This window comes from Vibrio gelatinilyticus (assembly GCF_022836845.1).
Classification (GTDB): Bacteria; Pseudomonadota; Gammaproteobacteria; order Enterobacterales; family Vibrionaceae; genus Vibrio; species Vibrio gelatinilyticus.
On sequence record NZ_JAJNNZ010000023.1, the window covers coordinates 1 to 40399 of the forward strand.

Genomic DNA, 40399 nt, shown 5'->3' on the forward strand with positions numbered 1-40399 from the left:
CTCAGTGAAGAGGGCTTTATGCGTTTATGCTAAGAAAATGAAAGGTCAGCTAGAATAGGCTGCCTTCACTTGATTCACCTTCCGAGTACAGGTTGTCCCCTAGGCTTTCTTGCACATATTCTGTCGGCTCACTGCCTGCTTTGAAATACTCAAACATGGTAGAGCTATCAAACTTATTGGTTAACAAGCCTGTTTCTCTATCAATACGTACTTTTACAATATCCTCAGGAACACGTTTACTTTGTACAGGAACGCCATCTAGAGCCACTTCCATAAACTCAACCCATGCAGGTTGTGCTGTTTTCGCTCCTGCTTCGGCGCCACTAATTTGGTCTTTTCCAAGATTACTATTAACCGTGGTTCTGCCAAGTTTGCGTTGGTGATCGTCAAATCCGACCCATGCGGTGGCCACAATGCCTGGTCCGTAACCGTTGTACCATGCGTCTTTGGAGTCGTTGGTTGTACCTGTTTTACCACCGACATCACGACGACTTAACTTCTGGGCGCGCCAGCCAGTACCATTCCAGCCTGTACCTTCTCGCCAGTTACCGCCACCCCAGACATTGCTGTACAGCATTTCGCGAGCCAAAAATGCGGTTTGTTCAGTTAACACTTGTGGAGCATAACGTGGAGGTTGCTGCTCATTGGGTGCCATGTTGCTGACGTCTTGCTCGTTAAAGTCGCTGGCAGTAGCGCCGCCATTTAGCGCTAACTCGGCCAGCTGCTCTTCATCTGGGCATTCTTGTTTGCAAATGGAGACCGGGCTTGCTTCAAATTCAACTTCACCAAATGGGTCTTCAACTCGGCTGATATAATAAGGTTCCACATAGTAACCACCATTGGCAAAGACAGAGAAGCCTTGCGCCATCTTAACGGGCGTTAAGCTGCCAGCACCCAATGCGATGGTTTCAGAGCGTGGCAGTTGGTCGATTTCAAAACCAAAACGAGTAAGGTATTGCCTAGTGTCATCTAAGCCAACCTCGCGCAGTACTCGTACTGCCATTACGTTCTTAGACTGCGCTAAGCCGATGCGCAGGCGAGTTGGTCCGGTATAAGTCGGTGGTGAGTTTTTTGGGCGCCACGCAGTACCTTGGCTTTTATCCCACTGATTGATGGGAGCATCATTGACAAGACTGGCTAAAGTCATGCCTTCATCAAGCGCAGCGGCATAGATGAATGGCTTGATGCTTGAACCCACTTGGCGAACTGATTGAGTCGCGCGGTTAAATTTGTTGTGTACAAAGTTAAAACCGCCAACCAAAGAGAGGATCGCGCCGTTGTCTGGGTTCATTGCGACAAATGCGGTGTTGGCATTAGGTACCTGGCTTAGGCGCCAGGTAATGGCCACTTGTGGCTCTGCGTCATTCAGATCGATTTCGGCTATATCGGTAGCCAGCGCATCTTCGTTACTGACTGCTTGTGCTTGTTCATCTTCATCAAGCACCGCAGAGCGAACCCAAATTTGTTCACCGACCGCTAAAATATCGGCAGTGGAGGTTGGCGCTTTGCCTTGTCTCTCGTCGGTGCGGAAAGGGCGAGCCCAGCTGAGGTTATCCCAATTAATGGTTTGCTCGCCATAGCCTTTTACAAACACCAATGCTGATTGTTCGGCAAGGCTTAGCACCACGGCAGGGCGCAGTTCACCATAAGTTGGAACTCTGCGTAGTAGTTTGGCGATGGCATCGTTATCGAGCGCCGGCTGCTCACCTTCCCACAACACTTTCTCGGCTCCGCGATAACCGTGTCGTTCATCGTAAGAAATCAGGTTTTTGATCGCAGCGATATGAGCGGCTTTTTGCAGTTTAGAATCCACCGTAGTGGTGATTTTCATGCCAGATTCATACGCATCTTCACCATAACGGTTGACCATCCAGGTACGCGCGATTTCTGCAACATAAGGAGCGCTGATTTCAATCTCGGCACCGTGGTACTGGGAGATAATGTCTTCAGATCGAGCGAGTTCAAATTCTTCCTGCGAGATGTACTTTTCACTCAGCATCCTTGAAAGCACAACATTACGACGCTGCGTAGCTCTCTCAATGGAGTAGATAGGGTTCATGGTCGAAGGTGCTTTAGGCAAACCGGCCAGCACCCCTATTTCACTCAGAGTGAGATTCTGCAGATCTTTTCCAAAATACGCCTGTGCTGCTGCGCCAAAGCCATAGGAGCGGTAGCCAAGAAATATTTTATTGATGTAAAGCTCAAGGATTTCTTCTTTGCTTAACAGTTGTTCAATGTGAACCGCAATGAAGATTTCCTTCACTTTCCGCATGAACTTTTTCTCATTCGATAAGAAAAAGTTTCGTGCCAATTGTTGAGTTATGGTACTTGCACCTTGAGAGGCGCTTCCCGATGCCACAACCACAACCGCAGCACGGGTGATCCCGATAGGATCGAAACCAAAGTGATCGTAGAAACGACTATCTTCTGTTGCGATCAGTGCATCGATTAGTTCTTGAGGTATCTCGTCATAGGAAACGGGAATGCGTCGCTTTTCACCGAACTGGGCGATGAGTTTGCCGTCTTGGCTATACACCTGCATAGGCGTTTGTAGTCGGACATCTTTCAGGGTTGCAACATCTGGTAATTCCGGTTTTACATAATAGTAAAACCCGAAAATCGTACCGACTCCAAGAATTATGCAAATCAATGAAAAAATGAACAGTCGCTTTATGAACTTCACCGAAGGTTTCCTGATCAATTGAGGTTATAACTAGGTAAATGTTAGTACTCTAGCTGTAAGAATATACTACTAAGGTTAATTAACGCTTATTTAGCCGTCAATCTCAACCTTTTCACGTATTTATTGTATTTGTTGAGGCTGTCTCATATGGCTAGAAAATGGATAACAGGTATCGATATCGGCCATTACAGCACCAAAGCTGTATTGTTGGCGTTTGATAAATCGGATGTGAAAGTCACTAATCACATGGAATTATATCATGGTGACGCTATTTTCGCCGATCATACAACCTTGAAGTATCAGGACACTGTTAAGAAACTTCAAAAACTCAAAAAACTGACATCGATATTTCGTCGCAACGCGTCGATTGCGCTTCCCCATGATGCTGCGGTGAGTAAGATTCTTACTATTGATTCTGCGCTTACTGGGCGAGAATTGGAATACGCTATTTACCAAAAAATGGAAAGCTTGATCCCATTTCCTCTCGACAGTGTGGCGCTGGACTACACCGCAGATTCAGGTTTTAACAGTCATCTACAAACCTTTCGCGTTCATATTGCTAAACAAGAAATCGTCGATGACTGGTGCAATGTCGTTCATAAGCTGGGCTTCAAGTCACAAGTCGTTGCTACTGCGGCACATGCATTGATGGCCATGCATCAGCAAATCATCCGCCATTCCCCTCAATACAAAAATTGGTTGTTACTCGATATCGGCTACCAGCAAATGACGATCTGCTCGGTAATGGGTTTTGACGTCGAAGGCTATAAAACTTGGTATTTGCCATGTTTGAAAAAAGAGTCTGAACCGCACTATGGCGTTGAATATAAATCGGATACACAGCTGATTGGTGATGCTGTATGCCAGAAGCTATTGCCGCAATTACAGCGTTACCGCTCTCTTTCCCAAGGAGAAAAGATTGAGGGGATATTGCTATCTGGTGGCAAGGCGCTGTCCGAGGGGATTGATTCTGTATTAACCAAACAATGCCAACTCCCTTGTCGTTTGTTATCACCAAATAAGCTGATAAATTGCCCCGCTAGAAATAACCTTCCGCTTTCAGAAAGTTATGTCACCGCAATAGGGATTGCGCTTTTAGGTGCCCACTGGATTCAGGAGGTTGGCGATGAACGCTGTTAATCTGCTGCCTTGGCGCGATCAAAAGCGCGCTATGTTAAAACGTCAATTTATTGCTCTTTGTATTGCCGTTGGCTTGGTGGCGTTGGCGATCACTGTGCTTATTGGGCATTACTTATCACAGCAAATATCTCAACAACAGCAGCGGAACCTGTTGCTAAGTCATAAGGTCAAACAATACCAGCAAGACATAATTATGCTCTCATCCGCTATGCGCGAGCACCAAAATCTAGAAGCGCGCTTAGCGGAAGTTGAACAATTGCAACAACGACGCCATCAAACTACGGCATTTATGAATCTACTACCCACCCTAATACCAAGTGGTGTCTATCTCGATAAAGTAAAGATGGAAGGACAGCACTTTAAGTTGCAGGGTTTTAGTGAGCGCACCAGTCATCTTGCTGAGTTGCTCAAACGCCTTGAAGACTCGCCACGGACACATAACGTTAGGATGCACTCTATCGTGCACGGTAAACAGCGCTTTGAGCGCGATGTTCAGGTTTTTGAAGCCTCTTTTATGTTGCGTGATGGGACTCTAGATTCAACAACAGCAACAGAGCAAGACATTGAGGTGGTGGATGGATCTGTCTGATTTTGAGTGGGATGAGCTCCCATACTGGTCGTGGACCATGCGAGGCGCGTGCCTGTCACTTCTGCTGATGGTTTTGCTTGCGGCATTTTCTTGGATGATTGTTTACCCAGGTTACGCAGAGCTCAATCAGGAGAAGCTGCGTGAACATATGTTACTGAACAATCTACGCCATAGCGCCAAAAAGGCAGCGATGCTTCCTCAGCTTCAAGTGCAATTATCGGATCTCAATAACCGCTATGACCATTTGATGCAACAGCTTCCTGTGCAAAAAGAGCTCGCAAGCTTACTTGCAGCAGTGAATGAAGAAGGGGTGAAGCAATCACTGATCTTTACGCGCATTGATTGGGGGAAGTGGCACTCGAGCGAGTTGTTGAATGAACTGCCACTCGACATCGAGCTGACAGGGGATTATCAAAACATTGGCTATTACGTTGAGGCAATCGCGGCACTGCCAAGAATCGTTTTGTTTGAAGATGCAGAGTGGCAACGAGTTAGCCAAGAAAGTAGCACCCTTCACTTTCGAGTACGAGCCTACACCTATCAGCTCAATTTTCAGGTGGGTACACCATGAATAAATATCGAGGGGTATTCGTGCTGCTGGCGGCGATGTTAGCGGGATGTCGAGCCCACCAAGAACCACTGGCTGATTATTTTGCCGAAGTCGAAAATGAAGTACGTCAGGAGGCTTACAGCCTCGCGATCGCAGAGTCTAATTCTGTGGTGACTTTTGCATACGAACCAGGCCATTTACCTTTCAATCTTCCAGCAATGGTTCCTACTTCTGTGGTGAATAACCAGGTTAACTGTTGGCAGCCACCCACTCGCGCTTCGCAACCTCTAGAGGAATTTGCCATCGAGCAACTGTCTTTAAAAGGGATCATGACCAAAGGCAATGCTCGTGTTGCGCTTATTCAGACACCTCAGTATGGCGTGCTGAAGGCAAGCAAAGGCCAATATTTGGGGAGGAACCTAGGAAAGGTCGCTGCAATTACCACGCAACAAGTGGTTATTCATGAGCAGTGGCCTGATGGTGAAGGGTGTTGGTCGAAGCGCGTTGTTTACATGGCACTTCAATGATGAACGGTATACAGACAAATTCAACCAAAGTAGGGATGAGCATAACAATGGTAGCAGGAATCAGGTGTCTGGCTTTCGTTTTAGCAGTGACTTGGGCTATGACGAGTATAGCGGCTCCGCTTAATCCACTGAAACAGTTCACATTTGAACGTGATGATAACGGTTATGGGGTGCTGGTGATCGAGATGCAGTACCCAGCGGAAGCCGTTGACTTTCAAAAAACCGACAACGGACTGTTTATTAATGTAAATAATGCCTTAGTGCCTGAACAGCAACTGGCGATATTCGATGTGCGCGAATATGGCACTATCGTTGAGTCTATCGAGCTGTTTGATGAATCACCCAACTTAAGGTTGTTTGTCGACAGCAAAGTCAAAGCGGACTATCAGCAAGTGACCGTCGACAACGTTATTCGAGTCACTCTATTGCCTTTAGCTCAGGCTCTGTCTGATGAAGCTAAGTTGATGCAGCGAGAAGGCAAGCTTACGACGGTCAATTTTCAAGATATCCCCGTACGCAATGTGCTTCAATTAGTCGCTGATTATCACGATTTTAACCTTGTGGTTTCTGATAGTGTGCAGGGAAACGTAACGTTAAGGCTTGATCGGGTGCCTTGGCAGCAAGTGTTAGATTTGATCTTAAAAGTGAAAAACCTCGATAAAAGAGTGACCGGAAATGTGGTGCTTGTCGCGCCAAAAGAGGAGCTGGATCGTCAGTATCAACTCGAACTTGAGAAAGAACGGCTCGCGGAGGAAATAGGGCAGCTCAAGTCAGAAATTATTGCGGTGAATTTTGCTAAGGCCTCTGACGTTGCTGCGATGATAGGCGGTGAGGGGAAAGTTAATATGCTGTCGGAGCGAGGTTCGATTTCGATTGATGAGCGTACCAATGCATTGCTCGTTCGCGATGTAACAGACAATATTGACGTTATTAGAAGCATTGTTGAGTCACTCGATATCCCAGTTAAGCAGGTGCAAATTGAAGCCCGGATTGTGACAATTAATGAAGGTAACCTTGATGAATTAGGGATACGCTGGGGTTATAACAGCACTTATGGCAACAACACTGTCGGCGGTAGTATAGAAGGAAACCTTGCAACAATCGGTGTGCTGGGAGAGACCGCAACGACAGAAGGCAATGGTGGCGATGAGGGGGGGAATGACATAGGTCTTGACGATTTCCTTAACGTGAATTTGGCGGTGACTTCAAGCAATGCAGCAAGTATCGCTTTCCAGGTTGCCAATTTAGGGGCGAATACCTTGCTCGATCTTGAATTGTCGGCGCTGCAACAGGAATCGAAAGCGGAGATCATCTCTAGTCCTCGTCTTATCACAACCAATAAACAATCCGCCTATATTGAGCAGGGAACAGAAATCCCGTATCTAGAGGCCGCATCGAGTGGCGCCACCTCGGTGTCGTTTAAAAAAGCAGTGTTGTCACTGACTGTCACCCCGCAAATCACCCCAGATAATCGTTTAGTTCTTGATTTAAGTGTCACCCAAGATCGACCCGGAAAAGTGGTGAAAACCGGAGAGGGTGAAGCGGTGGCTATCGACACCCAGCGTATTGGTACACAAGTATTGGTCAATAATGGTGAAACCGTCGTACTTGGAGGGATCTTCCAACACAGTATTACTAACAGCGTCGATAAGGTCCCATTTCTCGGTGATATTCCCGGCCTGGGTGTTCTTTTTCGTAGAACATACGAGAACATAGGTAAGAGTGAGCTGCTTATCTTTGTGACCCCTGAAATCATAATACAGTAGGCTTTCACTGCTCTCTTAGCTTCGCTAGAGGCGGGGATAAATAAAAAAGACAAAAATAAAGTTGCATTAAACGCACCTTGCCTTGATAATTTCGGGTCTTATCACGAATTATCTGTGAGGAATCGGTGTCACAAGGCTTATTTTCCGGTGTTTAACCCGGTCTTTTCTTGTGGCGATGTCATTGAATTAACGTTGTAAATTACTGCTAAACATGGCTGAGAAACGCAATATTTTCCTTGTTGGCCCTATGGGCGCCGGCAAAAGTACTATCGGTAGACACCTTGCTCAACAACTTCATATGGAGTTTGTTGATTCTGACACTGTTATTGAAGAGCGCACTGGCGCCGACATCGCATGGGTATTCGATGTTGAAGGTGAAGAAGGCTTCCGCAAACGCGAAGAAGGTGTTATCAATGATCTAACAGAACAACAAGGTATTGTTCTAGCAACAGGTGGTGGCTCTGTGAAGAGCAAAGAAAACCGCAATCGTCTATCTGCACGAGGCATTGTGGTCTACCTAGAAACTACAATTGAGAAGCAGCTTGCTCGCACAAACCGCGACAAAAAACGCCCACTGCTACAAACTGATGACCCTCGTGAAGTGTTAGAGTCGCTTGCTGGCGAACGTAATACACTTTATGAAGAGGTTGCGGATTATACTGTGCGCACTGATGATCAAAGTGCCAAAGTAGTCGCAAACCAAATCGTAAAAATGCTAGAAGAGCGTTAAGCTCTTCCCTCAAGGAGTGCATACCATGGAACGGATTACGGTAAATCTTGGTGAGCGTAGCTACCCAATATCAATTGGTGCCGGGTTATTCGATGACTCGGCACAATTGTCTTCTCTTTCTTCTGGTCAGCCAGTTTTGGTTGTCAGTAATGTCACTGTTGCCCCTCTCTACGCTGAGAAAATTCTAAAGCAACTTGAAGCTCAAGGTTGTAAAACCTCTTTGTTGGAATTGCCCGACGGTGAGCAATACAAAACTTTGGAAACGTTCAATACGGTGATGACTCACCTGCTTGAAGGCAATTATGGTCGCGATGTGACGATTGTTGCTCTTGGTGGCGGTGTTATTGGTGACTTGGTGGGTTTTTCTGCTGCCAGTTTCCAACGTGGGGTTGATTTTATTCAGATCCCAACCACGCTATTGTCGCAAGTTGACTCATCTGTTGGTGGTAAAACCGCTGTAAATCACCCGCTTGGCAAAAATATGATAGGTGCTTTCTATCAGCCTAAGTCAGTGATTATCGATATTGATTGCCTTAAAACACTGCCCGAGCGAGAGTTCGCCGCAGGGTTGGCTGAAGTGATCAAGTACGGAATTATCTATGACGGTGCATTTTTTGAGTGGCTCGAAGCCAACCTTGACGCATTGATGGCGTTGGATGCTGACGCCCTGACTTATGCTATTGCCCGCTGCTGTCAAATTAAGGCAGAAGTGGTGGCTCAAGACGAAAAAGAGTCAGGTATTCGTGCGTTATTGAACCTAGGTCATACATTTGGTCATGCTATAGAAGCAGAACTAGGGTATGGTAATTGGTTACATGGAGAAGCAGTTTCTGCAGGGACAGCAATGGCAGCCCATACTGCGCAATTGCTCGGTGATATTTCTCATCAGCAAGTGGAACGCATTATTCGCCTGCTAGAGCAAGCTAAGTTGCCAGTGCATACACCCGAGAGTATGAGTTTTGATGACTTTATGGCGCATATGATGCGAGATAAAAAGGTGTTGTCAGGGCAATTACGCTTGGTATTGCCAACCGATATTGGTCGGGCACAAGTAGTGGCAAATGTCCCAAAAGAATTGATAGAACAAGCGATAGACACCTGTCGACGTTCATAATGAAAGGCTCCATTAGGGGCCTTTTTTAATGGTTTAATCTGGTGATCATCTTTGGTGAAGCAAGACAGTGGAATACAATCAACGAGTATTAGAGCTAGAGTCTCAGACTGAATTATTAGAACGCATACAGTTGCTTACTAGGTTTTCCAGCAACCTCGTCATCGTCAATGGTGAGGCAGGTGCGGGGAAAACCTGGTTGTCACACCGTTATCTTGAAGCCTGGGCCGAAGATAAGAACCAAGCGTTGCTCGGTTGTCATGGTGCGCAAGAAGACACCGTCCGCAGAGAAACCATCCTCAGACAACTTTTTCCCTCTTCGATGTACAGTTCATCCGATTCATTGCATGACAGTGTCGAAAGGATTTTACAGGGAGAAGCGTGTAATGTGGTGATTGTGATCGATGACGCACATCGTTTATCCCGAGCCATGTTATCAGAGCTCTGGCTACTGGTGTTAGCGGCATACCATGCGCCGAGACAATCGATCAGTGTCGTGATGTTTGGCCAGTCTTCTTCCATCGGGCAGCACTTAGCGAGGCTCAGTCACGGACAAGAGCTCAAACCCATTGAATTGGATGTTGATTCCCTTGCTGCCAGCGAAGCCCGGCGCTTTTTTGAGTCGTTGGTGTTGCGCTACCTTGATGATACGGTAGAGAAAAAAGTTCGCTCAAGCTTCAAAAAAACTCGCCCCTTACCCGGTGAAATTATGGCACTAGGAGAGCAGAAAATGGAAAAAAGAGTGGTTATTCAATCGTTAGTTGGATCTCCGGTGAAAATTGCGATAGCGATTGCTGTGTTGGTGCTACTGCTTATTCTGGGCTACGGGTGGTTGTTAAATAAGCCCGACACTTCCACGGTCCCCGAGCCTATTTTACTTCCTGAGCAGACCGTTATCCCAACGCTTCAAGAGCGAGAGGGTTCGTTGCAGACACCTTCATCGCAGAGTGGAACGAGCGATGGCTTAGTCGAAGTCGATAAGCTTTCAGATGACTCGATGGCATTGCCTCCCGCTATCACAGATCAAACCGCCAGTGTTGGACAAGAACAAGAAACCGAGCAACGAGTGGTTATTACCTCTGAGGTGGTTGATGCGTTGTTAGACCAACCAGAGAAAACGGATGCTCCGGTGGTTGCTGCGGCCAGCCCTGAGGTTCAGCTAGAAAAGGTGTCAGCACCCAAAAACAACGAGACTCAAGTAGAGAGTGTTGAACAGTTACAAACTGCCATTACCTTTTCGTTTGCCAGAGAATCCCTCAAAGCCCTTCCGGCGAGAAGTTACACTCTGCAGATTGCGGCGATGACATCCATTGAAGATGTTCAGAAACTGTTGAACAGCTATGATTTTGATAAGACCATTCGCGTCTACCCAACCTTACGTGATGACAAGGAATGGTATATCGTGACATACGATCAGTACGCGACGATTCAAGCAGCTAGAGACGCCGTCGACTCATTGCCAAGTAATGTGAAAAAGCTCGGGCCTTGGGCGAAGTCAATGAGTCAGGTTCATCGAGAGATTGAGCGTTGGAAACAATAGAGCATTGAGTGTGTTTTTCACAATCAGAAAGCTCAACATAACGAATTGAATTATGGTATATTCCACAGCCTTAATTTTTGGGGCCGAAGTAAAATAGAGCGTTTAATGAAAAAGCAACGAGCCTTTCTTAAGTGGGCGGGTGGAAAATATGGCTTAGTGGAAGACATTCAAAAACACTTGCCGCCTGCGAGAAAGCTGGTCGAACCCTTTGTTGGTGCTGGCTCTGTTTTTTTGAATACTGACTACGACCACTATCTGTTGGCCGATATCAACCCTGATCTCATCAATCTCTACAACCTGCTTAAAACCGAGCCTGAGCTTTATATTAATGAAGCGAAGCGACTGTTTACGCCAGAACACAATCGCAAAGAGGTGTATCTGGATATGCGAGCTCAATTTAACCAGACCGATGACATCTTATTTCGCTCGACGGCCTTTCTCTATATGAACCGCTTTGGCTTTAACGGTTTGTGCCGCTACAACAAGAAAGGCGGTTTTAATGTACCATTCGGCTCGTATAAAAAACCGTACTTCCCTGAAAATGAATTAATTTTCTTTGCAGAAAAGGCCAAAAAAGCGACCTTTATCTGTGAGGGTTATGTTGAGACGTTCCGTCGAGCACGTATGGGAAGTGTTGTGTACTGCGATCCGCCGTATGCGCCGTTATCCACGACCGCCAACTTTACCTCTTACGCTGGCAATGGTTTTAGCCTTGATGATCAGGCTGCGCTGGCCGACGTTGCTGAAAAGACGGCGTTTGAGCGTAACATTCCGGTGTTGATCTCCAATCACGATACGACACTAACCCGTCGCCTCTACCATGGAGCGGAGCTTAACGTTGTTAAAGTAAAGCGCACTATTAGCCGCAATGGTGCTGGCCGCAACAAAGTTGACGAATTACTCGCGCTGTTTTCTCCCAAACCACAAATCTAGTTGTTGACCGGTTAAAGCGCCCTAAGTCGTTGGGCGCAGCACGATTGGCACTGCGCAGCTTCGCGTTACTCATTTTTAATCCATATTAGTGTTAGTCCAGTCACTCTTTAGGCTAGGATTTAACCGCCTGCTTCGGTAGAATTGCGCGCAACTCTTGCTACGCTAATGAATTCAATTGAGGTCAGGTATGAAAGATTTTCTTATTGCTCCATCCATTCTATCCGCGGATTTTGCTCGTCTGGGGGAAGACGTTGAAAAAGTACTCGCTGCGGGTGCAGATGTTGTGCACTTTGACGTGATGGACAATCACTATGTTCCAAACCTGACGTTTGGCGCACCTATTTGTAAAGCGCTACGTGACTACGGTATTACCGCCCCTATTGATGTTCACTTGATGGTGAAGCCAGTCGATAGCATTGTGCCTGAATTTGCCAAAGCGGGTGCTTCAATGATCACGTTCCATGTAGAAGCATCTGAGCACGTTGATCGCACGCTACAACTTATTAAAGAGCACGGCTGTCAGGCTGGTGTGGTTTTAAACCCTGCCACCCCTCTGTCTTGTTTAGACTACATCATGGACAAAGTAGACTTGATTCTACTGATGTCAGTAAATCCTGGTTTTGGCGGTCAATCTTTCATTCCATCCACTCTCGATAAACTGCGTGAAGTGCGTAAACGCATCGACGCTTCAGGTCGTAATATTCGTCTTGAAATTGATGGTGGCGTTAAGGTCGATAACATCCGTGAAATCGCTGAAGCGGGAGCGGATATGTTTGTGGCAGGTAGCGCTATATTTAATCGCCCTGATTACAAAGAAGTCATTGATGAAATGCGCGCTGAACTGGCGAAGGTAGAATAGCAGTGAGAGTACAATACCCTTCAAGTGCGATTAAGTTAGTGGTCTTTGATCTCGATGGTACTTTGCTAGACAGCGTTCCCGATCTTGCACTTGCTGCAGACCAGACCGTTCAGGCGCTCGGCTTTCCCAGTGTAACTGAGCTGCAAGTTCGAGATTATGTTGGAAATGGTGCCGATGTTCTGATTGGCCGTTCTTTGAGCCAGAGTATTGACGTGGATGCGACGCTATCTTCTGACTTGCTCGCTAAAGCGAGAGTGCTCTTCGATGATTTTTATAAAGCCAGTGGCCATCAACTAAGCCACCTGTATCCAGCAGTGACACAAACCTTAGAGGCTTTAGCGCAACAAGGCTACACGCTGGCATTGTTGACCAATAAACCGTCTAAGTTTGTACCAGAATTACTGGAGCAGCATAAGCTAGACCATTACTTTAAGTATGTGTTGGGCGGAGATGCCTTTACCAATAAGAAACCTGACCCTGTGGCTTTGCATTGGTTAATGGACCAAGAGCAAGTGACAGCACAGCAAGTGTTGATGGTCGGTGATTCTAAAAATGACATTTTGGCTGCCCGTAATGCGGGTTGTTTTGCGTTTGGTTTAACTTATGGTTATAACCATGGCGAGCCGATTTCACATGCTGGTCCTGATTTTGTTGCAGACATCATTTCTGATGTATTGGATGCAGTGCACAGTTTGCAGGAAAACGCCGTAAACGCATAAAAAGCGTGTTTGCCAACGGTAAAACACTAGCAAAATACTCGCCAATGAGTACACTGCTATAACCGCGTGAGAAATTGCGCGGTTTTTCATTATCCTATATATATCGTTAAGAAGTCGAAGGAATCATATACTATGAGCAAGCCCATCGTATTGAGTGGTGTTCAACCGTCAGGTGAACTAAGTATCGGTAACTACCTGGGTGCTCTACGTCAATGGCACCAAATGCAAGATGATTACGATTGCCAATACTGCGTTGTCGACCTTCATGCGATTACGGTTCGTCAAGATCCTAAAGCATTGCATGAAGCCACACTAGACGCATTGGCGATTTGCCTTGCCGTGGGTGTTGACCCGAAGAAGAGCACGCTATTTGTTCAGTCACACGTACCAGAGCATGCTCAACTTGGTTGGCTTCTTAACTGTTATACCCAGATGGGTGAACTGAATCGTATGACTCAGTTTAAAGACAAATCTCAGCGTTACGCGAACGATGTTAATGTTGGCCTATTTGACTACCCAGTGTTGATGGCTGCTGATATCTTGCTCTATGGCGCACACCAAGTCCCTGTGGGTAGTGATCAAAAACAGCATTTGGAATTAGCGCGCGATATCGCGACTCGTTTTAATAATATCTACAGCCCTGAATCACCAATCTTCACCGTGCCAGAGCCATACATTCCAACGGTTAATGCCCGAGTAATGAGCCTTCAGGATGCAACCAAGAAGATGTCTAAGTCGGATGATAACCGCAAGAATGTGATCACTTTGCTAGAAGAGCCAAAATCTATCTTGAAGAAGATCAACAAGGCGCAAACAGACACAGAGACACCACCACGTATTGCTAATGATTGGGAAAATAAAGCGGGCATCTCTAACCTGATGGGCCTTTATTCTGCAGCGACGGGTAAAACGTTCGAAGAGATTGAAGCGCAATACGCAGGCGTTGAAATGTACGGACCATTCAAGAAAGACGTGGGTGAAGCTTTGGTGGCCATGCTAGAGCCAATTCAAGCTGAATACCATCGCATTCGCGCTGATCGTGCTTATATGGATGACGTTATGTGCCAAGGTGCAAATAAAGCGTCGGAGCGAGCGGCGATAACCTTAGAACAGGCATACAAAGCAGTAGGCTTCGTAACTCGCCCATAGTTTAAAAACCGATATTTGAGCCCTCAAGCATTGCTTGGGGGCTTTTGCGTTTTTGGGGAGTGACTCGCGCAGTGACGCAATCTGTTTTTTTTCTTGCCTTTATTGCTCGGTATTGCAAAATACCGCCTGAATTCCTAACGCAGTTTTACCATCATGTTGCTCATTATCGATAACTACGACTCTTTTACGTATAACCTCTATCAGTATTTTTGTGAGTTGGGTGCTGAGGTAAAGGTCGTGCGCAACGATGAAATTGATCTTGCAGGCATTGACGCACTCAATCCATCCCACCTGGTTATTTCTCCAGGACCTTGTACACCGAATGAAGCTGGTATCTCCTTAGAGGCGATTAAACACTTTGCGGGTAAACTGCCACTGTTTGGTGTTTGTTTAGGTCATCAGGCGATAGCACAGGTCTTCGGTGGGGACGTCGTACGTGCTAGACAAGTGATGCACGGGAAAACCTCGCCAATTCGACATACTGGGAAAAGTGTCTTTCGCGATCTTAATAACCCCTTAACGGTCACACGTTACCACTCATTAATTGTTAAACAAGATACGCTGCCAGAGTGCTTTGAGGTCACGGCATGGACAGAATTTGACAATGGTGATATGGATGAAATCATGGGTTTTCAGCATCGAGAACTCAATATTCATGCGGTGCAGTTTCACCCTGAATCTATCAAGACCGAGCAAGGGCATGAGCTTTTGAGCAATTTTCTACGCGCCAGGTAGCCGATCAAGATCACTGTTTGCATCATACTTATGAGTCATAAGCATCTCTTATGGAACTGAAATTATATTCAGTTCTACTGATATCCTCTGCCTTAACCTTCTTTATAGCCAAGCATCTATTCAAAAATTTCAAAAATCACTTCATATATACGCGTTTTTATTGCATAAATACGCATTGCTCTGCTTGAAAATGGTCAATTTGGCAGTGTGAAAAGAACAATTCACTATTGAATTGGTTAAATAATTGTAAATACAATGCTGCATCGGTGGAAATGCAATACAAAATTTTTTCTTCCTTCATTGCTTGAATGGGTCATCTAGGCTTCGAGTGTATGAGTGTATTTGTAAATAGAGTATGAGGCTGATCTGCTCACATGCAGTAACCAAAAGGAATGTGTTATGACAGTGGAAAACAAAGTATCTCGTGAATTGTTTGATGAGGTTATGGTGCCTTGCTATAACCCTATGGAAATGATCCCTGTAAAGGGACAGGGTGCGAGAGTATGGGATCAGCAAGATAACGAGTATATCGATTTTGCAGGTGGTATTGCCGTGAGCTGTTTGGGCCACTGCCACCCTGTGATGGTTAAGGCGGTAACAGAGCAAGCCAATAAGTTATGGCATTTGAGTAATGTTATGACTAATGAGCCAGCACTGCGTCTGGCGAAGAAATTAACGGAAATCAGTTTTGCAGAGCGAGTGTTTTTTGCTAATTCTGGCGCCGAAGCAAACGAAGCCGCATTGAAGCTAGCACGTCGCTGGGCTACGGATCAATACGGTCCTGAAAAATCCGAAATCATCGCATTCAATCAGGGCTTTCACGGACGCACTTTCTTTACCGTTACTGTTGGTGGTCAAGCCGCGTATTCTGACGGCTTTGGTCCGAAGCCTGGTGATGTTTCTCATATTCCTTACAACGATATCGCCGCGCTTGAAGCTCAAATGTCAGAGAAAACCTGTGCGATTATGATGGAGCCTTTACAAGGCGAAGGTGGCATTATTTCGCCTGAGCCTGAGTTTGTTCAAGCAGTGCGTGAGCTGTGTGATAAATACAACGCGTTATTGATTTTTGATGAAGTTCAAACGGGTAATGGCCGCACTGGTCAGTTTTATGCGTACCAAGGGTTGGGTGTCACGCCTGATATTCTCAGTACCGCAAAATCATTGGGCGGTGGTTTTCCAATTGGCGCTATGCTCACAACCAAAGCGTTAGCACAGCATATGAAAGTGGGAACGCATGGCTCAACATACGGCGGAAATCCATTGGCGTGCGCGGTGGCGGAAGCGGTTGTTAATGAAGTCTCTAAACCAGAGACTCTGGCCGGCGTTGCAGAGCGTGAAGTATGGTTTAGAGACGGCCTACAAAAAATTAACGACAAGTACAGCATCTTTAGTGAAGTGCGAGGTAAAGGTCTGCTGTTAGGTGCTGCGTTAAATGAGCAGTGGCAAGGGCGGGCACGAGATGTGTTGGTTGCTGCGGGTAAACAAGGCCTGATGGTTTTGGTCGCAGGCACTAACGTGGTGCGTTTTACTCCTTCACTGGTGATCAGTAAACAAGAAGTCGAAGAAGGGTTGGCTAAACTTGATAAAGCCATTGCTACGCTGGTTTAAATAAATAATTAAAACGCCTCTCCCACCATTGGGTGAGGCGATGTTTGCATCTGGAGGGATTTTTGATGCTTGTTGTACGTCCTATTAAGATGTCAGATTATGACGCTCTGCATACCTGTGCAGTAGAGTCAGGTCATGGATTCACGTCACTGCCCGTTAATCAAGAGCTGCTGACTAATCGAATTACTCATTCAGAATACAGTTTTGCAAAAGCGGACGTAACCGAACCCGGTGACGAAGGCTACCTGATGGTTGGTGTTGACTCTGAGTCGGGAGAAGTTGCGGGCACAACCGGGATTGAAGCGTCTATTGGTTGGGATGTGCCGTTTTACTCTTACCACATCAGTACTGTGGTTCACTCATCACCAAAGCTGAACGTGAACAATGTCGTTAAGCTACTGACCTTTGGAAACAACTACACAGGGTGTAGTGAAATTTGCACCTTGTTCTTGCGTTCTGACTTTCGTCAGGGACTGAACGGCCGATTAATGTCTAAGTGTCGTTTTCTTATGATGGCTGAGCACCCTGAACGCTTTTCGAAAACGATTTTTGCCGAGATGCGCGGTGTATCGGATCACGAAGGTAACTCACCGTTTTGGAAGTGGTTACAAGAGCACTTTTTTTCCATCGACTTTACCATGGCGGACTATCTAACGGGGATTGGGAAAAAAGGCTTTATCGCCGACCTTATGCCCAAGCTGCCGATTTACGTCAACTTGCTGAGCGAGGAAGCGCAGGCGGTGATAGGTCAAGTTCACGACAATACACGCCCAGCATTAAAGCTTTTAGAAAATGAAGGCTTTACTTGCCGCAATTACGTCGACATTTTTGATGCGGGGCCGACAGTGGAGTGTGATTTGCGCAACATTCAAGCCGTGCGTGACTCGTTTAGAGCGCAAGTGGTGATTTCTGAACACTCTAGCTCTCAGCACTACCTGATGTCGAACACCTCATTTGAAGATTTTCGAGCTGCAGCCGTCAAAGCCGCCTTTGATGCTGAGAGTGGTAGTGTGTTGATTTCTCAAGAAGTGGCCACCGCGCTTAACCTATCTCAAGGCGACTTTGTACGTATGTTATCGCAGTAAGTACACAGGGCGTAGAGCCTGTTAAACACTCCGATTGAACACCATGGACAATGGCGACTTTAGAGTCTTTGTCCCGTTTTTCTAGCATTAAGGAATTTTATATGACTCAGTGGATTGCAGGGCAATGGCTCGCTGGTTCTGGTGAAGAATTTCACTCTCTGTCACCGTACAACAATGAAATTGTCTGGCAAGGAAAGTCAGCGACAAACGAGCAGGTCGAAGATGCGGTTGTTGCTGCGAGGCAATCCTTACTGAGCTGGAAGTCACTGCCTTTTGCAGAGCGAGAGGCCGTGGTGCTGCGCTTTGCGGAGCAAGTGAAAGAGCACAGTGAAGAGATAGCGGTAGCCATCGCTAAAGAAACCGGTAAGCCACTATGGGAAACCAGAACGGAAGCGGCTGCAATGGCGGGTAAAATTGCGATTTCGATCCGTGCCTATCACCAAAGAACCGGAGAGTCGCAACGTGAAGCGGCAGGCAATCAGATTGTTCTTCGCCACAAGCCATTGGGTGTGATGGCGGTATTTGGCCCTTATAACTTCCCAGGCCACCTGCCTAATGGCCACATTGTCCCCGCTTTACTCGCAGGCAATACCGTGGTTTTTAAACCCTCTGAACAGACGCCTTTGGTCGGTGAACTCGCAATGAAGCTATGGGAGCAAGCAGGTTTGCCTGCCGGGGTGATTAACCTTGTCCAGGGGGCGAAAGAGACAGGCATCGCCTTGGCGGATGCGAAAGGTATTGATGGGGTGCTCTTTACTGGTAGTGCCAATACAGGCCATATTTTGCATAAACAATTTGCCGGTCAGCCTGGAAAAATGCTCGCCCTAGAAATGGGTGGTAACAACCCAATGGTGATCTCTTCAGACTATGGTGATGTCGATGCTGCGGTGTACACCATTCTTCAGTCAGCTTACATCAGTGCCGGGCAGCGCTGCACTTGTGCTCGTCGCTTGTATGTTCCAGCCAATGAGCAAGGCGATCAACTGATTGAAAAACTGGTCGCAGCCATTGCCAAAATTCGCGTTGACCAGCCATTTGCGGAGCCGGCACCGTTTATGGGGCCACAGATCTCAGAAGCCGCCGCCAAGCATATTCTGGATGCTCAGGCCAATTTACAGCAACTGGGGGGGGAAAGCCTAGTTTTAGCCAAACGAGGTAAGGCTGCGTTTGTCACACCAGGCCTGATTGATGTCACAGCGATAGATCAGTTACCAGATGAAGAATATTTTGGTCCACTGCTGCAATTAGTACGTTACCAAAGTCTAGAACAAGCGGTAGAGCTCGCAAATGACACACGTTTTGGCTTGTCTGCTGGATTGATATCAAATAGTGATGAAGAGTGGCAGTACTTTGTTGATCATATTCGTGCTGGCATTGTCAATCGTAATCGACAGCTCACTGGAGCCAGTGGTGATGCCCCATTTGGTGGTCCTGGTGCATCTGGCAACTTAAGGCCAAGTGCATTTTATGCTGCAGATTATTGTGCTTACCCGATGGCGTCAATGGAAGGAAAAGAAACCCTTTTGCCGGAAACGTTGAGCCCAGGTCTATCGCTATAAAAACGCAGACAATAAAAGGAAGAGTTATGACATTGGAAAGCTTATTTGCCTCTTTATGGCAAGATTATACGGTGAGGTTGTGTCCGTCAGCAGATAAAGTGCACCGCTTGTTGAAAGAGGGTGATGAACTGATTAACGACCATATTGCGCTGCGCACGTTTAACCTGAGTCCTGTCGGTATTGAGACTCTGGCTAAACCATTTCTCGACCTTGGCTATCAGGTATGTGGTGATTACGTGTTTGAGGCCAAAAAGTTGGTCGCGATTCATCTGCAACATGCCAATGAAAAAATGCCAAAGGTATTTATCAGTGAACTTAGAATTGAGTTGTGTTCAGCGAAGCTGCAAGAGATTGTTGAAAAACTGGTGGCACAGGTTGATAAGCAGGCTTTAAATAAAGGTGAGTTTCTTTATCGTGGCCGCCCTTGGCAAATCAGCCATGAAGACTACTTAACGCTCGCGAAAGAGAGTGAATACGCGGCATGGCTTGCGGCGCACGGTTATGGCGCTAACCACTTTACGGTCAGTGTGAACCAGTTAAATCATTTCACTGATGTTGTCGACGTCAACAATAAATTACGTGACTCTGGCTTTGTGATTAATGAGTCCGGAGGCGAAGTAAAAGGCTCGCCGGATGTATTACTAGAGCAATCTTCGACAATGGCCGACAAGGTCATGGTGGACTTTAGTGATAGACGTGCTGAGATCCCAGGGGGGTTTTATGAGTTTGCTAAGCGCTATCCGCTCGCCAATGGTGGATTGTATCAAGGCTTTGTCGCAGCATCCGCCGACAAGATCTTTGAAAGTACTAACTAGGCGATCATAATTCCTCCTCAATGTGAACGCACATTTCAGGGCGGTACAGAGAAAAGAAAAAAGCCACCAAGCAGTTATGCTGGTGGCTTTTTAGTTTGATTACACGTTATTGGTTAACGAGTACCGTATACAACGATGGTTTTACCGTGAGCTGATATCAAGTTTTGCTCTTCAAGCATCTTCAAGATTCGGCCTACAGTTTCACGTGAACAACCCACGATTTGACCAATTTCTTGACGAGTGATTTTGATTTGCATTCCATCTGGGTGAGTCATCGCATCAGGTTGCTTCGCCAAGTTTAGTAGCGTTTGTGCAATACGACCAGTTACGTCTAGGAAGGCTAAGTCACCCACTTTTTGGCTAGTCACTTGCAGACGGCTTGCCATTTGCGCAGAAAGGCGCATTAGGATGTCTGGGTTAACTTGGATAAGTTGACGGAATTTCTTAAATGAAATTTCAGCCACTTCACAAGGTGATTTTGCTCGTACCCATGCTGTACGCTCTTGGTCTTCTTCAAACAGGCCTAATTCACCAATGAAGTCACCTTGGTTAAGGTAAGACAAAATCATTTCTTTGCCTTCTTCATCTTTAATTAGCACTGCAACAGAGCCTTTAACGATGTAGTAAAGCGTTTCCGCTTTTTCGCCCGCATGAATCAGCGTGCTCTTTGAAGGGTACTTATGAATATGACAATGTGAAAGAAACCACTCTAACGTTGGGTCGGTTTGAGGTTTACCTAGAACCATATTTCTTACTTCCTCTGCAGGGTATGCTTGCTGCTTTCCATATAGCAAGTTCATGAGTTATGACTTACTAGCATAAAAGCACTTTGAAGATGCTGCAAGCGTTCTTCTAATAACTCACGCAGCGATCGTCTATTACATAGGGATAGTATCGCTTTTTGCGGTATTTTTCTTGATTTAAATCGTACCAACTGACCAATTTTCCATCGAGAATTGTGCTCATGATCACGGTATAAAAAAACCGTGTCAGCTTTATCCGATTTTGCCCGTTTCGATCAGCTGTTGCAGTATTGGACGAACGATGAGTTCCATAGCAAAGCTCATCTTTCCTCCAGGCACTACAAGGGTGTTATGGCGGGACATAAATGAACCATCAATCATGGCTAATAGGTATGGGAAATCGACATTTTTGATCCCGCGCAAACGGATCACGACGAAACTCTCGTCTAAGCTTGGGATACCTTTTGCGTTTAACGGATTTGAAGTGTCGACGGTCGGCACGCGCTGAAAGTTGATGTGGGTGCGCGAGAACTGCGGAGTGATGAAGTTGAGATAATCATCCATAGAGCGAACGATGGAATCCATGACCGCTTCTCTGGAATGACCCCGGTCTCGGGTATCACGCACAAATTTTTGGATCCACTCTAAGTTTACAATAGGGACCAAGCCTATCAGCAGGTCAACATGTTGAGCGGCATTGATATCATTGTTGACCACACCACCGTGCAGCCCTTCGTAGAATAGTACATCGGAGTCTTTAGGAAGCTCTTGCCATGGAGTAAAGGTTCCCGGCATTTGATTGTAAGGCACCGCTTCGTCAAACGTGTGAAGGTAGCGACGAACTTGCCCTGTGCCATCTACGCCGTAAGTACGAAAGAAGTTTTCAAGCGCAGGAAAGTCGTTAGCTTGCGGCCCAAAGTAGCTGATGTGTTTGCCTTGTTCTTTTGCGCGACGTATCTCGATGTCCATTTCTGGGCGAGTAAAGCGATGGAAACTATCCCCTTCGACAAATGCGGCGCGAATATTTTCCATATTAAACATTTTGCGAAACACTTCTGAGGTGGTGGAGGTACCAGCGCCTGAAGAACCTGTAACGGCAATAATGGGGTGCTTTGCTGACATGACTAACCCTGTCTTTATTGTTGTTCGTCTGAAACTCATCTCTGGCTCAGACATTATTGAGACCCAAGAGGTCTACTATATACTCTATTAGATTATGAACGAATGTCTCAGTTCACTTAAAGCTGACGTCTTAGCTGTATGTCGACCGTTTCATGAAGTTCTGAGAATACGATCACAGCGTCACCAGATCTGAGTTGATGGCGTACTTGGTCGACTTTTTCGCTCAGCGACAATTCTGACTCGCCGTAGTCTGTCCCTTCCCTCAATACGAATTCTTTAATGAGGTTTTCAAGTGTCTCTTCGGCGATTTGCTGCCAGGGAATGATCATAAATACTTCTCCATTTTGTGATCATTAAAGTGACTATAGTAACTCGGCAATGCCTGTTCTAGCCAGAATTGTGGTTGTCGCCAACTGCCACTGATAAAACCGACATGGCCACCGTTATTAAACAGTTGGTATTTGAGGTTGTTATTGAGTTTAAACTTTGGAATGACGGCATGAGTCATAAAAGGGTCATCTTTGGCGTGGATGAACTGTGTCGGAATGGTAATGCGGTTGAGCTTTTGTAAACCAGAACATTGTTGATAGTAGTCATTGGCGTCTTTAAAACCATGCAAAGGGGCGGTGATAATGTCGTCAAATTGGTATAAGCGTTGAATGGTTTTAACGTGCTGCGTAGTGAGCCCAAGGCTTTGCTCGAGCAGGTGTATCTTGTTGAGGGCGTTCTTTTTCATCGAAGACAGTAAGTAGCGACGATAGACCTTAGAAAACCCCACCTCAATGCGATGAGCGCAAGCGCTAAGGTCGAGCGGTGCAGACACAATGGTGGCGGCATCTAGCAGGGCCTGATCCTGGAAATGGGCGAGATAGTTGGTGAGCATGTTGCCACCAAGGGAGATCCCAACGGCGATTTTGGGTCGATTGGGAAATCGCTGGTTGGTCAGTTCAAGAAACTGTCTTGCATCGTAGATTTCACCAGAATGGTAAGCTCGAGCCAACCTGTTGGGAGTTGGGCCGCAGCCTCGAAAGTGCATTACTACCGATAACCAACCCTGTCGAGCAAAGGAATGCATCAAGCCATTGGCGTAGGGACTCTCAAACGAGCCTTCCAATCCATGAAAGAGAATGAAAATCGGCCGTGCATCATGAGCATTAGTGCTGGCACTTATTGGATCTTCACTCCATGCCAGCTCAAGAAAATCACCATCTGGTGTCTCTAGGGTTTCCCAAACAGGATCAAATAATGCTTGCTTACGAATAAAGCGCGGTACTAGGGTCTGCACGTGAGCGTTGCCTAGCCCAGTCGCTGCGATAAAGCGTTGATGTAGCCCTGCGTCAATATTTTGTGACTTCATAACGTAAACTCGTCCACCGGATTAGAGATTATCAGCTGGTTCAATGTTCGGACCCCGCGCTCTAATTGCGCTATCGAGCTCGGTGAGCTTAAAGAGAGCCTAACGGCAGGGACAACGTGCCCGCCTGGCGGAGTAAACAACTCAGCAGATTTTACAATGATATTTTGCGCCTGCGCTGCCGCGACAAAATCACTGAGTCGCCAGTGCTCAGGTAGCCTCAACCAGACATGGAAGCAGCCCGGTTGATGGTTTATGTCCAAAGCACCGAGTTCGCTAAGAGTTGCGTTTAGACGACGGGCCATCTCTAGTCTAATGGTCGCAAGGCATCGTTCGGCATCACCATTATGTAATAGCTCGCACGCGAGCGCTGTAAGCAAAGGGCTAATCATCCAACTGTGGTTTTGCAGCGTCATGACTAACCTCGGGTATAGTGCCTGGGGCGCGTACAAATATCCCACCCTTAACCCGGGTGCTAAATATTTGGAAAAGGCACCAAGGTGTATCACTCGCTCGCTGTCCAAATTTATCAGTGCTGGCGGGGCATTCTCAGCTAATACTCCATTGACATCATCTTCGATCACATAGATATCGTGCTTTTTACAGATCTTCAGAATGGCTCGGCGACGTTCAAGTGACATAATCGCGGTGGTTGGATTCTGTAAGGTGGGAGTGAGATAAATAAAGCGAGTCTGATACTGACGACAGGCGGCTTCCAAAGCATCAGGAACAATCCCTTGCTCATCCATATCGACGCTTTTCAAGGTCAGTTGCTTTTGTTTGGCAAGACTTATCACACCAGGGTAGGTTAGTTTCTCAACCAGTAATGTGTCTCCAGCGCGTGCAAACGTATCTAAGACAATCTGTAGACCATGCTGTGCACCTGAACTAAACAGCATTCGCTGCGCATCCACGTTAAATCCTTTATTTTTCAACCAACGAGTTACGCGTTCTCTGTGGGCATCAATCCCAGCGGGCTTTTGATAAAGCATCAGCTGATTGAGCTGTTGAGGGCGGCTCATGAGTTGTGTCATTGCTTTTTCTAAGAACGGGCTACGGTCTAGAGTCGGTGGAATATTGTAGCCAAAATTGCACTCATTGTTGTCAGTGACTTCAGCTTCGAAGACCCAGCTGTCTTTTTGTGTGTCGGTGACATAAGTTCCCGCCCCCACTCGAGCTTCGACAAAGCCTTTTCGCTCAACTTCAGCGTATGAACGAGTGATGGTGCCTACGGTCACATCGAGCTTGTCCGCCAACCAGCGATGTGTCGGTAGCTTCTGGTTCGCCACAAGCACACCTTGCTCGATAAGATCGCAGATCTGTTTTGCGATCTGTTTGTAGATCGGAGTGGGATCCGATTTGTGTATAATGATTGTCTCGATTGTCATGGTGACAATAAACCTTTTGCGTCGCAATGAATCCATTGATATGGTTATTTTGAATAACAAGTGACCAAATATCAAGTGTGACAGTGTCAATTGTATCGGTACAATTCAATAAATAGAAGGAAGTGAGTCATGGAGTGGTCTTTTTTTGTGTCGGTCGCCATTTTTGCGTTGGTGATGACCGGTACACCCGGTCCAAACAATGTCATGTTAACGTCGTCTGGTGCTAATTTCGGCTATCGTCGCTCTATTCCTCACTTTCTTGGTATTGGCCTAGGGCTCATCAGTCTAATTGTCCTTAATGGTGTTGGGCTTGGGGTGGTGTTTCACACGTACCCACTGATGCAGGAGATTCTCAAATGGGCGGGCAGTGCCTATTTGCTGTATCTAGCCTGGCGTATTGTCCGTGCTGGATTGAGTGTCAACCTTGAGGAAGAGGTTGCTAAACCCATGACCTGCTTTGAAGCGATGATGTTTCAGTTTCTTAACCCCAAAGCGTGGATGATGTCTGTAACGGCGGTCAGTTCTTTTGCCGCACAGGGAAGTGGATATGGTGTGTCAATTGTCGCGATCTGTGTGGTGTTCCTTTTGATTCAAATACAAACGTCGTCGCTTTGGGTGGGTTTTGGTACTCTTATTCGCCGCTGGTTATCGACTCCCAGATCATGGAAAGTGTTTAACTCTTCGATGGGGGCATTGACGGCGTCTTGTGTGGTCTTTATTTGGTAGTGCTAGTGCTAGTGCTAGTGCTAGTGCTAGTGCTAGTGCTCGTGCGCATCGGAGAGGACAGGCTGGTAAACACTCTACCCAAGTGCTCAGCTCCGAGTTGGCGGCAGTAACGCAGGCAAAGCGGGTCGTCAGTATTATCTTCCAGCTGTAGCGAATTGATGCAACTCACCAAGTCGGACTGCTGCTGCTTTTCAAGACTCAACTCAAACTCCAATGATTGACGATAAAGAGTATCGGGCACGTTAGGTTTGAGTTGTCGTCTTAATTCTCTAAATTGGTGCAGTAGTTGCTCTGAGCGTCCCAAACAATCTTGAATTTTGTGCCAATCTTCATTGTGAAAACTGGCTTGCTGCTCATCGAGAAATTTAAGAGTGAGTAGCAAATTGACGTTACCATGGAAGTGGTTTTGCAAACTCAGGCAAGCCTCTTTGACTTCGCGCACCGAGTAATATTGCAAACTAAATTGCCATAAGCGTTCTAGTGTTAATGCGATATCGGTGCGCGGACTTGTCATGATTGATTTAATTCCTGTTCCATTTGCTCAAGCTGCTCCTGTTGGCCCATCCACTCCATTTCAACCTCTTCAAGTTCAGATTTGCTCGCAGCTTGCTGCGCTAGTACTTGATTAAGTTTAGCTTTATTCTCGCCATCATAAAGGGAAGTATCAGAAAGTTGTTCTTCTGCCTGTGCCAAGAGGGCCGTCAATTTATCCATTTTGCCTTCAAGCTTTGTCAGTGTTTTGCGAATTGGTGCAGTCAATTTTCTAAACTCGGCTTCACGGCGCTTCTGCTCTTTTTTAGCAGCCGCACTGTTACTACTGTCTTTGTTACCTGATTCACCTTGCGCTTCTTTTCTTAGATTTTTCTGATGATCTGTCAGCCATTTATAGTAATCATTAAGATCGCCATCAAAAGGGATGACTTGCTGATCATGAACTAAATACAGATCATCGGTCGTTGCACGTAACAGATAACGGTCGTGACTGACAATAACCATTGCCCCCTCAAAGGTTTGCAAGGCTAAGGTAAGCGCTTGGCGCATATCTAGGTCTAAGTGGTTGGTCGGCTCATCGAGTAGTAATAGGTTTGGCTTTTGCCAAACAGTCAGAGCCAAAACTAAACGAGCCTTTTCACCACCAGAAAAGGGGGCAACCGACTCAAGTGCTTTTTCGCCTTGAAACCCAAAGCTGCCTAGATAATCTCGCAGTTGTTGTTCGGTATGATTCGGCGCGATCTGCATCATGTGTTGCAGTGGTGTTTCTTCAGGATGCAGGGTTTCGAGCTGGTGCTGAGCGAAGTAACCAATTTTGACGCCTTGTGAATAGGTGAGCTCACCGGCTTGAGCGGGTAACTCGCCCGACAGTAATTTGATTAGTGTCGATTTACCCGCGCCATTGCGGCCAAGTAGGCCAATACGACTACCAGGCACTAGATTTAAACGAATTTTGTTGAGAATAAGGTTATCACCATAGCCAGCAGCGACATTATCCATCATTAGAATAGGATTAGGCAGAGCTTCGGGTTCTCTAAATTCAAAGCTAAATGGGTTATCAAATTGAGCTGGAAGAACTTTTTCCATGCGCTCTAGTGCTTTGATTCGGCTTTGTGCTTGTCTGGCTTTTGATGCTTTATAGCGAAAGCGATCTATGTAACTTTGCATATGCGACATTTGCTTTTGCTGCTTGGCATACATCGCTTGCTGCAAAATAAGTTTTTGTGCACGTTGGGTTTCAAAAGAAGAGTAGTTACCAGTGTACTCATTCATTTGTTGATTCTCAATGTGGATAATTCGCCCGACAATAGGGTCGAGAAAATCTCTATCGTGCGAAATCAAGATGAGCGTCCCAGGGTAGTTTTGCAGCCAACGCTCTAGCCACATGACAGCATCCAAATCCAAGTGGTTGGTCGGTTCATCAAGCAGCAATAAATCTGAGCGACACAATAGGGCTTGCGCTAAGTTAAGGCGCATACGCCAGCCACCGGAAAACTGCGTTAGGTTCCATGTCATCTGAGGCTGGCTAAAGCCCAGACCATTTAATAGTTCAGCTGCGCGGGCGCGAATACTGTAGCCGCCGATTGTTTCAATTTTGCCGTGTAATTCGGCCACAAGGGTGCCGTTGTCTTGCTGCTCAGCTTTGGCCAATTGTTGCTCTAGGTTACGGAATTCCCTATCACCATCAATCACATACTCAATAGCACTGCGCTCAAGCGCTGGTGTTTCTTGAGCCACCCATGCCAATTCCCAATGAGATGGTTGGCTAAAAGAGCCAGCATCAATGGACAGTTCATCTTTGAGCAAGGCAAACAACGTCGACTTTCCACAGCCATTTTTGCCGACTAAACCGACTTTATCGCCAGGGTGGATGGTTGCAGATGCCTGGTCTAAGAGCGGTTTTCCGCCTCTTAACAGTTGAATGTCAGAAAAGGTGATCATAGGTGAAATTACTATTTGGTTATAGGGGACGTAGGAATACTAGGGGCAAAGAGGATAAATGTCGATCATTATCAGATTTGCGTTATGATGGAACAAATTGATAACAATTACACGATAGTTTTATTCTATTGAGCCCGCTTGCTAGGTTGTAACAAGGAACGTTTTAGGAATGGCTGCAATGACGCCACGTATTCATACTCCCCCGAAGGTTTTGGTGATCTATGCGCACCCAGAACCGCAAAACTCTGTTGCTAACAGCGTGATGCTGGAGCAAATCCGATCCCTTGAAAATGTCACGGTTCGTGACTTATATGGAATCTATCCGGATTTTTTCATTGATGTGAAAGCAGAGCATCAATTATTAACGGATCACGATGTCATCGTTTTTCAACATCCTCTATATATGTATTCCTGTCCTTCTTTGCTTAAAGAGTGGATTGACCGAGTCTTGAGCAAAGGTTTTGCGTTTGGCGATGAATGTGCATTAGAAGGTAAGTATTGGCGCAGCGTGATTACTACTGGAGGAAAAAAATCCGCATTTAGCCCGTCGGGATACAACAAATATCCACTGGAGCAAATCCTACAACCTTTTGAGCTATCCGCGTCGCTATGTAAGATGCTCTGGCTAGAGCCTTTAGTTCTCTACTGGTCAAGGAAGGTTGATGATGTTGAGCGTTTGCAACATGCCAAAGCGTACATTGAATGGTTAAGAGCACCATTAATGCATGCTGATTTACAGGAGAGTACTGATGGCAATGACAGGTGATTTTCTACAAAGTGGCGTGATTTTCCTTTCTGCCGCTGTGGTCGCGGTACCTATTGCTCAGCGTTTGGGGCTGGGTTCTGTACTGGGTTATTTGTTGGCAGGTGTTGCCATCGGCCCATGGGGACTGGGTTTAATCAGCGATGTTACCGAGATCTTACACTTCGCTGAATTTGGCGTTGTGCTGCTGCTGTTTCTGATTGGTTTAGAGCTAAACCCTAAAAAACTTTGGCAAATGCGTATTCCTATTTTAGGACTCGGTGGTGCTCAGGTACTGGTAACAACCCTGGTTCTGGCGGTGATCAGTTCTTTGTTTGGCTTAACTTGGCAAACCAGCTTGGTGATCGGTATGGGGCTCGCTTTATCGTCAACCGCAATCGCACTTCGCGTTATTGAAGAGCAAGGCCTTGCCGGCGGTGAAACAGGGCAGTCCGGTTTTGCCGTTTTGCTATTTCAAGACATCGCGGTCATCCCAATGTTGGCGCTGCTTCCCCTACTTGCAGGGAATACCAGTGGCAACTGGATGGATGGATTATGGATGATTGCAGGAGTCACGGCGTTGTTAGTGGGGGGGCACTTCCTCATTCGACCTCTGTTTCGATACGTGGTGATGAGCGGGGTACGTGAACTCTTTACGGTCGCGGCGCTGCTTCTGGTCATTGGAATCGCGACATTTATGCAAAAGCTCGGTCTTTCAATGGCACTTGGTACTTTCCTTGCTGGAGTATTGCTTGCGGAAAGCGAGTACCGACACGAGCTAGAGATCGCCATCGAACCATTTAAAGGGCTATTACTGGGGCTGTTCTTTATTGCGGTGGGTATGGCTGTAAACCTTGGCTTGCTCTGGGTTGACCCGGTGAAGGTGATACTCGCAGTAGTCTCACTGGTCCTGTTGAAAGGGATGTTGCTCTATTTATTGGCGAGGGTATTCGGTATCCGGCCAAAAGCGCGCAGTAAAATGGCAGCAATCCTAAGTCAGGGCGGTGAGTTTGCGTTTGTTATTTTCACAGCGGCCAGCGCGCAAGGTCTGTTGTCGGTTGATGAATCGGCGTTTTTGCTGGTGGTCGTGAGTCTTTCAATGGTGACCACACCATTGCTCCTGATGGCTCAGAAAAAATGGTTTGAAAAATTGCTCAATCAAGGTGAAGAGGAAGTGATCGCCAGTGAGGTGATGGATCGTAGTCCGCGTGTCATCATTGCTGGTTTTGGTCGCTTTGGGCAAATTGTTGGCAGGCTGATGTACGCCAACCGCGTAAGAATTACTGTCTTGGAAAGTGATGCCAGCCAAATACATCTGTTAAGAAAATATGGTTATAAAGTGTTTTACGGTGATGCTACTCAACTTGATTTGTTAAGGGCGGCTGGCGCAGACAAAGCCGAAGCCATGGTGCTGTGTACCGACTCACCGGATGAGATCATGAATATTGTCGATATCTGCCATAAGCACTTCCCCAATTTGAAATTGTTGGCGCGAGCTCGAAGTCGTGTTGAAGCCTATCAGTTAATGAACCATGGCGTGGAAAACTATTCTAGAGAGACCTTTCATGGCGCGCTCGATCTAGGTCGACAAACCCTGGTTGAGTTAGGCTTTCACCCTTATGAAGCCAAACGAGCGGAAGCGCATTTTCGAAAACTGGATAATGCGATGCTCAAAGAATTGCTTCCGCAACACAGTGAAGATAAAGAGTTGGCGCAGCGATCCAAAGAGGCTCGCAAAGAGCTTGAAGAGATCTTTGGCCGCGAGATGGAAAACGACCGACAATCAAGAAACTTTTGGGACTAACCCACCTTTGAGATAATAAAAATGACCAAAATGAAAAAACGATTTATTGCAGGCGCAACCTGCCCTAAATGCAGTGCACAGGATGCGTTACGCTGGTGGATTGAAAATAATGTGGAATGGGTAGAGTGCGTTGAATGTGAATATCAAGAACAGAGAACGCCTCAATCGGTTGAGCAAGGTGAGCATAGTGATGAAAAATTAATCGGCATTTTTAAGCCAGAATGATTGAGTTTCAGAATTTGATCCCCATAATGTTGCCACGCATTCGATATTGAGTGTTTCTTTTTTTTGATTTAAAAGCTCTGCTTTTAAAACCTGTTCCCTGGAGTACACATGAAAATTACTAAAAACGCTGTTGTTAGCTTAGCGTATCAAGTAAAAACTGAAGATGACGTTGTTGTTGATCAATCAACGGTTGATGCGCCTTTAGATTATCTACATGGCCACAATAACTTGATCACTGGTCTTGAAAAGCAGCTTGAAGGCAAAGAAGTGGGTGATAAGTTCTCTGCGACAGTCACTCCAGAGGAAGCGTATGGTGAGCACAATGATGCTCTAGTACAGCGCGTACCTGCTGATGTATTCCAAGGCGTTGATACTATCGAAGTAGGTATGCGTTTTTTAGCGGATACCGATCAAGGTCCAATCCCTGTTGAAGTAACAGAAGTTGACGGCGACGAAGTCGTCGTAGACGGCAATCACATGCTTGCTGGTCAAACATTGACGTTTGTCGTTGAAGTTGTTGCTATGCGTGAAGCGACGGCAGAAGAAGTAGAACACGGCCACATTCACCAAGAAGGTGGTTGTGGACATGACCATGACCACGATCATGAAGGTGGTTGTTGTGGTGGCGAAGATCACGCTGAAGAGAAAAAAGACGGCTGCTGCGGCGGCGGTGGTTGTGGCTCTCACTAAGCCTCTCAACGAGAAAAAACCTCCCAACGCGGAGGTTTTTTTGTTTTTGTTGACGGTCTTTTCTTTTACTCTTGGATGGTCGTCGATTTAATTTGAAGGAGCACATTATGCCCCAACCCTTTTCCATAGCGATTCACGGTGGTGCCGGCACGATACTACCTTCGCAGATGTCGCCTCAACTAAAGCAAAACATTCTCATGGCGCTAACCCAATCTGTGCAAGCTGGTGCTGCTATTTTGGCTCAAGGTGGCGACGCATTGGACGCAGCTGTAGCAGCCGTGAAAGTCATGGAAGATTGCCCACATTTTAATGCAGGAAAAGGTTCGGTACTCACCCATCAAGAGATGGTCGAGATGGATGCATCTGTGATGCACGGTCGAGAGATGGACGCTGGTGCTGTAGCGGGGGTGCGCCATATACGAAATCCTATTGAGCTCGCTCGCGATGTAATGCGAGACAGTAATCATGTATTACTGATTGGTGAAGGTGCCGAACAATTTGCCTTTGAACGAGATTACTCATATACAGAGCAGGATTATTTCTTTACAGAGCGTCGCTATGAACAGCTTCAATCCATGAAGGAAAGGGGGTTGTTTGCGCTGTCGGAATCAAAATATCCAGACGATAAAAAATATGGCACGGTCGGGGCGGTTGCTCTTGATCAACAAGGTAACTTGGCAGCGGCCACCAGTACGGGGGGCGTAACCAACAAGAAGTATGGCCGAGTCGGCGATACGGCGGTGATTGGCGCTGGAACGTTTGCACAAAATGGCAATGTGGCTGTGTCAACAACCGGGATGGGGGAGTACTTCCTGCGTAAAGTGGTTGCTAGTGATGTTGCAGCGCGTATGCGTTACCTCAAAGAAGATATTCACTTAGCTTGTGAAACAATCATCCAAGGCGAATTGAAACAGATGGGAGGTGAGGGCGGATTGATCGCTGTTGACTCGAAAGGGGATATCCATTTCGCAATGAACAGTTCGGGTATGTATCGTGCCTCCGTGGACATCAATGGTGAGGTCACTGTGAAAATATATGCTGATGAATAATCACTGTTTTTTACGTCTAGGTAACAGATACTGCGTGCCTAGGAATTCAATGTACTAAAACCTCTTGCTTATTATCTGCTCTTTCGGTAACATTCGCGGTCCTTAATTCTCGGTCTTTTATATTAGTTCCTTGCTTCCCCTGGATGACCGAGCCATTTGTGGAAGCTAATAATCCGTAAGGAGCAACCTATGCGTCATTACGAAATCGTATTCATGGTGCACCCTGATCAAAGCGAGCAAGTTGCTGGCATGATCGAGCGTTACACTGGTTCAATCACTGAAGCTGGCGGTACTATCCACCGTCTAGAAGATTGGGGTCGTCGTCAAATGGCTTACCCAATCAACAAGCTACACAAAGCTCACTACGTTCTTATGAACGTTGAAGCTCCACAAGTAGCTATTGATGAGCTAGAAACTGCTTTCCGTTTCAACGATGCAGTTCTACGTAACATGATTATGCGTACTAAAGCAGCGATCACTGAGCAATCTATCATGCTTAAGCAAAAAGAAGAGCGTGCAGAGCGTGCTCCTCGTCGCGAAGAGCGTACAGAAGCTAAGCCAGAAGCATCTGCTGAGTAATAGAATTTATGACCAATCGAATGGAGCTCAGCGGCGTTATTGCTAATGTGCCTGTTCGAAGCCACAGCCCAGCGGGCATCGCCCACTGCAGATTTTGGTTAGAACATCGTTCTACTGTTATCGAGGCTGAATTACCGAGACAAGTTTATTGTCGTATGCCGGTGGTTTTTAGTGGTGAAAGGTCACAAGCTCTAACTCGACATTTAGTACAAGGCAGCAATATTAAGGTAAGTGGCTTTGTCGCTTATCAAACCGGCCGGAATGGTGTTGGTAAATTGGTATTGCATGCTGACAACATCACTCAATTTTAAGATCAGGAGATAGCCCATGGCTCGTTTCTTCCGTCGTCGTAAATTCTGCCGTTTTACTGCAGAAGGCGTACAAGAGATTGACTACAAAGACGTAGCAACTCTTAAAAACTACATCACTGAAGCTGGTAAAATCGTACCTAGCCGTATCACTGGTACAAGTGCTAAGTACCAACGTCAGCTAGCTCGCGCTATCAAGCGTTCACGCTACCTAGCTCTACTGCCTTACACTGATAAGCATCAGTAATCGGCACCGTTTATTAAGAAAGAGGATTAAACAATGCAAGTTATTCTACTTGATAAAATCGGTAACCTAGGTGGTCTTGGCGATACTGTTAACGTTAAATCTGGTTACGCTCGTAACTTCCTTATCCCACAAGGTAAGGCTGTTATGGCAACTAAAGGTAACGTTGAAATGTTCGAAGTTCGTCGTGCTGAACTAGAAGCTAAAGTTGCTGAGCAACTAGCTGCTTCTGAAGCTCGCGCTGAAGCTGTTAACGCTCTTGAAGCAGTTGTTATCGCTTCTAAAGCTGGTGACGAAGGTAAGCTATTTGGCTCTATCGGTACTCGCGACATCGCAGATGCAATCACTGCAGCTGGCGTTGAAGTAGCTAAGAGCGAAGTTCGTCTACCTGAAGGTGCTCTACGTAACACTGGTGAGTTCGAAATCAGCGTTCAACTTCACTCTGAAGTTTTCGCTACAGTAACTCTACAAGTTGTTGCTGCTGAGTAATCTCAGACTTCAAGCGAATTTGAAAACACCAGCTTTGGCTGGTGTTTTTTTATGCCCAAATAAAAGTGAATAGTTAAAACGCGAACTCGCGCTAGTCGTTAGAAGGCAAATAGGATATTAACAGTTAAGATTGTATCTCGTTTAGCAAGGTTGCCGGGAACTCGGTCGTGAAATTGGCTGTTGTAGGACAGCTTGAGTGCAATCGCATCAGTAATGTTATTGGTGACATTAACTTCACTATCGATTCTGGTGTTGCTTTGACCGGCTGTGGTGGTCAGTTTCCCGCCAATACTTAAATTATCAAGTGGGTTCCATGACGCACTCACATTACCACGAATGATTGCTTCTTTTACAATGTTGGGAAAGACAATATCTTTGTCCCCAATTTCATCAACATTGGGCTCTTGATAGCGATAACCTGGACCTAACTCAACCTCAAGCAACAAGGTGTCGGTATTAGTCAGCTGGTAACCCAAACCGCCAGAAATAGTATGGTCTCTGAAGTAAGCGCTATAAAGAGAATTAAACCCATTGTAGTTACCGAATAAATATATTCGTTGACTTAACTTATAGTCACTTTGCAACAAGAAGTTTTGTTGGTTTTTATCTTCTTTGCCATTTTTGTACAGTTGGTAGTATTTCCATTCTCCATTAGTACGATGACGACCTGCGGTGTATTCGGTAGCAACTCGCGCATTGAGTGACTGAGAGTCGGTATTTCCCGAGTGAGCCTGGTAGCCAAACTCGACTTCAGTTTTCAAAGGTGACGGTAGCTCATTGGAATCACTGTCTTTTTCTGGCTTGAACTCCTCAGCATGGAGCGTCTGAGAACAAAGCAGAGCTAAACTGAGTAATGTGAGTCTTGGCACGAAAACCTCAAGTCTTAAAATCGGGCGATGGATTATAATAGTCACATATTCACTGATGGTCAGCGACAGGTCAAATTTTGAATCGCAATCCATAAGCCGAGCGCACACTTTCTTTTCTTTAGCGTAGAAGTAAATTGGGTATAATGACCGGTCATAAGTGGTAATTGAGTATAATCATGGCGGATAACCGAATTCAAAAAAGCAGAGATTCACAGGTAGACGCAATTAAAGTCCCTCCTCATTCATTGGAAGCAGAGCAATCGGTTATTGGTGGCTTGCTCCTTGATAATGAACGCTGGGATACGGTTGCTGAGCGCGTAGTGAGTAAAGACTTTTACAGTCGACCTCACCGTCTGATCTTTGATGCCGCTAAGAGTATTCTCGAAGACAGCAAACCTTTAGACTTAATTACATTGTCTGAATTTCTAGAGCTAAGAGAACAGCTTGATGATGTAGGTGGTTTTGCCTACCTCGCCGACCTCGCAAAAAACACACCGAGTGCGGCAAATATTAATGCTTATGCCGATATTGTTGCTGAAAGAGCGTTGGTTCGTGGTCTGATTAGTGTTGCCAACGAGATTGCCGATGCAGGCTATGACCCACAAGGACGTAGTTCTGAAGATCTTCTCGATTTGGCGGAAAGTAAAGTGTTTGCTATTGCAGAAGAGCGAACAACAGAGAATGAAGGCCCGCAAAACGTTGATAACATTTTGGAGAAAACGTTAGAGCGAATCGAAACCCTGTATAAAACGCCACAGGATGGTGTGACAGGTGTTAATACTGGTTTTCCTGATCTCAATAAAAAGACAGCAGGCTTACAGGGTTCCGATCTGGTGATCGTTGCAGCGCGTCCATCAATGGGTAAAACAACCTTCGCAATGAACCTATGTGAAAATGCCGCCATGGACCAAGACAAACCCGTTTTGATCTTCTCACTAGAGATGCCAGCAGAACAACTGATGATGCGTATGTTGGCTTCGCTGTCTCGAGTTGACCAAACGAAAATAAGAACGGGTCAGTTAGACGATGAAGATTGGGCGCGAATTTCGTCAACGATGGGTATTCTGATGCAAAAGAAGAATATGTATATCGATGATAGCTCGGGTCTTACCCCTACAGAATTACGTTCTCGTGCTCGTCGTGTTGCTCGTGATGCCGGTGGTCTAAGTATGATCATGGTCGACTATTTGCAGTTGATGCGAGTCCCCGGATTACAAGATAACCGTACCTTAGAAATTTCAGAAATTTCACGCTCACTTAAGGCGCTTGCCAAAGAGCTTAATGTCCCTGTTGTTGCTCTGTCTCAGCTTAACCGCTCGTTGGAGCAAAGGGCAGATAAAAGACCCATTAACTCTGACTTGCGTGAATCTGGTGCAATCGAGCAAGATGCGGATTTGATCATGTTCATCTATCGTGATGAAGTGTACCACCCAGACAGTGCGTTAAAAGGAATTGCAGAAATCATTATAGGTAAACAGCGTAATGGTCCGATTGGTTCGGTCAGGCTTACTTTCCAAGGGCAGTTTTCTCGTTTTGATAATTACGCAGGTCCTGCGTTTGATGATGAGTAAGGCTGTCATATGAGTTATATGAAAGCAGCGACGGCGTGTATTGACCTAGCAGCACTTCAGTACAACTTGATGAAAGTTCGAGAGCACGCGCCAAACAGCAAAGTGATGGCCGTGGTAAAGGCGAATGGCTATGGACATGGTTTACGCCACATTGCGAAAAGTGCTCAAGGTGCCGATGCCTTTGGAGTTGCCCGCATAGAAGAAGCTCTACAACTTCGAGCGGCTGGCATTGTAAAACCTATCTTATTATTAGAAGGTTTCTACTCGGCTAATGACCTGCCGATCTTAGTCACTAACAACATTCAAACGGTCGTTCACTGTATTGAGCAGCTCGAGGCTCTAGAGCAGGCAGCACTTGAAACACCGGTTACGGTTTGGCTTAAAATCGATAGTGGTATGCACCGCTTGGGGATCCGTGCTGAGCAGTACCAGAACTTTGTGGATCGCCTACACGGTTGTAATAATGTGGCAAAGCCACTGCGTTATATGAGCCATTTTGGTTGTGCTGACGAGCTTGAAAGCAACGCGACACAAACTCAGATCGATACTTTCCTTTCTCTCACTCACGGTTGTAACGGACAGCGTTCACTGGCAGCATCTGCCGGTCTACTCGCTTGGCCTCAAAGCCATTTGGAGTGGGTAAGGCCAGGCATTATCATGTATGGAGTGTCTCCGTTTGCCGAAAAAACAGCCGCTCAGTTTGATTTCAAGCCTGTAATGACTCTCAAGTCTCACCTGATAGCGGTCCGAGAAGTAAAACAAGGTGAAAGTGTCGGTTATGGAGCTACATGGACCAGTCAGCGTGACACTAAAGTGGGTGTAATAGCGATTGGGTATGGCGATGGCTACCCAAGAACAGCGCCCAATGGGACTCCTGTTCTTGTCAATGGACATCAGGTTCCTATCGTTGGAAGAGTTTCTATGGATATGTTGACAGTCGATTTAGGGCCAGACGCTGTAGATCGAGTTGGCGATGAAGCTATCTTGTGGGGGCAGCAACTTCCAGCTGAAGAGGTTGCAAAACACATAGGAACCATAGCGTATGAGTTAGTCACCAAACTGACACCCCGAGTAGAGATGTGTTACATCAATTCGTAAAAGAGCCGTAAGGCTCTTTTTTACGTTATTTCGCCTTGTAAAGTCGCGAACACACATCGCTTACCTGCACTATTTCGATGTTCACCTAGGTAGATCCCTTGCCATGTTCCTAATTGTAAACGACCATTTCGGATTGGGATGGTTAGGCTGACGCCTAGCAGTGCGCTCTTGATGTGGGCAGGCATATCATCGCTGCCTTCGTAGATATGCTGATAGTAAGGAGCATTTTCGGGCACATAACGATTGAAATGCGATTCCATATCTAGGCGCACTGTAGTATCGGCATTCTCATTCAGAGATAGGCTGGCAGACGTGTGTTGTAGAATGATATGTAGTAAACCAACGGAATAGTTTCTTATTTGCGGTAATTGTTGTTCAATTTCATCAGTAATAAGATGAAAGCCGCGTTTTTTTGCACTGAGATGAATAGTTTGCTGCTGCCACATAACACTTCCTTTATAATGTTTTGCTACAATTTCGGCTCGAAATGTTCGGTCTTGCTTACCTTTGATTGATATATTGTGTGTCGAATCGTGACTTAACGCAATGTTGGTTAAGTTATGCTCGTACATAATGATGGCTGAAAATTTATTACTAGCTTAGGATCAGTTAAGCTGACAGCCGAGCAACAATGAAGAATTTAGGACAGTGCATAAATAATCGACGAAATGCATTGTCCTGCTATATTTTTATAATTCGCTAAAACTGGGGATTCTAGCCACCGAAAGGTGATGGAATAAGTCCAACTGTAATATTGGGATAGAGACCATGTTGAAAAACATTAATCCAACGCAAACACAAGCTTGGAAAGCACTTACAGCGCACTTTGAATCTGCGCAAGATATGGACATGAAAGCGCTATTTGCACAAGACGCTGATCGTTTTGGTAAATTCTCTACTAAATTTGGCTCTGACATTCTTATTGATTACTCTAAAAACCTAATCAATGAAGAAACGATGCAGCACCTATTCGCTTTGGCAAATGAGACTGAACTTAAGTCAGCAATCAAAGCCATGTACTCTGGTGAGGCTATCAACAAGACAGAAGCTCGCTCTGTATTGCATGTAGCACTGCGTAATCGCAGCAACACTCCAATCATCGTAAATGGTGAAGATGTGATGCCGGCAGTAAATGCTGTGCTAGAAAAAATGAAGTCATTTTCGGAACGTATTATCTCGGGGGACTGGAAAGGTTACACCGGCAAGGCTATTACTGATATTGTGAATATCGGTATCGGTGGCTCCGATCTTGGGCCTTATATGGTGACAGAAGCACTAGCGCCATACAAAACACACCTAAATATGCACTTTGTCTCTAACGTCGATGGCACACATATCGCTGAAACGTTGAAAAAAGTGAATCCAGAAACCACGCTATTTTTGGTCGCTTCAAAAACATTTACCACCCAAGAAACAATGACGAACGCACACAGTGCACGTGACTGGTTCCTTGAATCTGCGCAAGATGAAGCTCACGTAGCTAAGCATTTTGCTGCTCTTTCAACTAACGCCACATCAGTTGCTGAATTCGGCATCGATACTGATAACATGTTTGAATTCTGGGACTGGGTAGGGGGTCGTTATTCTCTATGGTCTGCAATTGGTCTATCTATTGCACTTGCAGTGGGCTTCGACAACTTCGTTGAGCTCCTTGAAGGTGCACACGATATGGACAAGCACTTCGCAGAGACTGATTTCGAAAACAACGTGCCAGTACTACTTGCACTAATTGGACTTTGGTACAACAACTTCCATGGCGCTGAATCTGAAGCCATTCTACCGTATGACCAATACATGCACCGTTTTGCTGCGTATTTCCAACAAGGCAACATGGAATCAAACGGTAAATTCGTCGATCGCAATGGTGAAGCTGTTGACTATCAAACAGGTCCTATTATCTGGGGTGAGCCTGGTACCAACGGTCAGCACGCCTTCTATCAATTGATCCACCAAGGTACCAAGTTGATTCCTTGTGATTTCATCGCACCAGCATTGACTCATAATCCAGTGAGCGATCATCATCAGAAATTAATGTCTAACTTCTTTGCGCAAACAGAAGCATTGGCATTTGGAAAAACAAAAGAAGTAGTAGAAGCAGAATTCATCGCAGCAGGTAAAACAGCTGAAGAAGTGAAAGAGCTTGTGCCGTTTAAAGTGTTTGAAGGTAACCGCCCAACAAACTCTATCTTAGTTAAACAGATTACACCACGCACATTGGGCAACCTGATTGCTATGTATGAGCACAAGATTTTTGCTCAGGGTGTAATCTGGAATATCTTTAGCTTTGACCAGTGGGGTGTAGAATTAGGTAAGCAACTAGCAAATCAAATTCTACCTGAACTGGCTGGAAGTTCAGACGTAACAACTCATGATAGTTCGACTAACGGCTTAATTAATGCGTTTAAAGCCTACAAGGCATAATGAAATCACAAATTAGGCAGATGAGGTAAAAAAATCCTCCTCTTATAATAGATGAAAGGCGCTAGCTAAAAGCTAGCGCCTTTTTCTTTACGCTCAATAAAGTAAATAGGTAATGTAGAAAGAGTGGATCACAGCCTAATCTCACTAACAAATGAATAACTCTGTGGATAACTTGTAAGCCTTAATGTATTAAACTTTATAAAAAGGGCGTTTGAGTGAAAAAAGAGCACATAACCCTTATTTTTACATTTTTTTCAAAAAACGCTTGCCAATGTGATCGTGATCTCTATAATGCCTCCTCGTTGACGCAGCAAGGCCTGACAGGCAGTGAAGCAGAAAACAAGGCAATGAAAAGCGAATTAAGAAAATTTAGAAAGTGTTTGACACTTCCTAATTAATCGCTAGAATGGCCGCCTCTTCAAACGGGATTACCCAAGCGAAGA

At 45.9% G+C, this 40399-nt stretch carries 40 protein-coding genes; 30 read left to right on the forward strand and 10 right to left on the reverse strand.

The features are described from left to right. Nucleotides 1-49 precede the first annotated feature (49 nt). A complete protein-coding gene (locus LNL84_RS18405; RefSeq protein WP_244359201.1) occupies nt 50-2683 on the reverse strand; it encodes a penicillin-binding protein 1A in 2634 nt (877 codons plus the stop codon). A gap of 147 nt (nt 2684-2830) precedes the next feature. On the opposite strand from LNL84_RS18405, the gene pilM reads away from it, so the two are divergent. The 17 genes from pilM to LNL84_RS18490 all read left to right on the forward strand — a co-directional run bounded on the left by pilM (nt 2831) and on the right by LNL84_RS18490 (nt 20101). Then, the gene (gene pilM / locus LNL84_RS18410; RefSeq protein ID WP_244359202.1) at nt 2831-3823 is read left to right on the forward strand and encodes a type IV pilus biogenesis protein PilM; all 993 of its coding nucleotides are present in this window, start codon (nt 2831-2833) and stop codon (nt 3821-3823) included. Then, on the forward strand, nt 3810-4412 hold the full coding sequence (locus LNL84_RS18415) for a PilN domain-containing protein (protein ID WP_244359203.1): 603 nt from the start codon (nt 3810-3812) through the stop codon (nt 4410-4412). Before pilM ends, LNL84_RS18415 begins: the two co-directional genes overlap by 14 nt. Next, on the forward strand, nt 4399-4983 hold the full coding sequence (gene pilO / locus LNL84_RS18420; RefSeq protein ID WP_244359204.1) for a type 4a pilus biogenesis protein PilO: 585 nt from the start codon (nt 4399-4401) through the stop codon (nt 4981-4983). Before LNL84_RS18415 ends, pilO begins: the two co-directional genes overlap by 14 nt. Further along, complete coding sequence (locus tag LNL84_RS18425) at nt 4980-5489, forward strand: pilus assembly protein PilP (protein ID WP_244359205.1); 510 nt, start codon at nt 4980-4982, stop codon at nt 5487-5489. The genes pilO and LNL84_RS18425 overlap by 4 nt, the downstream gene beginning before the upstream one ends. 47 nt (nt 5490-5536) lie before the next feature. After that, the gene (locus LNL84_RS18430) at nt 5537-7255 is read left to right on the forward strand and encodes a type IV pilus secretin PilQ (RefSeq protein WP_244359206.1); all 1719 of its coding nucleotides are present in this window, start codon (nt 5537-5539) and stop codon (nt 7253-7255) included. 211 nt (nt 7256-7466) lie between these two features. Continuing rightward, nucleotides 7467-7985 carry a shikimate kinase AroK gene (gene aroK, locus LNL84_RS18435; RefSeq protein ID WP_244359207.1) on the forward strand — a complete coding sequence of 173 codons (519 nt, stop codon included), beginning with the start codon at nt 7467-7469 and terminating at the stop codon, nt 7983-7985. A gap of 25 nt (nt 7986-8010) precedes the next feature. Further along, on the forward strand, nt 8011-9099 hold the full coding sequence (gene aroB / locus LNL84_RS18440; protein WP_244359208.1) for a 3-dehydroquinate synthase: 1089 nt from the start codon (nt 8011-8013) through the stop codon (nt 9097-9099). Nucleotides 9100-9166: 67 nt separating this feature from the next. Next, nucleotides 9167-10636, forward strand: a complete 1470-nt coding sequence (locus LNL84_RS18445) for an SPOR domain-containing protein (protein WP_244359209.1) — start codon at nt 9167-9169, stop codon at nt 10634-10636. 105 nt (nt 10637-10741) lie between these two features. Continuing rightward, the gene (locus LNL84_RS18450; protein ID WP_244359210.1) at nt 10742-11569 is read left to right on the forward strand and encodes a Dam family site-specific DNA-(adenine-N6)-methyltransferase; all 828 of its coding nucleotides are present in this window, start codon (nt 10742-10744) and stop codon (nt 11567-11569) included. A gap of 187 nt (nt 11570-11756) precedes the next feature. Further along, nucleotides 11757-12428, forward strand: a complete 672-nt coding sequence (gene rpe, locus LNL84_RS18455; protein ID WP_244359211.1) for a ribulose-phosphate 3-epimerase — start codon at nt 11757-11759, stop codon at nt 12426-12428. Nucleotides 12429-12430: 2 nt separating this feature from the next. Further along, a complete protein-coding gene (locus LNL84_RS18460; protein WP_244359212.1) occupies nt 12431-13147 on the forward strand; it encodes a phosphoglycolate phosphatase in 717 nt (238 codons plus the stop codon). A gap of 132 nt (nt 13148-13279) precedes the next feature. Then, complete coding sequence (gene trpS / locus LNL84_RS18465; RefSeq protein ID WP_244359213.1) at nt 13280-14296, forward strand: tryptophan--tRNA ligase; 1017 nt, start codon at nt 13280-13282, stop codon at nt 14294-14296. 153 nt (nt 14297-14449) lie between these two features. Further along, entirely contained in the window at nt 14450-15031 is a 582-nt protein-coding gene (locus LNL84_RS18470) for an aminodeoxychorismate/anthranilate synthase component II (RefSeq protein WP_244359214.1), read from the forward strand. Nucleotides 15032-15430: 399 nt separating this feature from the next. After that, on the forward strand, nt 15431-16642 hold the full coding sequence (locus LNL84_RS18475) for an aspartate aminotransferase family protein (RefSeq protein ID WP_244359215.1): 1212 nt from the start codon (nt 15431-15433) through the stop codon (nt 16640-16642). Nucleotides 16643-16707: 65 nt separating this feature from the next. Then, nucleotides 16708-17727, forward strand: a complete 1020-nt coding sequence (astA, locus tag LNL84_RS18480) for an arginine N-succinyltransferase (protein WP_244359216.1) — start codon at nt 16708-16710, stop codon at nt 17725-17727. Between the two features lie 101 nt (nt 17728-17828). Beyond that, nucleotides 17829-19286: a succinylglutamate-semialdehyde dehydrogenase gene (gene astD / locus LNL84_RS18485; RefSeq protein WP_244359217.1), complete on the forward strand. Its 1458-nt coding sequence runs from the start codon at nt 17829-17831 to the stop codon at nt 19284-19286. Between the two features lie 26 nt (nt 19287-19312). Beyond that, on the forward strand, nt 19313-20101 hold the full coding sequence (locus LNL84_RS18490) for a DUF1338 domain-containing protein (RefSeq protein ID WP_244359218.1): 789 nt from the start codon (nt 19313-19315) through the stop codon (nt 20099-20101). A gap of 113 nt (nt 20102-20214) precedes the next feature. Here the strand turns inward: LNL84_RS18490 and crp are convergent, their stop codons facing one another. From crp to LNL84_RS18515, 5 genes are all read right to left on the reverse strand, one after another. Then, nucleotides 20215-20847 carry a cAMP-activated global transcriptional regulator CRP gene (gene crp / locus LNL84_RS18495; RefSeq protein WP_004410522.1) on the reverse strand — a complete coding sequence of 211 codons (633 nt, stop codon included), beginning with the start codon at nt 20845-20847 and terminating at the stop codon, nt 20215-20217. A gap of 249 nt (nt 20848-21096) precedes the next feature. Further along, nucleotides 21097-21966, reverse strand: a complete 870-nt coding sequence (locus LNL84_RS18500; RefSeq protein WP_244359255.1) for a phosphoribulokinase — start codon at nt 21964-21966, stop codon at nt 21097-21099. A 116-nt stretch (nt 21967-22082) separates the two neighbouring features. Then, nucleotides 22083-22295 carry a YheU family protein gene (locus tag LNL84_RS18505; RefSeq protein ID WP_244359219.1) on the reverse strand — a complete coding sequence of 71 codons (213 nt, stop codon included), beginning with the start codon at nt 22293-22295 and terminating at the stop codon, nt 22083-22085. Then, nucleotides 22292-23323, reverse strand: a complete 1032-nt coding sequence (locus LNL84_RS18510) for a hydrolase (RefSeq protein ID WP_244359221.1) — start codon at nt 23321-23323, stop codon at nt 22292-22294. The genes LNL84_RS18505 and LNL84_RS18510 overlap by 4 nt, the downstream gene beginning before the upstream one ends. Further along, nucleotides 23320-24708, reverse strand: a complete 1389-nt coding sequence (locus LNL84_RS18515) for an aminotransferase-like domain-containing protein (RefSeq protein WP_244359223.1) — start codon at nt 24706-24708, stop codon at nt 23320-23322. The genes LNL84_RS18510 and LNL84_RS18515 overlap by 4 nt, the downstream gene beginning before the upstream one ends. A 129-nt stretch (nt 24709-24837) precedes the next feature. Here LNL84_RS18515 and LNL84_RS18520 point away from each other — a divergent pair, with 129 nt between their 5' ends. Continuing rightward, nucleotides 24838-25434 (forward strand): LysE family translocator, encoded by a 597-nt coding sequence (locus LNL84_RS18520; protein ID WP_244359225.1) that lies wholly within the window; start codon nt 24838-24840, stop codon nt 25432-25434. Here the strand turns inward: LNL84_RS18520 and LNL84_RS18525 are convergent. Continuing rightward, entirely contained in the window at nt 25424-25948 is a 525-nt protein-coding gene (locus LNL84_RS18525) for a TIGR02444 family protein (protein ID WP_244359227.1), read from the reverse strand. The two genes, LNL84_RS18520 and LNL84_RS18525, sit on opposite strands and share 11 nt — an antisense overlap. Next, a complete protein-coding gene (locus LNL84_RS18530; protein WP_244359229.1) occupies nt 25945-27867 on the reverse strand; it encodes an ABC transporter ATP-binding protein in 1923 nt (640 codons plus the stop codon). Before LNL84_RS18530 ends, LNL84_RS18525 begins: the two co-directional genes overlap by 4 nt. Nucleotides 27868-28036: 169 nt before the next feature. Between LNL84_RS18530 and kefG the strand changes: the two genes are divergently transcribed. From kefG to rplI, 9 genes are all read left to right on the forward strand, one after another. Continuing rightward, nucleotides 28037-28633, forward strand: coding sequence for a glutathione-regulated potassium-efflux system ancillary protein KefG (gene kefG, locus LNL84_RS18535; RefSeq protein ID WP_244359231.1), 597 nt, complete (start codon nt 28037-28039; stop codon nt 28631-28633). Continuing rightward, nucleotides 28617-30413, forward strand: a complete 1797-nt coding sequence (gene kefB, locus LNL84_RS18540; RefSeq protein WP_244359233.1) for a glutathione-regulated potassium-efflux system protein KefB — start codon at nt 28617-28619, stop codon at nt 30411-30413. Before kefG ends, kefB begins: the two co-directional genes overlap by 17 nt. Before the next feature lie 30 nt (nt 30414-30443). Beyond that, nucleotides 30444-30638 carry a YheV family putative zinc ribbon protein gene (locus LNL84_RS18545; RefSeq protein WP_244359236.1) on the forward strand — a complete coding sequence of 65 codons (195 nt, stop codon included), beginning with the start codon at nt 30444-30446 and terminating at the stop codon, nt 30636-30638. 108 nt (nt 30639-30746) lie between these two features. Continuing rightward, a complete protein-coding gene (slyD, locus tag LNL84_RS18550) occupies nt 30747-31328 on the forward strand; it encodes a peptidylprolyl isomerase (RefSeq protein WP_244359238.1) in 582 nt (193 codons plus the stop codon). Nucleotides 31329-31435: 107 nt separating this feature from the next. Continuing rightward, nucleotides 31436-32377: an isoaspartyl peptidase/L-asparaginase family protein gene (locus LNL84_RS18555; RefSeq protein WP_244359240.1), complete on the forward strand. Its 942-nt coding sequence runs from the start codon at nt 31436-31438 to the stop codon at nt 32375-32377. Between the two features lie 189 nt (nt 32378-32566). Further along, on the forward strand, nt 32567-32956 hold the full coding sequence (rpsF, locus tag LNL84_RS18560) for a 30S ribosomal protein S6 (RefSeq protein WP_244359242.1): 390 nt from the start codon (nt 32567-32569) through the stop codon (nt 32954-32956). 8 nt (nt 32957-32964) lie between these two features. Then, complete coding sequence (gene priB, locus LNL84_RS18565) at nt 32965-33267, forward strand: primosomal replication protein N (RefSeq protein ID WP_244359244.1); 303 nt, start codon at nt 32965-32967, stop codon at nt 33265-33267. Nucleotides 33268-33283: 16 nt separating this feature from the next. After that, nucleotides 33284-33511, forward strand: a complete 228-nt coding sequence (gene rpsR / locus LNL84_RS18570) for a 30S ribosomal protein S18 (protein WP_000090472.1) — start codon at nt 33284-33286, stop codon at nt 33509-33511. A gap of 33 nt (nt 33512-33544) precedes the next feature. Beyond that, nucleotides 33545-33997: a 50S ribosomal protein L9 gene (rplI, locus tag LNL84_RS18575; RefSeq protein ID WP_244359246.1), complete on the forward strand. Its 453-nt coding sequence runs from the start codon at nt 33545-33547 to the stop codon at nt 33995-33997. 98 nt (nt 33998-34095) lie between these two features. Here rplI and LNL84_RS18580 read toward each other — a convergent pair whose 3' ends face one another. Continuing rightward, nucleotides 34096-34866, reverse strand: a complete 771-nt coding sequence (locus LNL84_RS18580) for a DUF481 domain-containing protein (protein WP_244359248.1) — start codon at nt 34864-34866, stop codon at nt 34096-34098. A gap of 176 nt (nt 34867-35042) precedes the next feature. Here LNL84_RS18580 and LNL84_RS18585 point away from each other — a divergent pair, with 176 nt between their 5' ends. Both LNL84_RS18585 and alr read left to right on the forward strand, forming a co-directional pair. Continuing rightward, nucleotides 35043-36437 carry a replicative DNA helicase gene (locus LNL84_RS18585; protein WP_244359250.1) on the forward strand — a complete coding sequence of 465 codons (1395 nt, stop codon included), beginning with the start codon at nt 35043-35045 and terminating at the stop codon, nt 36435-36437. 18 nt (nt 36438-36455) lie between these two features. Next, a complete protein-coding gene (gene alr, locus LNL84_RS18590) occupies nt 36456-37535 on the forward strand; it encodes an alanine racemase (protein WP_244359256.1) in 1080 nt (359 codons plus the stop codon). 20 nt (nt 37536-37555) lie between these two features. On the opposite strand, the gene LNL84_RS18595 is transcribed toward alr, so the two are convergent. Then, nucleotides 37556-37981: a secondary thiamine-phosphate synthase enzyme YjbQ gene (locus tag LNL84_RS18595; protein WP_244359252.1), complete on the reverse strand. Its 426-nt coding sequence runs from the start codon at nt 37979-37981 to the stop codon at nt 37556-37558. Between the two features lie 322 nt (nt 37982-38303). Here LNL84_RS18595 and pgi point away from each other — a divergent pair, with 322 nt between their 5' ends. After that, the gene (pgi, locus tag LNL84_RS18600) at nt 38304-39956 is read left to right on the forward strand and encodes a glucose-6-phosphate isomerase (protein ID WP_244359254.1); all 1653 of its coding nucleotides are present in this window, start codon (nt 38304-38306) and stop codon (nt 39954-39956) included. The last annotated feature ends 443 nt before the right edge of the window (nt 39957-40399 follow it).

Coding starts and splice junctions, on each gene's coding strand:
- priB (WP_244359244.1), top strand. CDS start 32,965: ATGACCAATCGAATGGAGCTCAGCGGCGTTATTGCTAATGTGCCTGTT.
- LNL84_RS18555 (WP_244359240.1), top strand. CDS start 31,436: ATGCCCCAACCCTTTTCCATAGCGATTCACGGTGGTGCCGGCACGATA.
- LNL84_RS18595 (WP_244359252.1), bottom strand. CDS start 37,981: ATGTGGCAGCAGCAAACTATTCATCTCAGTGCAAAAAAACGCGGCTTT.
- astA (WP_244359216.1), top strand. CDS start 16,708: ATGCTTGTTGTACGTCCTATTAAGATGTCAGATTATGACGCTCTGCAT.
- LNL84_RS18425 (WP_244359205.1), top strand. CDS start 4,980: ATGAATAAATATCGAGGGGTATTCGTGCTGCTGGCGGCGATGTTAGCG.
- LNL84_RS18505 (WP_244359219.1), bottom strand. CDS start 22,295: ATGATCATTCCCTGGCAGCAAATCGCCGAAGAGACACTTGAAAACCTC.
- kefB (WP_244359233.1), top strand. CDS start 28,617: ATGGCAATGACAGGTGATTTTCTACAAAGTGGCGTGATTTTCCTTTCT.
- LNL84_RS18525 (WP_244359227.1), bottom strand. CDS start 25,948: ATGACAAGTCCGCGCACCGATATCGCATTAACACTAGAACGCTTATGG.
- crp (WP_004410522.1), bottom strand. CDS start 20,847: ATGGTTCTAGGTAAACCTCAAACCGACCCAACGTTAGAGTGGTTTCTT.
- astD (WP_244359217.1), top strand. CDS start 17,829: ATGACTCAGTGGATTGCAGGGCAATGGCTCGCTGGTTCTGGTGAAGAA.
- alr (WP_244359256.1), top strand. CDS start 36,456: ATGAAAGCAGCGACGGCGTGTATTGACCTAGCAGCACTTCAGTACAAC.
- rpsR (WP_000090472.1), top strand. CDS start 33,284: ATGGCTCGTTTCTTCCGTCGTCGTAAATTCTGCCGTTTTACTGCAGAA.
- trpS (WP_244359213.1), top strand. CDS start 13,280: ATGAGCAAGCCCATCGTATTGAGTGGTGTTCAACCGTCAGGTGAACTA.
- LNL84_RS18510 (WP_244359221.1), bottom strand. CDS start 23,323: ATGAAGTCACAAAATATTGACGCAGGGCTACATCAACGCTTTATCGCA.
- LNL84_RS18545 (WP_244359236.1), top strand. CDS start 30,444: ATGAAAAAACGATTTATTGCAGGCGCAACCTGCCCTAAATGCAGTGCA.
- LNL84_RS18585 (WP_244359250.1), top strand. CDS start 35,043: ATGGCGGATAACCGAATTCAAAAAAGCAGAGATTCACAGGTAGACGCA.
- pgi (WP_244359254.1), top strand. CDS start 38,304: ATGTTGAAAAACATTAATCCAACGCAAACACAAGCTTGGAAAGCACTT.
- LNL84_RS18450 (WP_244359210.1), top strand. CDS start 10,742: ATGAAAAAGCAACGAGCCTTTCTTAAGTGGGCGGGTGGAAAATATGGC.
- rpe (WP_244359211.1), top strand. CDS start 11,757: ATGAAAGATTTTCTTATTGCTCCATCCATTCTATCCGCGGATTTTGCT.
- pilM (WP_244359202.1), top strand. CDS start 2,831: ATGGCTAGAAAATGGATAACAGGTATCGATATCGGCCATTACAGCACC.
- pilO (WP_244359204.1), top strand. CDS start 4,399: ATGGATCTGTCTGATTTTGAGTGGGATGAGCTCCCATACTGGTCGTGG.
- LNL84_RS18415 (WP_244359203.1), top strand. CDS start 3,810: ATGAACGCTGTTAATCTGCTGCCTTGGCGCGATCAAAAGCGCGCTATG.
- LNL84_RS18520 (WP_244359225.1), top strand. CDS start 24,838: ATGGAGTGGTCTTTTTTTGTGTCGGTCGCCATTTTTGCGTTGGTGATG.
- LNL84_RS18430 (WP_244359206.1), top strand. CDS start 5,537: ATGGTAGCAGGAATCAGGTGTCTGGCTTTCGTTTTAGCAGTGACTTGG.
- kefG (WP_244359231.1), top strand. CDS start 28,037: ATGGCTGCAATGACGCCACGTATTCATACTCCCCCGAAGGTTTTGGTG.
- rplI (WP_244359246.1), top strand. CDS start 33,545: ATGCAAGTTATTCTACTTGATAAAATCGGTAACCTAGGTGGTCTTGGC.
- LNL84_RS18515 (WP_244359223.1), bottom strand. CDS start 24,708: ATGACAATCGAGACAATCATTATACACAAATCGGATCCCACTCCGATC.
- LNL84_RS18530 (WP_244359229.1), bottom strand. CDS start 27,867: ATGATCACCTTTTCTGACATTCAACTGTTAAGAGGCGGAAAACCGCTC.
- aroB (WP_244359208.1), top strand. CDS start 8,011: ATGGAACGGATTACGGTAAATCTTGGTGAGCGTAGCTACCCAATATCA.
- aroK (WP_244359207.1), top strand. CDS start 7,467: ATGGCTGAGAAACGCAATATTTTCCTTGTTGGCCCTATGGGCGCCGGC.
- rpsF (WP_244359242.1), top strand. CDS start 32,567: ATGCGTCATTACGAAATCGTATTCATGGTGCACCCTGATCAAAGCGAG.
- LNL84_RS18490 (WP_244359218.1), top strand. CDS start 19,313: ATGACATTGGAAAGCTTATTTGCCTCTTTATGGCAAGATTATACGGTG.
- LNL84_RS18475 (WP_244359215.1), top strand. CDS start 15,431: ATGACAGTGGAAAACAAAGTATCTCGTGAATTGTTTGATGAGGTTATG.
- LNL84_RS18470 (WP_244359214.1), top strand. CDS start 14,450: ATGTTGCTCATTATCGATAACTACGACTCTTTTACGTATAACCTCTAT.
- slyD (WP_244359238.1), top strand. CDS start 30,747: ATGAAAATTACTAAAAACGCTGTTGTTAGCTTAGCGTATCAAGTAAAA.
- LNL84_RS18500 (WP_244359255.1), bottom strand. CDS start 21,966: ATGTCAGCAAAGCACCCCATTATTGCCGTTACAGGTTCTTCAGGCGCT.